The organism is Eudoraea sp. (genome assembly GCF_049669105.1).
Taxonomy (GTDB): Bacteria; Bacteroidota; Bacteroidia; order Flavobacteriales; family Flavobacteriaceae; genus Eudoraea.
The window spans coordinates 1-54,104 of sequence record NZ_JBATKE010000096.1 but is presented as its reverse complement, the minus strand read 5'-3'; the positions used below and the strand labels follow the sequence as shown (position 1 = coordinate 54,104).

Sequence of the window (54,104 nt, the reverse complement as noted above, 5' to 3'; positions counted from 1 at the left end):
ACGGCAAAAATATTACATAAAAAAAAGCGACTTCCAAAACGGAGTCGCTTTTTTTTTTATATAGGGAACCGTATCAAAAAACACTCCTTATCAATAATATGTTTCGCCCTATAATTTGAAAATCTGTTTTATTGAATTATAACCGTTATTCATAAATTTGTTGCTAATAGGCTTTAGTCAAAACCAAAATCATGAAAAATCTGACCAGTATAATTTTGCTGCTATTTTTACTTATTATTTCTTGTACCCACACTCCTGACAATGACAATTTTTCGGAAATAATTAAAGACAGCCCCTTTATAAATGGTAAAATTGACTATTTAAATTCTCCATATGTTACAGCCGGGGATAGAGTATATATGGTGGGTCACCAAAATGGGTCATTCCCTGATTTGGGATGGCATGTTAAAGGCGAAATGGGCGGTATCTGGGATCACCCGATAAAATTAATGGACGGGTTTGAGGTAAGGCTGGATTGGCGAGATCAAAGTTTAAAATTGGATTCAGCAACTTCTTTTGTCAACTATCCATATGCCAATAAACATACCTATAATCTTAGTGAAAATAACCTACAAATTGAACGCTTTCAATTTGTGCCTGATGGCAAGGAAGGGCTTCTGATTCAATATAAATTGAAAAGCCTATCAGAAAAAACACAAAATTTTGACTTTATATTCAGCGGATTTTCCGATTTAAGACCTGTTTGGCTTGGAGAGCGAACAGGGATGATAGATAGTGAAGACAAGGCAGAATTTCTAAAGAATTCCGGTGCATGGCTTATAAAGGACAACAAAAATCCATGGTATGTGATTTTCGGCTCACATATGCAACCATCTGAATACAGTTTTGAAAAAAGTATTCATCATGGCCTGGGAGTATCAGGTAATTTGACCTATAAAATTTCCCTGGAACCCAATGAAATTAAAATAATAAATTTTACCATAGCCGGTTCTTATCAATCCAAAGAACAAGCATTAACTACTTATGATTCCATTCAAAATAAAAGTACCCATTACCTTATATCAAAAAAACAACGGTATAGTCAATTAGCAGAACAATCCAAGCTGACAATTCCCGACAAGGAATTGCAAAAGGCATTTGAATGGCTAAAATATAATTGTGATTGGTTAATTAGGGATGTTCCTGAAATTGGAAGAGGAATAACTGCAGGAATTCCTGATTATCCATGGTGGTTTGGGGTAGATAGTGAATATGCCTTACAAGGTTATATGGCTATTGGTCAATCAGATATCGTTTATCAAACAATTCATCTCCTGGATAGTGTTTCCAAAGCAGTTAATGGCAATGGCAGAATCCTTCACGAAATGTCTACAAATGGTGCTGTCTTTAACAAGGGAAATATTAACGAAACTCCGCAGTTTGCATCATTAATATGGCAGATATATCTATGGAACGGAGATTTACAATTTTTGGAAAAGTATTTCCCAACAGTTAAGAAAGGACTAAACTGGTTAATGTCTGAAAATGATTCTAACAAAAATCTTTTCCCCGATGGTTTCGGTATGATGGAAATACACGGCCTTGATAGTGAAATGATAGATGTAGCTGTTTATACCCAAAGAGCTTTTGCTGATGCTTCTAAAATGGCTAAAGAACTAAGAGAGGATTCATTAGCCTCAGATTATGGGAAAATAGCGCGCACTTTAAAAGACAAAATTAATATAGACTTTTGGTCTGAAGATTTTAACTCTTATGCAGACTTTATTGGAACAGATAAACAGGCTTTACATTTAATAGATGATGCAATAATAAGAGCAGACACCCTAAACAAGCCGTGGGCAATTGAGGAATTAGAAGAGACTAAAAAATCTATCATTAGGAACCCTTCTAAGGAACTAAGGCCATTTGTTCTGCATCATAACTGGGTAGTAAATACGCCAATGGAAATGAAAATCGCAGAGAATGATAAAGCAATAAAAGCGCTTCAAACATCTGAGAATTTTGTAAATCCTTTCGGTGTTTTTGTAACAGGTATAGACAGAGATGCTTCCGCAGGTTCTGATGACGGTTCCTTTAAAGGAAGTAAAATCTTTTCATATACAGGTGCAGTAATGACCCTTCCAACTGGTGTTCTGGCAATTGCAGAAAATAATTATGGAAGGCCCAATAATGCATTGAATTATCTTAAACGGATGACCCGCACATTTAGTTATGCCCTTCCAGGAAGTATTTATGAGGTTTCCCCAGATTATGGAATGATTACTCAAGCTTGGAATATCTATAGTTTTGCAATTCCAATAATTCATCAATTTTTCGGAATCAGACCCACGGCATCAGAAAAAAAGGTGCAGATTATGCTTCAAATGCCCGATGAATGGAATTCAGCAACTTTAGAAAATGTAATTATCGCAGAAAACAAAATTTCTGTTTTCTTTGAGAAAAAAGATAAAATAACCACCGTAAAAGTAACTCAAACAGAAAATGACTGGACATTGGAAATAGTGCTTCCAAAAATAGAAAATGGAAATTACGAGATAGTAAAAGGTAATGCAGAAATAACCACCACTGAAAATCAAATATTCTATCTTTCCAAAGACCCGGTCATTGAAGTTAAAACAGCCTCTGAATAATAATTGTAAAAATATGGATCTGTGTATAGCCTCTTAATAAAACTGTTATCATTGTCCTCATTATGAATTATTCTCAAAAATCTTATTCGATTAATGAAGCCAAAAAAAAGGCAGAAAGGTATTGCGCTTATCAGGATCGTTGCCATTTGGAGGTTATAACGAAATTACGTTCAATGCGAATGATTCCGGAGGCGATAGATCTTATAACCACTCATTTAATTCAAAATGATTTTTTAAATGAAGAACGATTTTCCAGGAGTTACGCCAGAGGAAAATTTAATGTAAAAAATTGGGGCAAAGGAAAAATCGTTGCAGAATTGAAACGACGAAACATATCAAAATTCAACATAAAACTGGCTTTGGAAGAGATAGATGAAGAAGATTATGTGCAAAAATTAGACTTGATAGCCCGAAAGAGATTAACACAAATTAAAGAACAGAATCTGCAAAAAAGGAGAAAAAAGTTGGCTGACTATTTATTATACAGGGGTTGGGAAATAAATTTGGTTTATTCAAAAATTACTGAACTTATATCCTAGAATATCAAATTTTCAATTTTTAATCGTTCCTAGAACAAAACACTTGTATTTAGGGCTGTATTTCGTAACTTTGCCGCTTAAATTAAATGATATGAAGCCAAAAGTTACAACAGAGTTTCATCACGGTCAGGCAAGAATATTCAAAAACCCGTTTTTGGAAAGTCTTACCAAAACAAATCCAACTCAAAATATCATTGTTTATGGACTTACCATCATTGCAATGATTTCCTTTACTTATATAAAAATAGGTTTATCTCCTATAGAAATTATAGGCCTTTTTATTACTGGTGTTTTCTTTTGGACATTTGCGGAATATATGTTACATCGCTTTGTTTTCCATTGGGTTACGGAAGCAAAATGGTCTCAGCGTTTTCATTTTGTTATGCATGGTTCACACCACCATTATCCGAGAGATGAAGAACGCTTGTTAATGCCTCCCGTTCCGGGCTTAATTATGGCAAGTGTTTTATTTCTTCTCTTTTATTCTATTTTCTGGGTGCTTGGAATATCTCAATTGTCCTTTGGTTTTTTTCCTGGATTTTTCACAGGTTATTTAATGTATTCATTTGTTCACAGGGCCACACACATCATGCGACCTCCAAAGAGATTCAAGAATTTATGGCAGCATCATAGTCTGCACCATTACAGATATCCTGATAAGGCCTTCGGTGTATCAAATACTTTTTGGGATAAAGTCTTTGGAACTATGCCTCCTGCTAAGGTAAAAGGGAAAAAAGAAGAATTGGCATAACTTAGAATTCTATTTTATTGCCTTCATTCTTTCGAAAGGTTTTGTTCTATCAAATAAGTATCTATAAGTGGTATGTATTTTACATATCTCACCTCCTACCTGCTTAACTACAATAATCATTTTTCTATTAAAATCACCAATTCCATTAATTTCAATAACTTCATATTGGTTGGATAGACTTTTAGCCATGTTATGAAATGCATGTATTATTCCGCCGTCCAGTCCTTTCCCCTGATGTGCCGGTACAACGCCAAATACAAATCCCAACATTTTTTTATTTCTTTTGCGCCACTTATGCCAAACAAATTTTAATTTCCCTATAAGATCTAACTTTCCGTTGACATATTTGAACCATTGATTTACTTCTGGAATATTTATGTAGAAGGCTACCGGTTCTCCCTTATAATAGGCAAACCAAATTATTTTTTCATCAATAATTGGCTTCAATTTATTCATCAGTAAATGCCCTTGTTCCCTGGATATGGCCGAAACTCCCTCATGATTAACCCATGCCTTGTTGTACATATCAATTATACTATCTGTTTGTTCTTCAAACTTTTCCATGTTAAAATGTTCAAACGAATAATCGGGATTACTGTTTACAATGGTGGCCTTTCGTTCTAATCTTGGATTCACATCTTCCTTTATTACTTTTAAAAAGGTATAGTGCTCAAAATAGGTCTGGAAACCATAATTTTCAAAAAGTGCCTTATAATAAGGAAAATTGTAATTGCATTGATAATTGGGTTCCAGTTCATACCCTTTGGTTAAAAGACCCCACCATTTGTCTCTTGCGCCAAAATTTATTGGTCCATCCATAAACTCAACGCCCTGGTCTAATAACCACTTTTTACTTACATCGAACAATATATTAGCAGCATTTTGATCATTAATACATTCAAAAAAACCTACCCCGCCAAAGGAATCAGTTTCACCCTTTGCAGAGGTTTTTCTTAAAATAAAAGCCGCAATACGACCGACAATTTTATCATCATTTAATAAAAGCCATCGGACACAGTTACCGCGTTCAAAGTTTTTATTGACTACAGGATCAAAAATATCTGCAATATCCTTATCTAGAGGTCTTATATATTGTTTTTGATTTTTGTAAAGATCAACTGGGAAAGAAACGAATCTTTTACAATCGCGGTGGGACTTTACTTCGACAAGATGCATTAAATACAATTAAAAGAAATGTAAACATAATCATAAATCGAAAGAAAAGATAAAGTGGTCATCAATTTTTATTTTAACAGCTTTCTAATATGAAATTAAAGTAATATCCTATTCGTCCTTTTTATTGCCTGGTCATTTTTCCAGTCAATCCATTGTTGCCCTCTAATTCTTCGCATCAGATTATCAAAATGTCTCATAAAAAAGACATTGTATACTGCTTTACTAAGATTTTTGGAGCTATGAGCAATCCCTCGTAAGCTCATTGAAAACCCGGGCGTTATATATTTCATATAATGCCAAAAACCTTCCGGTATATAGAGGACTTCTCCATGATTTAATTGGGTCCTAAATCCGCTGGCGTATTGCAAGGCGGGCCATTCGTCTAAATTTGGGTTAGAAAAATTTATACTTTCGTGCGTAATTAGTGAATGAGGTACTTTATAGAGAAATTTATTTTCAGTTTGGGAAAAAAGGATACATTCCTTTTTACCTTCGAAATGAAAATGGAAAATATTGGCAAGATCAATATCATAATGCATAAAAGTATGCGAATCCTTTCCTCCAAAAAACAACATTGGAAGACCTTTCATTAAGCGCAAACCAAAATCAGGATAAGAGAAATCTTTTTGGAGTTGTGGAGCTTCCTTGATTAAATTCCATAAAAATATTCTGTATTTCGTTGGTTGCTGTCGAATAAGATCTATGTAATCTGCCATCTTCATTTTGGCATGAGGCTCATTAAATCCATCCTTATAATCAACAGGCCTGTCGTCATACAGAGGCACTGTTATATCACCTGCGACCTGTTTCATATAATCAAAATTCCATTTAGAATAGGCCGGCCAATCTGTTATGAATTTTTCAATTACAACAGGTTTTTGAGGCTTATAATAGTTTTTTATAAAGTCCTCCCTGCTAATAGTTTTTACTCTTGGTATATCCTTTAAATGCAAAATCTAAGAGGTATATTAAATTTGAAAGTCGAAAAACCTAATAAAGGTTTCATGGTAATGATCTTGCTATGACAGGCTTCCTGGATTGGATTTCGCCTTTGCAAGTTCATTGCGCTCTATCTTATGTTCCGGTCTTGACCATTTTGGCTTTTCACCAATTGGTTGCAACTTCGATTCATTAGCTTCAACCGTCTTTGGTTGTGGTGCCTTAACAAATGGTTTTTGCGGAATAAGGCCTAATTGTTCAAACATATCCAAATCTTCATTTACATCAGGATTCGGGGTTGTCAACAGCTTATCACCGGCAAAAATCGAGTTGGCTCCTGCAAAAAAGCACATTGCCTGTCCTTCCCTGGTCATTTCTGTTCTGCCGGCGGATAATCTTACCTGGGTTTTAGGCATAACAATTCGGGTTGTAGCAACCATCCTTATCATATCCCAGATAGAAATAGGGTCAATGTCCTCCATGGGTGTACCTTCTACAGCTACCAGTGCATTAATAGGTACAGATTCCGGTTGAGGATTTAACGTAGATAAGGCTACTAGCATTCCTGCTCTGTCTTCTAATCTTTCGCCCATCCCAATAATACCTCCACTGCAAACAGTTACGTTGCTTTTCCTGACATTTTCAATAGTTTTTAATCTATCGTCGAAAGCCCTTGTTGATATTACATCCTTATAATAATCTTCAGATGTGTCCAGGTTGTGATTATAAGCATAAAGACCGGCTTCTGCCAATCGCCTTGCCTGATTTTCCGTTAGCATTCCTAACGTACAACAAACCTCCATATCCAGTTTATTGATGGTTCTTACCATTTCTAAAACCTGTTCAAATTCATGGCCGTCCTTTACATTACGCCACGCAGCTCCCATGCAAACTCTTGAACTTCCGGATTCTTTAGCCCGCAATGCTTGCGCCTTTACCTGCCGAACAGTCATCAAGTCATTGTTTTCAATATTTGTATGGTAACGTGCTGCCTGGGGGCAATAACCACAATCTTCAGGACAACCTCCGGTCTTAATGGAAAGTAAAGTAGATACCTGCACCGTATTCGGATCGTGAAACCTGCGATGTTCTGTGGCTGCTTCGTATAATAATTCCATCAAGGGTTTATTATATATTTCAAGAATCTCCTGTGTTGTCCAGTTATGTCGTTCTGCACCCATATGTAAGAATTTTATATAAACATCAAAAATAATCTTTAATCCGTAAAAAAAAGATAAATCAAATCTTAATTGTTGTGATCTTACCAGCTCAGTTTTTGGGGTTTTTCAATAAAATACTAACCGCATTTCCACCAAAGCCTACCGCATTTATAAGTACTCTGTTTATTTTCTGAGGTGGATTAAACTTCATAAAAGGAACCCCTGAAAATCTTTGATGCTGCAACATTAAAATAGCCATTTCTATGCTTAGCATTCCGGATGCACCAAAAGTATGTCCTACTTTCCATTTGTTTGTGGTAAGAGCGGGTTTGGAATTTCCGAAAACCTTCTGAATTGCAGCAAATTCTGCTGTATCCCCTTTTATAGTTCCCGGGGCATGCATGACAATAATATCAACTTCTTTACGATCTAGACCTCCTAAAGCCATAAGCATTGAATCTTGCAGACACTGAGCTTCTGCGGAAAGAGAAATATTATGTTCTAATGATTCTGTGGCAAATCCGAGACCTTCTATTATAGCAAGTGCGTTTTTCCCAATTCCAAATTCCAGACATGCAGCACCTGCCCCTTCACCCAGGACCATCGAGTTTTTTCCTTTATCAAGGTCAAGAGCTCTGCAGGGGTATTCGCTATTATCTTCCTGAGCATATATTTTTAAAGCCCTCATCTGAGCAATAGTAAAAGAGGTCAATGGTGCTTCACTGCCTCCTACAAGAAATTTTTCTGCCATGCCGCTTCTAAGCCATGCCACGCCATTTAAAATCGCATGCAGTGCTGTAGAACAAGTAATAGAGTGTGAAATGTTGGGGCCCTTTGACTTAAGATCATGGGCTATCCAAGAAGAAATATTTCCCAATGTGGTGGTCGGAGATGTTAAAACAGCGGTAGAACCCTTACGCAAAAACTCATTGTGATACTTTTCAAAAAGCCCTGTAGCACCGCGAGAGGAACCAATATTAACTCCAAAATTTTCATTTTCTCCCCAGCCTGCATATGCAACTGCTCGCCTGGCTGAAGAAATACCATAAAGGACACTATCATCCAGATTCTGATACTTGGAATTACTATTTCTAAGTATCTCTATTTCTAATCTTCCAGATTCTGACAAGGAACCTACCCATGCAGGCATATCACCAAAAGTCACTTTTTTAAAAAGATGATTTTCATGTTGATAACTGGCCCAAATATCCTCTTCATTATTCCCCAAAGGGGAAATGGAAGCAATTGATGTAATAGTAATAGGTTGAGCCACGGCATTCTTATTTAGAGTAAAAATAAAAGTTCTTACCTTGAATGTATAAAAACAATATGAAAAACAATGAACAATGAATTGTTGCCTGAACAGGGCTGGTGGAAACGAAATTGGTCATGGGCTGTCCCAGTAGGTGGGTGTTTGACTGTTCTGATAATTATAGGGGTTTCTATTGGTTCTATTTTTTTTGGAGTTACTTCTATGCTGGAAGATTCGGTCCCTTTGGAATACGCTCTTGAAAAAATCAACGCGGACCCTAACATCGTTGAACAAATGGGTTCTCCTATAGAAAAAAACGGAATAATTCAAGGGGAATTTAATTGGATCGATGATGAAAAAAATGCTAATATGAAAGTTCCTGTTAAGGGGCCTAAGGATACCGGGACTTTATTTATTAAAGCTACTGCTATAGGCGATAATTGGACCTATCATGAAATTAGGGTCGTTATACAGGATAATGAAGAGCTAAACCTCCTGGACGAAGAATGGGACTAAGGTTTTTTGTAAATCCTAAACTTCCGAATCCAACGCAAGTTCAATGATATCATATACCCGTTTTAACTGAGATGCAGTAATGGTATATGGTGCCAAAATATAGATTGTATTCCCTAATGGCCGCAAGAACACACCATGCGCCATAAAAAAATTAAACAAACGGTCACGTAATCTACCATAACGTTCCATTTTAATATTCAAGTCCAGTGCAAAGATGATTCCGCATTGACGAATTTCAGCCACCTTCGGATGTCCCTTAATTTTCAATCCAAACTCCTGATGAGATTTAATGACTCGCCGGATGTCTATTTGAATTTGTTCAGAGCGAAGTAATTCAATGCCAGCCAAGGCCGCCACACAAGCTAATGGATTTGCAGTATAGGTATGGCCATGGAAAAGTCCTTTAGCAATATCAGTGCTATAAAATGCGTCATAGACCTGCTGAGTGCATGAAGTTACACCCATAGGCATTAAACCGGCAGTAAGTGCTTTAGAAAGGCATATAATATCTGGCTTAACAGGTAAATGATCTGAGGCAAAATTCTTTCCCGTCTTACCAAATCCGGTCATGACCTCATCTGCAATTAGCAGGACCTGATGTTTTTTAAGCAATTCAATAATCATATTCAAGCCTTCTGCATCATGCATCTTCATAGCGGCTGCTCCCTGTACCAGAGGCTCATAGATAAATCCCGCTATATCGTTTTGACTAAGTCTTTCCGTTAGCTGAAGTAAAATATCTCCCACATTCTCTTTTGTTGGGGTCAGAATACGTTCTACTTTAATAAAATAATCTTCAAACGGACCATTATAAACGGAAAGTCCGGAGACGGACATAGCCCCAAACGTATCTCCATGAAAGCCCTCCTCAAAAGCCAGAAGTACTTTTCGTTTATTACCCTGATTATAATGATATTGTAAGGCCATTTTAATTCCAACCTCTGTAGCTGTAGAGCCATTGTCTGAAAAGAATATTTTCTGCTGATTAGAAGGTAATATATTTATTAACTCTTCTGATAACCTAATTGCTGGTTCATGGGTAAAACCACTAAATACTACCTGATCGAGTACTGCCATTTGGTGTTTTACCTTTTCAAGGATATATTCATTGCAATGTCCGTACATTGAAGTATACCAGGATGCAATACCATCTATGTATTCACCACCGTTTTCGTCGTACAGGATAGCCCCTTTCGCCTTTACTATACCCAGCATATCAGAATTAAGTTTATGCTGCGTAAGCGGGTGCCATATATGCTTTTTATCTCTCTCCGTTAAGTTTTTCAATATTTCAGATTATAATTGTCAGTTTTAATGACTGACCTTTGATTAAACTTAATCATAATAACACTCAAAGTGTTTTCAGCATTGGATAGAATTTAGCAGCATATTGTTTAATGAGGTGTTTATCAAAGTTAGTTTCCTCTTCAATCCTGCCCAATACCTTTACCCCTGTCTTTCTAATTATGATGCCTTCGGTGCTTGGATGTTCTTTGCCACTGAATATAACAGCCACGTTAAACCCTTTTTGCTTTAAACTTTCAATGGTTAACAATGAATGGTTAATACTTCCTAAATAATGCCTCGAAACTACTATTACCTGATAATTTTCTTTGATGATATCTAAAATGGTATCCTGTTCGTTTAAAGGGACCATTAAACCGCCTGCTCCTTCAATTACAAGATGATTTGTTGTTTGTGGCTCTATAATTTGGGTTATATCAATTGTAAGATTATCTATTTCTGCAGCCGCATGAGGACTCATTGGCGTTTTTAGGGCATAACTGTTCTGGTGGACCACGGTCTTCTTATTGGAAATCAATTCTTTGATCTTATGACTGTCCGAATGTTCAAGATCGCCTGCTTGTACAGGTTTCCAGTAATCTGCTTCCAAAGCCTCTGTGATAATCGCCGAGGCAATGGTCTTCCCGACATCCGTTGAAATACCGGTAACAAATATTCGCTTCATAGTACTTTACGGTTGGGTAATCATATTACACTTCAGACATTTATATTTCTTCTTTTCAAAAAATGGAAACAGCTTATTAATTATGCCCTTTCTGCTATAGTATACTTCAGATCTTTGTGCTTTACAATTTGGGCAGGTAATTAGATTTCCTTTGCTGTCCAGAGCATAACTTCTTATCTCATTATATATATTCAAAGCCCTGTCCTTATCCTTTGAGTAAACCTGCAACTTTACCCCACCAATAGCCTGACTTATCAAAGGATCTGTATTTATAGTGTTTTCGTCCTTTAAAAATACCCGAATGCCTTCAGACTCCAGTTTCCCTTTTATAATTTGTACATCAGCAGCATACTCAAATGCACCAAGCGTATAAAATTCCTGATTCATATCTTTTTAATTGCAAGTACTAATTGTTGTAATATAATGCAAATATCCTCTTTTGAATTAAAGCTATGCAAACAAAAACGTAAACGTTCCTCTCCTTCAGGCACGGTAGGAGATAGAATAGGCCTAAGGTCGAATGAATTTTTTTGGATTTCTTGCGCTATTTGCTTTACTTCATTATTTCCTTTAACAATACATGAATGAATGGCCGAGGAACTGGGAATAAATAAAGAAGAAATACCTAGAAGCTCCTTCTCCTTATTAAACAATGCAATATTTTCATGAAGCAATTCTCTCTCTTTAAATCCTGCGGGACTTTTCATAAACTGATATGCCGCCATAACAGTTGCTACAGAATGAGGTGGCAACCCGGTAGTATAAATAAAGCTTCTTGCAAAGTTCATTAAATATTTATTCAGGTCTGCACTTCCTAAAATTGCCGCGCCATGACATCCCAGGGCCTTACCAAAAGTGATAATCCTGGCAAAAACACCTTCCTGCAATTCCAATTCCTGAACCCTGCCGCTGCCATTTGAACCAAATAAGCCAATAGCATGCGCTTCATCAACAATCAGGTGACATTTGTATTTCTGGCATAATTCGGACAATGCTTTCAGGTCTGGTGAATCTCCATCCATTGAAAAAACAGATTCTGTAACTATATAAATTTCCCTATTGCCATTATTTGTGTCTTTTTCTTGTCCTCGCAGGATTTGCGATAATAAGTCATGAAGATCGTTATGTTTAAACTTATAATTCCGGGCATTACTCATTTTAATACCATCTCTAATACTGGCATGAATAAACTCGTCGTATAATATTATATCATCTCTTTGCGGCACTGACGAAAACAGGCCAATATTTGCATCATATCCCGAATTAAAAATCAAGGCCGAATCTGCCTTGTGTAGTTCCCTAAGTAGTTTTTCCGCCTCACTAAATAAAATACTGTTTCCCGTAAGCAACCTGGAGCCGGTAGCACCATTATAATTTATTCCCTGTTCAGAAAGAATACTAATTGCCTTTTCAAAAACAATCTGATTTTGTGCAATTCCTAAATAGTCATTAGATGAAAAATCAATTCCCAAATTACCTTCTGGCAAGGTTCTAAGTGCATTGATTTTCTCCCGTTTGGTTAATTTTTTATTTAATTTTTCCGGAAAATGACCCATTTCACAAATGTAGTATATCCTATTTTTAAATAGTATATTGAATCATAGAAACTCCAAACAATGACAATTCAAATTGGCCGTGTGCAAAGCAGATTGGAATTGAAACAAATTCTGTCCCTGCAGAAAAAAAACATTCCAAAGGCATTATCTATAAAAGAAATAGAACAGGAAGGTTTTCTAACTGTAACGCATTCCTTGGACTTATTGGATCGTATGAATAGCAGATGCCCACATATTATTGCCAAGGAAAATGATGAAGTTATTGGATATGCCTTGTGTATGCATCCTAAATTTAGTGATGAAATTGATATACTAAAACCTATGTTTGAAGAAATTAATTCTGTCTTGCCCCCTGGTGAAAAATTCATGGTAATGGGACAGGTTTGTATTCAGAAAGAATATCGGAAAAAGGGAGTTTTTCAGAAGCTTTACAAGAAAATGCAAGATGTTCTCAAGATAAATTACAATTGCATTATTACTGAGGTAGATGCATTAAATAAACGTTCACTTAACGCACACTTTGCGGTTGGTTTCATCGAACTTAAGAGTTATAATTACAATGGAAGGAAATGGTGTTTATTAGCCCTGAAATAAAAAAAGCCATACAAGTTGTATGGCCTTTTTATATATTTTTCAGAATACCTTAATCCGCAAGAACTATTAATTTGTTATCATTTAATTCTATTGTTCCACTATTAATATGGAGAATAGTTTTTCCATTTGAATCTTTGGTAAACTTATCTTTATACTCCTCCTCAATCTGAATCTCTCCTTGAATCTTCACCTCCCCTTCCTGAAGTATTGAAACTATGGGAGCATGGTTGGTAAGCATCTGAAATTCCCCGTTTATTCCGGGTACGGTTACAGAAATAACTTCACCAGCAAATAATACCGCTTCAGGAGATACAATTTCTAGGTACATAATTTAAATATTCTTATTAAGCTTCAGCCAACATTTTTTCACCGGCTTCAATCGCTTCTTCAATAGTTCCTTTAAGGTTAAATGCGGCTTCAGGCAAATGATCTAATTCCCCATCCATGATCATATTAAAGCCTTTTATGGTCTCCTTAATATCAACCAGAACACCAGGTATCCCGGTAAATTGTTCAGCTACGTGGAAGGGTTGCGATAAAAATCGCTGTACTCGTCGTGCCCTGCCAACTGCTAATTTATCTTCTTCCGACAGTTCTTCCATTCCGAGAATAGCAATAATATCCTGTAATTCCTTATAGTGCTGCAGAAGTTCTTTAACCCTTTGGGCACAGGCATAATGATCTTTTCCCAAGATCTCTTCGGTAAGAATTCTGGAAGTAGAATCCAGAGGATCCACCGCCGGATAAATACCAAGTTCTGCAATTTTCCTCGACAAAACAGTAGTAGCATCTAAATGGGCAAAAGTAGTTGCAGGCGCCGGGTCTGTTAAGTCATCCGCTGGCACGTATACCGCTTGTACTGAGGTGATGGAACCTCTTTTTGTTGATGTAATTCGTTCCTGCATTGTTCCCATTTCTGTGGCAAGAGTAGGCTGGTAACCTACCGCAGAAGGCATCCTCCCTAAAAGGGCAGATACTTCTGAACCTGCTTGGGTAAAACGGAAAATATTATCAACAAAAAACAGTACATCTTTACCTTGTCCTTCTCCTGCTCCATCCCTAAAATATTCAGCAATTGTAAGACCTGAAAGTGCTACCCTTGCACGAGCTCCCGGAGGTTCATTCATCTGACCAAAAACAAACGTCGCTTTGGATTCCTTCATAACTTTCTTATCAACCTTAGATAAGTCCCATCCGCCTTCTTCCATTGAATGCAAAAAGTCATCCCCGTATTTAATGATTCCGGATTCGAGCATTTCACGTAACAAATCATTTCCTTCTCTCGTACGCTCACCAACACCTGCGAATACCGAAAGACCGCCATGACCTTTAGCAATATTATTAATCAACTCCTGAATCAATACTGTTTTCCCTACACCGGCACCACCGAATAATCCAATTTTACCTCCTTTAGCATAAGGTTCAATAAGATCTATGACCTTTATTCCTGTAAATAGAACTTCGGTAGATGTAGATAAATCCTCAAATTTTGGAGCCTCTCTATGTATTGGAAGTCCGTTTTTACCTGACTTAGGTAAATTTCCCAGACCATCAATGGCATCTCCAATTACATTAAACAGACGTCCGTAAATATCTTCCCCAACTGGCATTTGAATGGCATTTCCTGTAGATAAAACTTCCGTACCCCTGCTCAAACCATCTGTAGAGTCCATAGATATAGACCTAATTGTATTTTCCCCAGTATGTGATTGAACTTCCAATACCAAAAGAGATCCATCCTTCTTGGTAATTTCCAGGGAATCATAAATTCTTGGCAGTTCTGCGCCAGATGGAAATTCTACGTCAATAACCGGTCCAATTATCTGGGATACTCTACCTGTAACTTTAGCCATTATGCAAGTATTTATATTTAAAAATTAGCGCTCTTTAAAAACAACCTAAGATCTTATATAAATTGATTGTTTTTTCAGGCTGCAAAGATATGTTTTTCTATTTTAAATAGAAATTGTTTTGCCTTATTTTCTGGACAATAAAAAAGCGCCTTAATAGCGGCGCTTTTTTTATAATAAGGTGATTGTTTACTGCAACGCAGGTGAATAATTTGTTGGATAATTACCTAAATCTAAAAGATTCCCCGAAGCTTCAAAATTTGAACCATACGTGGCATCTATGGCTTTCATAAAATCATTAGCTATTAATGCATAGCCTCTGGCTGTAGGATGAATACCATCCAATGAAAATGCTCCACCTGTTACCAAATTGGAGGTTAGGGTAAATTTGCCACTGGTAATACCGCCATTTGACAATTGCAGATATAAGGCATTAGCATCTACTAGAGCCAGACCTGCCGCATTTACGGTACTTGATATAGTTGCGTTAAAAGCTATAATGGCATCTGAGATCTCCACTTGTTCACTAGGAACCAGCACCCATTTATCGGATAAAGGTATAGCCACACCATTCACGGATAGCGGGTTGTTTGGGTCTGCCAGGGTACCGATGAAATTCGAGGCCGGTAAAACAATAAGATCTTCGGCCGTAGCTTGTCTAATTTTAGGCAGCCCCTCAAAAGCGGGGTTTATAGCTCCTAAATCTGTTAAACTTTCATCCTCAATTACTACCGCATTAGTAGCACTTGCCTCAAAATTAATAAGTCTTGCATTTGCCTCTTCCTCTGTAAAAAGTCCGGTTCCCTGTAAAGCGGCTAAGGCCGCCTGAATACCCCCGTTATAAGGCGCATACGCCTGATTAACCGCAGCGGCAGTACCTGCATCCAAAGGTACCGGATTATAAGGTACGGTAGTGAAATGCGGTATGTTGGCCACATCAGGAATATTAGCAACTACGCCTCCTGCACCTGAAGCTGTAAGCGTGGCGATCAACGCTCCGTAACTTTCGTTAAAACCTACTCCCGGAGGTCCGTTTACAGGGGTTATTTGATCCGTTCCGTCTCCTCCGGAGAGCGCATATCCCAAAACATCTTGTGCGCCAATCCATAATGAAAAGAAAGATGGCGCCTGGGTTACTGCCAATTGTAAAACACTGGCATCAGGAGTTGAGCCCGTCATTCGAATAAAATAAGGATTGGCCAGTCCTAATAAAAGATTTCCCAAATTACCATAACCTGGTGCCAGTAGATGAAAACTTTTTGCCCCGGGTACTCCCAAATTGTTAAAAGGACCCGCCGGATTGTTCAGGGCGATGTCTGTAGTAACCGTTACTGGGCCAATCAACGATTCTAAAGGAACCGGGCCAGCACCTCCAAAAACAAGTCTGGGATCAAATCCTGGAAGCCGATTACCTGCTAACGCCAATCCGCCAAAATTATCATTAGTCAGGGGTTGTGTAAAACTCCCCCCGCCTACAAGTTCAAATTGTTGTGATAAAATGTTAGGCAATGAATTATTTTGACCTGCGATAAATAAAGCTCCGTCTGTAAAACCTGCCGTCAAAGAATTGCCCAAAGCAACATAGTTCGAAAAATCGGCAGATCCCGGGATGGCAGCTGGCAACTCCACCTCTTCCTCGGTCATATCAAAATCTTCCTTATCATTACAAGCGGAAATTCCTATTAGACATGCCAAAAACCAGATATATTTTATTTTCATATTCATCATATTATAAAGTATTAATTGCCCAAGAAACATAATATATGGAGCCTATAAACCCAGTTCCAAAAGCAGTAAAATATTCATTTCCAAGAATATTGGTGCCACCTGCCTTAAATGTAGATTTTATACTAGGAACCCGATAATTAATCTGTACATCCAGGGTATGAAACTCAGGAACAACCCCATTACCAAAAGTTGCCTCCCAGAAATAATCATCACTAAATCTATAAGCTATATTAAATCCGAAATTTTCAAAAAGATCCTGGTTACCAAAAGAAGCTTTAAATTTATGTTCCGGCGTGTTGAAACTTGTCATAAAATCAGGATTGGCCTCCTGATCAAAATCCTGCTTTGTAAACGTATAGCTTCCGCCCAGCTCAAAATTTCCAAATACTTGTGCCGTTAAACCCAAGGATGCGCCATAGGAGTTTACATCCACATTAGAATTTGTATAGGCACTGTAGGCCTGAAAGTCATCATTACTTATTGCTGCCACGGAGAGTGAACCATCTCCAACAGTTCCGTAATAGGGTGCTATAACTACTTCCTGAGAAATGAAATCCTTATAGTTGTTATAATAAGTACTAAAATCTATAACCAAATTTCTTAATTTCCCCCTATATCCTACCTCAAAGGAGGTTACCTGTTCCGGTTTTACCAGATCGGGATTGGCGACTCTTAAATCAGCAGGGTCCCCAGTTACACCCAGTGTTTCCACAGAACTGAGAGAATATGAATTATTATACGCGGCAGCTCCCGTTTGGGTAATTGTTGCCGGCTGACCTAATGCTTGTCCACCGCCACTTACATCGTAGGGCCTGACGTATCTATCCAAGTTCTCCGGGGCAGAACCTACCAGGATGGCTCTTCCTGCGTTCAAGCCTATAAACAAATCCTGTGTCGTGGGATTCCTAAACCCTGTTTGCACTGAGGCTCTTACATTATGCTCACTATTGATCGTAAGTCCCGCGGATATTCTTGGTGAAAAGAAACCGTCAAAAAACTCTGATTTATCGTATCGAATAGATCCTGTGAGTTTGAGATTCATACTTTGATTTAACTCCAAATTCTTCTGGATTTGAGTGTAGATTCCGAATTCGGAATAATCAATGGGACCATCAAAATCCGTATATATTGTTCCGAAGGAATTTAAACTATACTGCCTGAAGGAACCTCCGATTTGGATATCTGCCCAATCAATTAAATGGCTAAAATTATAATTTCCATCGGCATGATAGTATTTAGAAGCATCTTTAAATTGAGACCCGGACGCTAGATCGGGATCCTTGATAACACTATTAAAAGCATTCTGAAATTCTGGTGATCCGGGAAGAAAACGGCCAGATTCTGCTTGTGCCCGCGCCGCAGCATGTGCCTCAGAATCCGTGGCGCCGCCTAAAGTTGCCTGTACATAGGTGCCGGTATATTCACCAAACCATGTATCATTATCTTTCCATCTATTATTGATATTTATTCCTGTAAAAACCATGTCGTAGGAATCCCCCGCTTTGTCCGCCACCAAATAACCCCTCAGAAAAAAATTATCGTTTCTAATTTCAAGCTTGTGCTGCTGTTGAAAAAACCCATTAATATTATATCTGTTAGTGCCCTGATAAATAGTTGATCCCGTGCCAACTTTACCTATATAGGAAATTTCAAGACTATTTCCCACAATGGGTCTGTAATACAAACCCCAATCCGCTTTGATACTTTCTGCATTATAATTGGTGAGATCTGCTTCATTATATCCGGTTCTGCTTACGTCTACGGATGGCACCAAAGCGTTAGCTCCTTCCGGCAATATACCAAGGCCCTCAAGTGTAACAGCTACACTTTTTATGTCAGCTGACACTTCATCGCCATATACGTTAATACCGTCATAATTCAGGTCTGCCCTGGTACGAGTAGGGTCAAACTTATCTATTTCGCTTGTAGCGGCCCAATCTGTTCCTTTGAGATAACCAAAGTTGACCTTAGCCGCAAATTTATCAGAAAACTTATATGCTGCCCTTATCCCAAAATCAGTATAGCTATTATCCCCAGCTGCCTCCTGTGAGGTAATTCCCTGTTTAATAGTTGCGCTAATTCCCGGATAATCAAATGGACTTTTACTGCGCATAAAAAGAATCCCATTAAAAGCATTTGCACCGTATAAAGCAGAGGATGCTCCCGGCAACAACTCAATGCTTTGTACATCCGCTTCAATTAAACCTACCAGATTGCCAATTGGAAAGTTCAATGCAGGCGTAGAATTATCCATACCATCTACCAACTGCATAAAACGGGTATTGGCAAAGGTGGCAAAACCACGGGTATTCACAGATTTAAAGGTTAAACTGTTGGTGTTAATATCAACCCCTTTTAAATTTTCCAATCCGCCGTAAAAATCAGCTGCGGTGGTATTCTTTATTGCTTCTAAACCTAAGCGTTCTACGGTAACCGGAGATTCAAAAATCCGTTCCGGTGTTCTGGAAGCTGAGATCACTACCTCATCCAAAAAAGTTTGTGCCTCACCAAGGATAACTGAAATAGTTTGATTATTCGCCGTAACATCAGCGGTTGCCTCAGAATACCCAATACTTGTTATCCTCAATTGAAAGGGAGGTACTTCAGAAGTTTCCAGAACAAAATTACCATCAAAATCGGCGGTTGTTCCAATCGTTTTCCCAACTATAACAACGTTGGCTCCAGGAACAGGTTGGCCATTTTCATCAGTTACATTTCCATTCACGGTTGTCTGCGAATAAACTCCTATGCCCAACATTAGTAGGGAAAAAAGAAAGATTCTTCTCATGTTAATTTTGAGTTAAATTAGTATGTAGCCAAGATACTGAATTTTTTAAATTGAAAATGTAAAAAGCGAATAAAGTATGCCTGCTAAATATTAATTTAGCAATTAAAACCCGTATAAACTTATAAATTCATAATTTCAATAAAAAAGGCGGTCATAAAAATGGCCGCCTTTTAATTATGATTTATAAAACTAAATTATTCTACCGTAACCGACTTGGCTAAATTTCGAGGTTGATCCACATTACATCCTCTCATTATTGCAATATGATAAGATAACAATTGCAGTGGTATAGTTGTCAAAAGCGGAGTGAGACATTCGATAGTTTCAGGCACCTCTATCACGTGGTCTGCCAGTTCTTTTACCTGTTCATCACCTTCCGTAACAATGGCTATAATTTTTCCCTTCCGGGATTTTATTTCCTGAATATTACTAACTACTTTCTCATAATGACCTTTATTGGTAGCAATTACAATAACAGGCATATGTTCATCAATAAGTGCAATAGGGCCGTGTTTCATCTCCGCGGCGGGATATCCCTCAGCATGTATATAACTTATTTCTTTAAGCTTAAGTGCTCCTTCAAGTGCTACGGGAAAGTTATAACCCCTGCCCAGATATAAGCAGTTTTCTGAATCCTTATATTCATTTGCAATTATTTCAATCAAGGGATTAGATTGAAGTGCTTTTTCGACTTTACCTGGTATATTATCTAACTCAGAAAGATATTCATGAAACTTAGATTCAGAAAATTTACCTTTTTCTTTTGCCAGTTTTAGCGCAATAAGCGTCAAAATCGTTATCTGAGTTGTAAATGCTTTGGTTGAAGCAACACCAATTTCCGGCCCGGCATGTGTATATGCCCCCGCATGAGTCTCACGTGCTATTGAAGAACCTACGACATTGCAGACTCCAAATACAAATGCTCCTTTCTCTTTGGCCAGCTTAATTGCCGCCAATGTATCTGCAGTTTCACCCGATTGCGAAATGGCAATAACCACATCTTTTTCTGTAATTACAGGATTTCTATATCTAAATTCTGATGCATATTCTACCTCAACAGGTATCCTTGCCAAATCTTCAAAAATATACTCTGCTACTAATCCAGCATGCCAGGAAGTTCCGCATGCTACAATAATTATCCTGTTTGCATTGAGAAATTTTTCAAGATTATCGTCAATCCCGGACATTTTTATTATATCCCGATCAACTAGCAATCGTCCTCTGTAAGTATCTTTTATAGCACTTGGTTGTTCATAAATTTCCTTTAACATAAAATGATCATACATCCCCTTTTCAATTTCTTCAAGATTAAATTGAAGCTCCTGCACCATTGGATAAGCTATGGCATCATTCTTTATTTTTCGAAGTTTAATTTCTTTTCCAAGACGAACTATGGCCATTTCCTGGTCTTCCAAATAAACCGCATTATTAGTAAATTCAATAAAAGGTGATGCATCAGAAGCAATAAAAAACTCATCTTCCCCAATACCTATTGCCAATGGACTCCCTAGTTTAGCAACCACAATTTCATCTGGCTTTTGAACATCAAATACAGCAATTGCATAAGCCCCAACAACCTGATTTAAAGCAATTTGAACGGCCTTGCCTAGTAAAACATTTTCCTTTGTCTTGACTTCTTCAATAAGATTGATCAAAACCTCTGTATCCGTGTCAGATTCGAAAGTATAACCCCTTTTGGTTAATTCTTGTTTTATGGATTCATAATTTTCTATAATCCCATTATGAATAATTACCAGATTTCCCGAATTTGAATAATGCGGATGTGAATTCACATCGTTTGGAACTCCATGAGTTGCCCATCTCGTATGTCCTATTCCAACAGTCCCATTTAGGGGAATATTAGCTTCTGATCGTTGTTTCAGATCTATAACTTTGCCTTTGGTTTTGGCCAGATTAATTCTATTCCCGTCGTATAATGCAATTCCAGCACTATCATACCCCCGGTATTCCAGACGTTCCAAACCTTTCATGATTATGGGATAAGCTTCCCTAAATCCTATATATCCAACAATTCCACACATATATTATAAATTAACCGATTAGGAGATGAGCAAATTTACAAGAAGAAAACAAAACTTTCCCCTAAATTCGGTTATATAACGATAAAATACTGTAAGTGGTATGTACTCAATTAATTTGACTCCGTATAGAATATCTCTAATTTTAGCTTCATATCCTCTTTTTCAACAGGAACATTATTGCCAAAAAGAACGGTGCTTAACGGGGTGATTGTGGCGGAAACCGGTAAATCTTCTTCAGAAATGTCAAGCACAGCATTTTTAGAAGTACTAATTGCCAGATCTGCAGTTATGGCCAGGCCGAGGGTAACATTTGTAGAATCTCGAATTATAATATCATTGATATGATTGGTTATTTTCAATTTATATTTAATTCCTTTATTATTCTCTTTTTCCAAAGACCCGTCATAATTTATATTAATTCTGTTTCTGAGGTCAGGATCACTTGCTACTCTAAGATCATATAAAGGGCTGTTTGTCTCAGTGTTATAAAGGTATAATGCGGGAGGTTCATTAATATTGCCAGCCATATCCAACGTTTCTCTGTCTACATAAAAGATGAGGTTGGCTTCATTTACAATCCAATTTTTTGCTTTGATCTCATTTAAAATATCTTCTCCGTTATTTTCCTCAAACAACTGGATTTCTGAATAGGACCCTGAACCTCCTTTAAGGTATATCCTATCTGCATTTTCGTTTGTATCTAGATCATTTGTAATCTCAGATGGAAATGGGGCATTTATTAAAGTGTTAACCGAATTGCCAATAATTGTACCAAAGGTTAAATCTCTGCTAATTAATGTCAATTGGTACTCCGCTTCTTCCTTAACTATTCCTTCATCTTCCTGCTTATCGTAATCATAAGTTATTGTAATTGTGGCATCAGTCACGTCAAGAATAAGCAGAATATCATCGGTGATAGCAGAAACAGATAAGTGCAACCCTCTAAGGAAATCACTAAAATTGGCCTGACTTAATAATTCTGTCTGGCCTTCTTTATCTAAAATGTTTTGTTGAAAAAAATCAGGATCTAAGGCCACCCGAATACCTGGTTGGATTCGCTCGGGTTCATTGAGTGATTCGTCTGCCTCCGTGTCGGGGTCGTCTTCAGGGAAAACCAGTGTTTCCTCATCTGATATAGTTACCTCCCCGTCATAAAGTACGTCAGAAACAAAATCCGGTGAAAATTCCTGAGTTGAATAGTATTCCTGTGATTCCAGAAACCCTGTATCCGGATCCAAATCTCTTAAAAAATACGTAGATCGTTCTACTTTGAAATTAAAAGGAGCTTCCCGGTTTCCGTAAATACTGTCAAGGTCAACTTTTCGTGGATACCTATTTATAGTATTCTCCGTATCTGTACTATCGCCTATCCCATCACCATCCGTATCTTCATTAAGCGGGTTTGTTCCGAGTATTCTTTCATCATTGTCGGTAAGGCCATCTCCATCACTATCACTGTTAGGATCCTCTGGGTCCACATCAAAAGTGTCTGGAACACCGTCAAGATCGCGATCACCATTTGGGTTTTGAAGATAAGGGATATAAAGAATTACTTCTTTTACAGTTTCATTCTCCTCAATCGCCGTCTCGTCTGGATCTGTTAGAGAATTATCTTCTCTTTGCTGGCTAGAAAGTCCAAATATTGGATTTCCAAAACCTCCTTGCAATCTTAGCTGGGAAGTAATACTCGCCTCGGTATTGCCAAAAAGTGGGTCATTATATATACCTATTTGGTATATTGGAAGTTTGTTTGTCTCAACAGCAGTGATTTTTTTGTTATATACAAAAACGTCATATACCGCTTTACTTGTTTTAAAAGGATCGTCTCCAATAAGACCATCTCCAATTGATGTAAGGTCTTCATCACACGAAACGGCGCTAAGCATAAGTACCAAAACTGCAATTGCAGAGAATACCAATTTTAATAAAATCTTCATGAGGCCTATTTTAAAACTTCAGTGCTATAAAAGTTCGCATATGCTTCTTCAAATTCCTGTAAAGAAACATATGGCAACAGAGGTTTTTGGAGGTTTGTAATATATTCACTTAAATCTTCTGAAATTTCTTCGGAGGCTAAAATAATGGCATCAGAAAAATCTACAGCAACTTTTAACAAATTATTATAGGTGGGAGACTCTAGATGGGAGATACTATCCTCAGTAATCCCATCAAATAATATTTTTTTGTTCATATTACCATCCAGATTTCCATCAAAACCTTTGCTATAAACTGAGGTTACTATTTTGCTGTCGGCAAATAGTGGTTCATCTGCGTAATAGGTTCTTAAATATAAGGGTAAAAGTGAAGCCAGCCAGCCATGAACATGGATAATATCCGGTGACCAATTTAATTTTTTTACTGTTTCCACTACGCCTTTTGCAAAGAATATCGCCCTTTCATCATTATCCGGGAATAGTACTCCATTCTCATCCGTAAAGGTAGCTTTGCGTTTAAAATACTCCTCATTATCTATAAAATAGACTTGTATTCGCTCCCGGGGTATTGAAGCAACTTTAATAATAAGCGGCATGTCCATATCATTGATGACTAGGTTCATACCAGAGAGTCTGATTACTTCATGCAACTGATGCCTCCGCTCATTGATATTGCCATATCTTGGCATAAATATTCTTATTTGGCCCTTTTTGCTATTAACCATCCTTGGCGTTTCGTAAGACATTAAGGAAACTTCATTCTCTGGTAAATAGGGCACTAATTCAGAAGATACAAACAATATCTTTTTACCATTCATAAAAAAATGTATTTTGTTTATCGGAAAAACATAGCTGCAAAATTACAAAAATAATGTAGAATAGCAGTAATTATAGTAAGTTTGCTGGCTTTTATAATTGATTATGTTGTTATTCCGTAGAAAAAAGGATTTAATAGCTCATTTGGCCGCATTAAAAAATACTTCAACATCTGTGGGTTTGGTTCCTACTATGGGAGCATTGCATGAAGGGCATCTAGCTATAGTCAAAAAAGCCATCTCTGAAACTAAAGTCGTTGTAGTCACTATTTTTGTAAATCCTACCCAATTTGATAATCAAGATGATTTAAACAAATATCCTGACACACTTGATTCAGATCTTGAAGCTCTAAAAACTATTTCAGAGGAGCTCATTGTTTTTGCCCCCGCAGTAACAGAATTATATTCAAACAACATCAGTTCAAAGGAATATGATTTTGATGGTTTAGATACAACAATGGAAGGTAAATTCAGATCGAATCATTTTTTGGGAGTGGCAACGGTTGTGGAAAAACTTTTTTCGATTGTTAAGCCAAATAAAGCCTATTTCGGAGAGAAGGATTTTCAGCAACTATTAATCATCAAAAAATTAATTGAAATAACCAATATGCCAATTGAAATTATTGGCTGCCCAATTGTCAGAGAACCTCACGGACTTGCTATGAGTTCCAGAAACGAAAGACTGCCAAAAGACTTAAGGGTTAAAGCCTCTTTTATCTATGAAACACTTTTGGCTGCCAAAGAAATATTTGGCATGAAAAGTGCTACATCCGTAATGAATTGGGTTAAAAATAAATTTGATAAACAGCCTGAATTCGATTTGGAATATATAAATATTACAGATCAGGATACTTTGAATCCAGTAAAAAGAAAACAAAAAAATACAAAATATAGGGCCTTTATAGCAGTTTATGTCAACGGGGTGCGCCTCATAGATAACATAGCCCTTAATTAATTAACTTTGTGCCATGCAAATAGAAGTTGTAAAATCTAAAATACATCGGGTTCGAGTTACCGGAGCTGACCTTAATTATATAGGAAGTATTACTATAGACGAAGATCTTATGGATGCTGCTAATATTATTCAAGGTGAAAAAGTGCAGATTGTCAATAATAATAATGGTGAACGATTGGAGACCTATGTTATTCCCGGACCAAGGGGTACGGGTGAACTAACACTAAATGGTGCCGCGGCCAGAAAAGTGGCGGTAGGTGATATTCTGATTTTGATTACATATGCCCGAATGGATATAGAAGAAGCTAAAAAATTCAATCCGGCTTTAGTTTTCCCTGATGAAGAAACTAATTTATTAAAATAGTCTTGACCAAAGAACTGAAAAAGATCTTAAAAATTATACTCCCAATTGCTTTGGGAGTTTTTTTAGTTTGGTATTCATATAGAATTACTTCTGAAGAGGACAGAATACAAATAATCAGGTACATTAGAGAAGCTGATCTGTTTTGGGTAGGAATCTCAGTATTTATAGGAGTTTTGAGCCATATATCCAGAGCTATCCGATGGAATTATCTTTTGGAACCCCTGGGGTATTCCCCAAAAGTGTCTAACAATATTTTCATTATTTTAATGGCTTACTTTGCTAATTTAGGCATCCCAAGGTCTGGAGAAGTATTAAGAGCAACGGCACTTGCAACCTACGAGGACGTTCCTTTCCAAAAAGGTTTTGGGACAATTGTTACCGAACGGGTTGTAGATTTGCTGATGTTACTACTCATAGTACTAATAGCCCTTTTTTCACAGACCGAAATAATACTTGCCTTCCTAAACGAAAAAGGTGTTGGCTTAACAACTACCCTAATTTTTCTTTGTGCGGGCTTTATAGGGCTATTATTTATCATGGGCTTTTTAAAACGTTCAAGTTCGAGATTTGCCATTAAAGTCAGGGACTTTATGAAAGGTTTATTAGACGGTGTTTTAAGTATATTCAAAATGAAACATAAATGGAATTTTGTCCTACACACTGTTTTTATTTGGAGTGCTTATGTTCTTATGTTTTGGGTTATAAAATTTACGGTGCCAGAAACTATTGATCTTTCATTTGGGCAATTATTAGTTGCCTTTGTTGGTGGTGCATTTGCAATGTCTACCACAAATGGAGGCATAGGCCTTTACCCTATCGCAGTAAGCAAATCCCTAAATATTTTTGGAATTACGGCTGTTTCCGGGAATGCATTTGGTTGGATTATGTGGATATCACAAACTCTTATGGTTGTGTTTTTTGGTGCAATATCTTTCCTGCTCTTACCGTTATTGAACAGGAATAAATAGCATAAAGCTGTTTTCAAATATATTCGCATGATACGTAATTTTTTTCTATTTGCTTCAATACTGTGCTGTACAGGTTTAAAAGCACAAATAACACAAGAGATTTTTGAATCTTTTAAACTGCAGGAGAGAAGGGATGTGAAATATTATATACCAGAAGATTACAGCCCTGAGAAAAAATATCCTGTAGCGGTTGTTCTCGACGGAGAATACCTTTTTGACCAGGTAGTTGCAAATTCTAAATTTTACAGCACTTTTCAAGGAACTCCAGAGACCATAATTGTTGGTGTTTTCCAGAAAGAAAATGATTTGAGATGGGAAGATTGCGCCTTTGAGGAAGACTCCGGACTTCCTGCAGAAAAAGGGAAATTATTTTTTGAATTTCTAGGAATGGAACTGATTCCTTACCTTAAAACAACTTACAATACAGCTCCTTTCACCATGTTTGTTGGTTATGATATTACGTCAAATTTTGGGAATTATTATTTATTCAAAGAAAAATCACTATTTAATGCTTTCATTAGCATATCGCCCTATCTGGCGCCTGAAATGGAGAACCGAGTACCGGCAAGACTTAATGAAATAAATCAGCAAATTTTTTATCATTTAATTGTTGGTGGAGAAAAGAATGATAGCAGAAATGCAATCTTGCAAATGGACAAGGCATTAAAAAGCATAGATAAAGTAGGTTTCAATTATCGTTTTGATGAATACCCAACAGCTAATGAGGTATCTATAGTAACCTATGGGATTGGGAAAGCCTGGGGAAATATGTTTGAAATGTTTAAACCAATTAGTCCAAAAGAATACAAAGAAAATATCCTTACATCTGAAGAACCCGTTTACAAATATTTAGATGATAAATATAATTCTATTGAAGAATTATTTGGGTTCAGGAAAGAAGTTGAATTAAATGATATTATGGCTATATATGCGGCAAGCAGGAAAAAAGATGATTTTGAGTCTTTAAAACCCCTGGCGGAATTGTGTAAAGAAGAATTTCCGGGTACAATGCTTGGATTCTACTTTGAAGGAGAATATTATGAAGCATTAGGAGAGGGCAAAAAAGCATTGCGAACTTTTGAGAAAGCCTTTGCGATGGAAGAGATCGATTTTCTGACAAAAGAAATGGCTTTGGAAAAAATGGACGCTTTAAAAGCAGACTTTGGCTTTTAAAACAATACCGCTGTATTATTTTTTATTTTAATATGGAATGCTATTTAAAGTATCAACATTCTTTTGATTTTTATAGTAACCACAATATCTTTAGCCAAAACCAGCTTAGGTTCAAATGGCTAAAACTAAAACAGCTTTTTTTTGTCAGAATTGCGGTACACAATATGCCAAATGGGTAGGACAATGTGGTGCCTGTAAGGAATGGAATACCATCGTGGAAGAAGTAATCCAAAAAGATAATGATATTCCCTGGCAAAGCGCCAAAGATACTAAGGCAATTACTTCCAAGCCTGTTTTGGTTGGACAGATCAATACTTCCAGGGAATTTAGACTAGACATTTGCGATAAAGAATTTAATAGGGTTTTAGGTGGAGGTTTGGTCCCTGGTTCACTGATTCTACTCGGTGGAGAACCCGGTATTGGTAAAAGCACATTGCTGCTGCAAATTGCGTTAAGACTTAACTTAAGGACCTTATACGTTTCGGGCGAGGAAAGTCTGAAGCAAATAAAAATGAGAGCAGAGAGGATTCATCCTAATAATCAGACCTGCTACATACTTACCGAAACCAAAACCCAAAATATTTTTAAACAGATAAATGATATTGCACCCGATATCGTAGTCATTGATTCCATTCAGACGCTCCACTCAGATTATATAGAATCTTCCGCGGGCAGTATATCTCAAATTCGTGAATGTGCTGCAGAACTTATAAGATTTGCCAAAGAAACGAATACACCTGTTATCTTAATAGGGCATATTACGAAGGATGGAAATATTGCAGGGCCTAAGATTTTGGAACATATGGTAGATACTGTCCTGCAATTTGAAGGCGATCGCAATTATGTTTACAGAATTTTAAGGGCGCTGAAGAATAGATTTGGTTCAACAGCAGAGCTGGGAATTTATGAAATGCAGGGAGATGGTCTTAGGGAAGTAAATAATCCATCGGAAGTATTGCTTTCAAAAAGTGATTCGGGACTTAGTGGAACAGCCATTGCTTCCACAGTAGAAGGCATGCGGCCTTTGATGATAGAAATTCAGGCTTTAGTGAGTTCAGCAGTCTATGGTACTCCTCAACGCTCTGCCACAGGATATAATGCTAAACGGCTGAATATGTTATTGGCTGTTTTAGAAAAAAGAGCGGGTTTTAGACTAGGGGCAAAAGATGTGTTTTTAAATATTACGGGGGGCATAACCGTAGACGATCCGGCTATAGATCTTGCAGTAATCGCTGCTATTTTGTCAAGCAATGCAGATATTCCAATTGAGAAAAATGTATGTTTTGCGGCAGAAATAGGCCTGGCCGGAGAAATAAGACCTGTGCAAAGAGTGGAACAAAGAATTCTTGAAGCCGATAAACTTGGGTTTTCTATAATTTTTGTTTCAAAGAATAATAAAATTGCACTTAAGAATACAAAAATAAATATTGAATTGGTCTCTAAAATTGAGGATGTGGTTAACAAACTCTTTAATTAAAAGAACTTTTAAAATATCCTTATTTAGCTTAAAAATTTATCCAACCTATAAATAATAATATACGCACTTAATAAATAAAACTAAGGTGCCGGATCAGGAATATTATTGTGAATAGATTCAATCCCCTTTATCAACTCATCGGAGAGATCAACTTCAATACTGGATATATTTTCCTCCAGTTGTTTCATGGACGTTGCACCAATAATATTACTGGTTACAAATGGTCTTGAATTTACAAATGCAAGTGCCATTTTGGTAAGTGAAAGATTATGCTCCTGGGCAAGTTGGTAATATTCCTGCGTAGCCCGGCTTGCATTGTCACTAATGTAGCGGTTATATGCCGGAAATAAGGTAATCCTAGCGTTTGCAGGCTTCATGCCTCCCATATACTTTCCACTAAGAACTCCAAATCCCAAAGGAGAATAGGCTAGAAGGCCAATATTTTCTCGTATTGAAATTTCCGAGAGCCCCACTTCAAACTGGCGGTTTAATAAATTATAGGGATTTTGAATGGTAATCATTCTGGGTAAGCTGGAGTGCACTTTACTTTCCTCTAAAAAACGCATGGTTCCCCATGGGGTTTCGTTGGAAAGTCCTACATGTCTTATTTTACCTTCAATAATCAGATCCCTCAGGGTTTCCAATACCTGGTGAATATTATCTTGCCAATGATCTGTCAGATCATGTTTATAACCTCTTTTTCCAAAATAGTTGGTAGCACGCTCCGGCCAATGCAATTGATATAAATCTATATAATCTGTTTGAAGTCGTTCCAAACTTCCTTCAACGGCTTCAATTAAGGATTCCCTTCTAAAACCTGTTGATCTGATAAACTTAGTAAAATCGGCCTTCCCCGCCATCTTGGTTCCTAGAATAATCTTGTCTCTCTTCCCTGTTTTTTTAAACCAGTTGCCAATAATTTTCTCGGTATCAGCATATCTGTCGGGATGTGCCGGAATAGGGTAAAGTTCCGCGGTGTCAAAAAAGTTTATTCCCTTATCAACTGCATAATCCATTTGCTGATGTCCTTCCTCTTCGGAATTCTGACGGCCCCAGGTCATTGTACCCAGACAAATCTTACTAACTTCTAAATCCGTATGAGGTAATTTTTTATATATCATAAGCAAACACTATTCTTTTTTGGCCCTACAAATTTAACAATTCCCACGTTTACATTTTGGTAAGAATACTTTAATTATTCATGCAATTCAATCAGAATAGGGCAATGATCACTGTGTTTTGCTTCCGAAAGTATAACAGAACGTTTTAGTCTATGCTCCAGAGAACGACTTACCATACCATAATCCAGACGCCATCCTTTATTATTATTGCGGGCATTTGCCCTGTAACTCCACCAGGTATAATGATGTGGTTCTTTGTTAAAAAAACGAAAGCTGTCTATAAACCCGCTTTCAATAAAACTACCAATCCATTCCCGTTCAACCGGTAAAAATCCCGATACATTTTTGTTTCTTACAGGATCGTGAATATCAATTGCCTGATGGCAAATATTGTAATCCCCGCAAATAATAAGGTTAGGGTAATCTGTTTTAATTCTATTTATATACGACTGCAGATCCGCCATATATTGCAATTTAAGATCCAATCTTGCCAAGTTGGTACCTGAAGGAAGGTACATACTCATAATAGAAACTCCATCAAAGTCTGCCCTGAGGTTCCTGCCCTCAAAATCCATATAGTCTATTCCTGTCCCATATTCTACATGGTTAGGCTTCTGCTTAGACAAAATCGCTACTCCGCTATATCCTTTCTTTTGGGCACTAAACCAATGATTATGAACATATCCGTTTTGTTCAAAGATGGATAGATCCAATTGTTCTTTCATGGCTTTGATTTCCTGAAGACAGATTACATCAGGATCTACCTGATTAAGCCATTCCATAAAACCCTTATTTAAGGCTGCCCTTATACCGTTTACATTGTATGAAACTATTTTCAAATCAATTTAATTTAATTTCAAAAATAGTGAATGTTTAAAGCAAGTTGCAAAGTGTATTTTAATATATAACTTAGGACAATCTCATTAGCATATCTTTTATACTTATTTTTAGACTGAAAATTAATTAATGAAATACTACATTCTATTTTTCATCTTTGTTTCCAATTATTTTTACGGGTATTCACAAGAATTGGAAAAGGATTCTATTACTTACCTCAAGGAAGTTATTATTTATAATCCAGGTAGAACCAATAAAACTCTTGGAATTACCCCATCGACAATTATTCGGGAAAAGGCCTTTCAAAATCACAGTCCGATAGATGTTGCCTCCTCAATAAATCAAATATCCGGAGTTTATCTGCTTTCAGGCGCGTTAAACACAAACCGTATCACCATTCGAGGTGTGGGTGCACGAACCCCATTTGGCACAGACAAATTGCGCCTATATTTTGAGGATATTCCTGTTACCAACGGAAATGGCTTTTCAACAATTGAGGCTTATGATCTGGAAAATCTTACTTCAATGGAGGTGATTAAAGGGCCCAAGGGAACTGCCTATGGCACAAATCTGGGTGGTGCAATACTTCTTAAAACTAAAAAACAAATTAATAAAGGAACTTCTTTTTCCAATAACTTTACCATAGGTTCTTATGGACTTATTAAAGACAATTTAAGTATTACACATTCCACAGATAGTCTGGAGTTTAATTTACGTTATAACCATTTAAATACTGAAGGCTATAGGGAGAACAGTAACTTTAACCGTGATGGTTTACTTCTGACAACAGCTGTTAAAGTTAACTCCAAGAGCTCAATTGCCATTTTGGCAAATTATATTGACTACACCGCTCAAATACCAAGTTCTTTAGGAATAACTGCTTTTACGGAAAACCCAAGACAAGCTGCTTTTACATGGAATCAGGCACAGGGATTCGAATCTAATAAATATACACTTCTGGGGCTCTCCTATAACTATAAAATAAGTAGCAAACTAGAGAATACTACAAGTCTATTTTACTCATATCTAGATCATTATGAAGCCCGCCCCTTTAATATTCTAGATGAGTTTACTAATAGTTATGGTTTCAGAACCCAATTTATTGGTCATTTTGGATATCAGGATAGAAAAGCGTCTTACTTATTTGGAGGAGAGCTCTACAAAGATGAATACGATTGGAAAACTTATGAGAATCTATATGAGGATAACAATGGAAATGGAAGTCTGCAGGGAAATGAACTTAGCCGCAATAAGGAATACCGAAGGCAATTTAATGCATTTGCCTCTCTGACACTGCCACTTGCCAAAAGATTCAATATGCAACTTGGTATAAACCTAAACAAAACGCATTACGATTACAGAGATTTATTTAACTCGGGGGAAGCTAATAAGAATGCAAAACGAAATTTTGATCTTATAGTAATGCCCAGTCTGGATTTGGTCTATTCCATAAGTGAAGGGAAACAGGTTTATGCAAATATTAGCAGGGGCTTCTCTAATCCGGGTTTGGAAGAAACACTTACACCTGAAGGAATAATAAACCCTGAGATAACCCAGGAAAAAGGCATAAATTATGAGCTTGGCACAAAACTTTTTCTTGCAAGGAACAAACTATGGTTGAACCTGGCTATATTCAGGATGCATATTAATGATTTATTGGTTTCACAGCGGATAGGAGAAGATCAATTTGTTGGTAAAAATGCCGGAACTACAAGGCATCAGGGCCTTGAATTAGATATTAATTATACTATCGATTTAAGCCCTAAATTACAAATCATTCCTTTTGCAAGTTATACTCTAAGTGATCATAAATTTGTTGATTTTGTAGATGGGGACAATGATTATTCAGGAAATCCTTTAACAGGTGTCCCAAGGAATAGAATAAATTTGGGACTGCGCTTTAACTATACAAAAGAATTTTATTGGAATACCACCTATCAATATGTAGATGGTATTCCACTAACAGATGCCAACACCCTGTATAGTGAACCCTACAATATTCTAAATACAAGACTGGGTTACAAAAAAGAGATCGTAAAGAATTTTTACATTTCTTTAGATTTAGGCATAAATAATATTTTTGATGTTAATTATGCCCAATCTGTATTAATCAATGCAGTAGGCTTTGGCGGAACAGAACCTCGCTATTATTACCCGGGGAATGACAGAAATTTTTATGTAAGTCTGGGGCTTAAATATCAACTATGAGCTAAACATTTGAATAAGACTTTATTCCGTTTTTTTCAACCAGTTCCTTATTCCAACTTCTTTGGCTATAGTTTCATTAACAGCACCTAAGGCTATTCTCTTCTGTTCCATGGTATCTCTATTGCGAATGGTAACTGTTTCGTCTTCCAGAGTTTGATGATCCACGGTAATGCAAAAAGGCGTCCCGGCAGCATCTTGCCTTCTATATCTCCGCCCTACGGCATCTTTTTCATCATAGACCACGTTGAAATCCCATTTCAGATCATCAATAATTTTATGTGCTATTTCGGGTAATCCATCCTTTTTAACAAGTGGCAGAACAGCTGCTTTGGTAGGCGCAAGTACCGCCGGAATTTTTAATACCGTTCGCGTAGTTCCATTCTCTAATTCCTCTTCCTTTAGGGAATTGGAAAAAACAGCAAGAAACATTCTATCTACCCCAATGGAAGTCTCCACTACGTATGGCACATAATTCTCATTGATCTCCGGATCAAAATATTGCAATTTTTTCCCTGAATATTTTTCATGGCTCGCAAGATCAAAATCTGTTCTGGAGTGTATCCCTTCAAGTTCTTTGAATCCAAACGGAAACTTAAATTCGATGTCAGTTGCAGCATCGGCGTAATGCGCCAGTTTTTCATGGTCGTGAAAACGATAATTCTCCTCACCCATCCCCAGAGATAAATGCCACTTCATGCGTAATTTTTTCCACTTTTCATACCATTCTATCTGTGTTCCCGGTTTAATAAAGAATTGCATCTCCATTTGTTCAAATTCCCTCATCCTGAATATAAATTGCCTTGCAACAATTTCATTTCTGAACGCCTTACCAATTTGTGCTATCCCAAATGGTATTTTCAGACGCCCGGATTTTTGAACATTAAGAAAATTTACGAATATGCCCTGGGCTGTTTCAGGTCTTAAATAAAGATCAGTGGCATTTTCCGCAGAAGCCCCTAATTTTGTTCCAAACATTAAATTAAATTGTTTAACATCTGTCCAGTTTTTAGACCCTGAAACGGGGCAAACTATTTCCAACTCTTCGATTAGATTCTTAACATCCTCTAAATCTTCAGCTTCCAAAGATCTGCCCAGGCGTTTGAGTATACTCTGCGCTTTTTCCCGATAGGCCAAAACGCGTGGATTAGTTGTCAGAAATTGGTCTTTGTCGAATGACTCACCAAATCGTTTTAGAGCTTTTTGAACTTCCTTATCAATTTTTGCTTCAATTTTGGCAACATAGTCCTCAACCAATACATCTGCACGATATCTTTTTTTAGAATCTTTGTTATCTATAAGCGGATCATTAAAAGCATCAACATGCCCGGATGCTTTCCAGGTAGTAGGGTGCATAAAAATTGCGGCATCAATACCAACAATATTCTCATGCATCTGCACCATGGCCTTCCACCAGTATTCTTTAATATTTTTTTTTAGTTCTGCTCCGTTCTGAGTATAGTCGTACACAGCACTCAAACCATCATATATTTCGCTTGATTGCACCACATAGCCATATTCCTTAGCATGTGAGATTACCTTTCTAAAGATGTCTTCTTGATTTGCCATCTGGCAAAAATAGAATATTATGGCATTTAATTTTTAAGACTTTGAAATAAAATGGAATAACACAAAAAAAACAGCCTTTATTTCAATTGAAATTCTGAAGATGACAGTAGTTTTTCATCTTCAAAAACATTAAGGGTGTAGGTGCCAGGTTCCAACGAACCTTCAGGAATTGTAATAAAATCACATACACTAATATCATCTCCGGCGGATATAAGTTCCACCCTTTTACTGTAAATATTTCCATTTACTGAAATAATATTTGCATTGTCCTCTATAACGCCCATATTAGGACCAAGAAACTGAAAGTAAATAATCTTTTCATTGTTTCTATCATTAGGGTTTCCTATTATAGTTACACATCCTCTGAGCTTTTCAATAGTTGATGCCTTGGTAGTTTTAATGGGTTTAGCGCTTCGCAATCTAAAGCCACTTCCTTCGGAATTTTGCAATTTTAAATAACTCTTTATTCGCAATTCCTTGTTAAGCTCTTTATTTTTCTCACGTAACAATGCTTCCGCTTCTGCAAGCGAACTACTTTTGCCCCTTAATTCTTCAATCATTTTGCGAGTCTCCTCATATTTATCGGAGAGTAACATATTATTGTACTTAAGAAAATTGTTTTTAAGTTTAAGACTATCGTGTTTTACTTCCAATTCACGAAGCTCTTTCTTGTATTCCTTTAATTTGGCAACGGTAAAGTTGAGTCTACCTACAGAATCCAACAGTTGCTGAACACGATATCTGGAATCTTGTAATTCTATTTCGTTGACCTCATTAAGCGCAGAAAGGCGGTCTACTTCAGTCTTCATAAGGGTTAAATCCTTTACAAGCAGCCCTTTTTCATCTTCCAGGTAGTTTATTTGAGTTCTGGATTGGGCATAACTATAGTAGAAAGCAATTAATATGCCTATAATTACCGCAACTAATGCAGCAAGTATGATCTTATAGTTAAATTTATTATCTTGAATATCCATTCAGATAGGCTAAGTAAATAAGATTAGGTTTATTAAAGATTTGTACTTTTCCAAGCTTTCAAATATAATAAATGATATCAACACGGTACTTCTACCGAGGTTGTGTTTTGGATGTAATGTTCAATTATATCGAGGAGAGCAGCTCTTGTGTACACTTTGTCGGAACCAAATACCACTTACCGAATACGATTTTATTGAGCAAAATGCAGTGGATACAATATTTTATGGCCGAATTGACATAAAAAAGGCCTCTGCGTTCCTTTTTTATTCAGATCAAGGGATTGTTAAAAATTTAATCCACTTTTTAAAGTATAAAAATCAACCTCAAATAGGGCAATTTTTAGGGGACTGGTATGGCCAGGTTCTAAAAGAAAGTAACGCACTAGACTATATTGATATTGTAATACCTGTTCCATTACATAAAATAAAGCTCAAAAAACGAGGGTATAATCAAGTATCCGGATTTGCAAAAAGAATTGCAGACCATCTTAATGCTGGTTATATGGAGCATATTCTTGTTAAAACAGCCAATACGCGTACCCAAACAAAAAAAAACAGGTTTTATCGCTGGAGGAGTATGCCAGATCTTTACAAAGTGACTAATCCAGATTTTTTATCTAACAAAAATGTATTATTGATTGATGATGTGATTACTACCGGTGCTACAATAGAAGCTTGTGCCCGGGCCATAAAAGAGGCGAAAGATGTTACTGTTTCAGTTGCTGCAATGGCGGTTGTTCCTTAATTTCACAATTCTTTAAATTAATTGTTTCTTTGCCTTATAGAAAAATCTAATGCCTCGAATACAGCGTATTTTATCCTTTTTTTTTCTAATTGCAGTTGTTCTGGCCGCTTTACAATGTGCCAGGAGAGGAACTCCTACTGGTGGACCCAAAGACAATACACCTCCGGTTTTATTAAAGGCAGAACCTGAAAACCTTACTACTGAATTCAAGGCAAAAAAAATCAAACTCTATTTTGATGAATATATCAAATTGGAGGATGTTCAAAATCAGCTTATCGTATCTCCCCCTCTAAAATATAATCCTGAAGTTACACCTCAGGGAGGGGCCAGCAAATATGTAGAAATCATTTTAAAAGATACTTTGTTGGAAAATACAACCTATACTTTAAATTTCGGACAGAGTATCGTAGATAATAATGAGGGAAATCCGAACAGCTTCTTAACATATGTTTTTTCTACAGGCACCTATATTGATTCATTAACGGTATCGGGGGTAGTTAAAGATGCCTTCAATAAAAAAGCAGATGAGTTTATCAGTGTTATGTTATACGAAATAGATACTGCGTATACCGATTCAACAACCTTTAATAAACCTCCCAATTATATAACAAATACGCTTGATAGTACCACTATCTTCCAACTTAAATACCTCAAAGCGGGAAAATATGCCATTATTGCTATCAAAGATGAATCTAAAAACAATGTATTCGATCAGAATACTGATAAAATAGGCTTTATTGAAGACACCGTATCACTGCCAACGGATACTGTTTATCTTCTTAATCTTTTTAAAGAGATCCCTAACTATAGTTTAAAGACACCAAATTATGCGGCGGCTAACAAAATTATATTTGGCTATTCTGGTGGTGATGTAAAATTAGATATTGAAGCTTTAACGGAATTCCCCGATTCTATAAGCACTCTTGTTGTCAAAGATCCTGAAAAAGATACGCTTAACTATTGGTTCACCCCTTTTGAAATAGATTCTATCATTTTTAAGGTGACTAATGAGAGATTGAGGAAAATTGATACGTTTACGGTAAAAACAAGAAAACTGGCTGCCGATTCTTTAATGCTTAGTCCCAGTCATCGAAGCAAAATAAACTTCGCTGATGAATTCTTTATCACATCCAGTATTCCGGTTGTTGCTATAGACACAACAAAGATGGCTATTTTCAACAGGGATACCATAGCAGTTAATTTCAAAGCTCAATTAGACACCGCAAAAAACCGGATGCTTATGGACTTTGAAAAAGAGGCTGATGAGATCTATTTTCTAAATTTGCTTCCTAATTCTATTACAGACTTCTTCGGGGAAACTAATGATACCATTAACTATAGATTATCTACCGGCGGGTATGCTGATTTTGGCAATTTGCGCTTGAATTTAGCAGGTGAAATAACTTATCCCATTATAGTACAATTAACCGATGCAAAAGAGAAATTATACAGGGAAATATATGTGTCCGAAGCGAAGGCCCTGGATTTTAATACCCTTGAGCCCGGAAATTATCTTGTCCGGATTATTTTTGATAGCAATGGAAATGGGAAATGGGATACAGGAAATTATTTAAAGAAGATTCAACCAGAAAAAATTATCTACTACCCAAGTGTTATTGAAATGCGGGCCAATTGGGAAAAAATTGAAACATTTACTGTTTTAGACTAAAATGATCTCTATCCTCTAAAAATTTAAATCGGGCCCTTAAATCCTTTAAATGTTTCAAGCTTAATGAAGCATAGAGAACCTCATCTTTTTTAGAGAAAACTATCTGATTTCCCAAAGGGTCATATAGGGCTGAATGGCCAGGGTATCTATGTGTATTATTATCCTCACCCAATCTATTAACCCCAATACAATAGCTCATGTTTTCAATAGCCCTTGCTTTCAATAAGGTATCCCAGGCTTCAATTCTGGGTTCAGGCCAATTGGCCACAAAAAGCAAAACATTATAATCTCCTTTATATCTCGACCATACCGGAAATCTAAGGTCATAGCATATTAAAGGGCAAATACGGAATCCTTTATAAGAAATTACCAATCTCTTTGTCCCTGAACCATATACCTTATCCTCTCCGGCAAATGTAAAAGTATGTTTCTTATCATAGCTCTTGGATGTACCGTCAGGATATATAAAAAAAAGGCGGTTTGTAAAGTTGTTTTTTTTCTTAAATGAAATACTCCCAACCAAAGCCATGTTTTTTTCTCTGGCTGTTTCTTTCATCCATTTTACGGTAATTTCTCCCTCCTTGGCATTTACTCTTTCCGGATTCATGGTAAATCCGGTTGTGAACATTTCTGGCAGGATAATCATATCCGTATCGTTTGGAATCTCCCTTATTTTTTCGGAAAACAAATGTCTATTCTCCAAAGGATTCTCCCATATTAATGCGGTTTGTATCAACGCTATTTTAAGTATATTTTGCTCAATCATTACAAAATATCATTTTTGTCCAGAAGAGATATAATACCTGGGAATCCCTGCATTTTAGCATGATCCAGGGCTGTATTTCCCCGTGTATCTTTCATGGATGTATCTGCGCCATATTCCAGTAACAGCTTTACTAATTCTTCCTTATTAAAGGTAGCAGCATAAATTAGACAAGTGCCACCCATCTCATTCCTGACATTTACATTGGCCCCTCTGTTTATTAAATCCTTGGCTATTTGGATTAAGCCTTTAAAACTAGTCCCCATTAGCGCAGTATTACCGGAAGCATCTTTAGCATCAATTTTAGCTCCCTGGTCCAGTAGGAAGTTCCCAATCGCTCTATGATCATAATATGTTGCAAGAATTAAAGGAGTTGATCCCCTCTGATCTAAAGAATTTACCAGGTAAGGGAATTCTGTAACCAATTCTTTAACTGTTTCAATATTTCCTTTTCTTATTTCGTTGAAAAAAGTTGTAACTGTGTCTTCCATAAGAATTAAATGTATAAAAAAACTACCACTATTGGATCATACAAATGGTTACAGTTATTAATAAATTATCGTATTCCCGGTGAATAATCTTCAGGTGCATTCTGTGGTAAATTTAAAGTCTCGGAACCTCCTGTATCATTATAAATGGTCCATTCACTAAATGTAAAGACAGAGTTCCCGGTCATAATATTTATATTCCTTTCGGCTTTTCCATCCTCAAATTCATGATTTGTGCCGGAACCATCTTCTCCTATGACTCCAAAGATATCAATTACAGTTCCAAAAGGGTCTATCAGTACTAAATTGTCATCGCCATTAGAATCTGCCGGGCTATTGGTTCCTAGTTCAAAATCAGGAGGAAAACCGTATATAGTTTCAAATTCCATTGCGTTTGGTGAGAAAACCAAGGTGCTATTTGAATCTATTATTATCCCTGAAAGATTTATTTCAGATCCTGAAGTAACATTAGCATTCGTGTATCTTAATAAAAACCAACCATCTAATTGAATTTGATTGTTACCCGCGTTGTAAAGTTCAATAAATCGGGCTTCAGCATTATTATTGGGATCAGCTATCTCAGATATAAATATTTGGTCAGATGTCAAAAGAACTTCTGAATCTGCACAACCTTCATTTTGCATATCCATATCATTTAATTTGCGAATGATTAACTGATAATCATTATTTTCTCTGTAAAGAACCGCAGTTAGGGATCCATTACCCGAAGGTAATATTGTATCCTGAAAATCTGAATATCCACTATTTAATAATTCAATCATACCACCATTGCAATCCGTGAGATTCCTTACGGTTTCCTCCTCCGGAAGAGCAAAAGTTAAGCTTTGTTCCTCCGCTATTACCTCCAAATTTTCCAGTTGTATTAAAGTGCTTATTAAGTCTTCGCTTAGTTCTGATATGGAGATAATTTTAGGAACCAAATTACTAATGGGATCACATGAAAGAAACAGATGATCCCATACCGCCGTAGCTGGCAGCCTTCCTATACTTAAATTCCCAAAAGACGTGAACACGCCTCCCAGCTTGTAAACACCTTTACTCTTCCCTAAATATAGCCCCTTCAGTTTAATATAAACTTTTCTTCCCAACTCATAAAATAAGTAAGAATCCCTGAGGTCTATATCTATTTGAAAGCCTGCTGTTGCGTTTATTGGATCATCTTGTATATGAAGTGTGCTAAAAAAATTTCCCGCCTGATCTGATGAGATAACATAACCCTCAATTACTAAATCTTGTTGTATTTGAATTACTTCTCCTTCAAATAAATTTTTGACCTTATCAAAAGTAACATTAGCCATTAATTGATTATCACAGGGGGTTTCCGGGCTCTTAAAATCAGGATCCTTTACACAACTGAAAATTAAAAGCAAACAATAATATTTTAGCAAAAAAGCTGGTTTAAATTTCTTTGTGCTTTTCATTTTAATAACTATTCATATCCATTTAGTTGACTCTGTTTTATCTTAAAAGCTTATGGCAAGGTTCAAAAAATAAGTCCGTCCATAACCAAACCAATATTTAGGGCCAAATGATGGTGAACCACTCAAATTGTCCTGAACTAATTGTCTGTAATTACCATTTCTATTTTGCTCATAACCTCCGGTTCTAAAAACTGTATTAAATACATTGTTTACACCCACAAATACACTTAGGTATTTACCATTGAGCAACCAGGATTTACCTCCTACAAGATTTAAGAGATAAATATCACCCAAAGGTTTTTGCTTTAAGATTCTATCAACATTATCCGGTGTGGCACTATCAAATGGTTGACCTGTCTCGGGATTCAAATAAAAACTCCTGGTTCTTCTTATAGCTGATATACTGGCGTAATTATCAGACAGATAATTGATTTTGGTACTAATCCACCAGAACTTGGGATCTCTGTATTCCACTCCCAAAGAAAGTGCCCTTTGGGGTCCGGTTGGTAGTTTATAGTTTTTAATTTTTGCTATTCCCAAGTCTTTTGTTCCTTCAATATTGATTAAATCATCTTCATCCCCTGCAGTATCAAAATTTATTGCCAGATTGGGATCACTGGCATAAACATGCTTCCCCAGGGCAAAGGCCGCAGATAAATTTACAGATGAAGATAGCTGATAAGACAAACCCAACTCTATTCCCATATTAAGTTTATCAAGATCAGTAATTACTTCTTGTACAAAATCTGAACCTACTCCTGCATCAACAAAGAAAAAATTAATATCAGTAAGCTTTTGAAAACGAGTATAAAAACAGGTTAATCTTCCAATAAGGTTTGGAAACCTGGTAACGTAATTTATATCAAAACTCGTGATTTTCTCGCTATTTAAATTGGGGACGATTGCATTGTTCTCCCTCGGGTTTATAAAGGTATTTACCAGTAAAGGGGCTCTATTTAAGAGTATTCCATTTGTAATAATCCATTGTCTCCCATTAAATTTATAAGTAAATCCGCCTTTAATCCCATAATTACTGAATTGAACGGGCTTACTTTTTCCCATTGAATTTTCGGGGAAGCGTTCATTTAAAAAATATCCATTTCTCTGGTTCCTTGAATTGGTATAGTTAGCCGCTATGAAAAAGTTCCATTTACTTTTAAGCATACTCATCTGGGCAAAAGCATCAAATACTTGATAATTGAGCGTGTAATCATAATTAAAGGTATCTCCCTTACCCTTTTTTAATTGCCCATTTACATCATTTCGAGTTTCTGAAAAAGGATCTCTATCTGCATGATAATCTGCCCCTAACAGATCACTGATTTTAGCAAAGCTATTGGAAATAGTGTTCCTAAAAGACAAATTCATGTCTATAGAAATCACATCATTAGGCTTAATATTAAAGGTAGTATTTAGAGTTAATTGTTTGTCCGCGCTAGTATCGTCATATAAAATATATGCGGCCAGACCATTTTCTGAGTTTGTTGAATTTGCTCTATAAAGATTTTCCCATTGTAATTGAGGATTTAACAAAAAAGCTTTTTTAGCCAGATTAGCATTTAAAAAATTCGCGCCAATAGGGCTATTTATGTAAAAACTAGGTAAATATCTAAAATAGGTGGGGTCCGGATTAGGAGCATTAAAATAACCTATCCTACTTTTTGAAAAGCTGCCAGATTGGTAAGAAATTCCTGCATTGATACGAAGTTTTCGAAATTTACCGTAATAGTTAATCATAACTATAGGCTCCATAATTTTGCGTTCCCTTGAATTGCGATAGTCTCCGTTCTGAAAGCCCCAATTGGGGTTGTACTTATTTCCGGCTAAGTGATATACCTCTTCGGTTATAGCTGCAGAACTGCCACGGCGATTGGAAGAAAGAATTCCCGTAAAAAGTAAACTATTATTAGTATTGAATTGATACTCCATTGCGCCATATACGGAAAAGGCATCATACATTGTTCCGTTTATAAAACCTTCCTTTGCCCATCTTCTAGAGGCTGCAAGAGAATAGATAAAATTACCCTTAGTCCTCCTGGAGGTATAACTTGCCATAATACGCCCGGAATAAGTCCGGTTAGAAAGGGAACCAGACAATCTAAATCCAGGGCGAAGTCCTGATGGTCTTGTGTCTATATTAGTAATTCCCAGAAGGCCTCCAAACCGATATGGAGATGCCTGTAATCCTAAATAAAAATCCTGGTTCCTCAATACATCATTTAGACCACCCCAATTGTTCCATTGTGGCCTCCCATCACGCAGTTTATTCATTAGGACTCCATTTATTAATATACTACCATTTCGGGAGTCGTAGCCCCTCACTTTAAAAAAAGCCTGCCCAAAATCAAAAGCAGCACGGTTTAAAAAGACATCCTGCGTAGCTGTTAACATCCCCAAACTTCCTCCCTCTAATTCCCCATCAATAATTTGGTTATCAGTCAGTGTTATTAAAATATCATTTTGATCAATAGAAACATCTTTTTCCATTAATATTCGACCCAACTTTATTTCGTTTAGAGAGATGTCCACAGGAAGCCTTTTTACAATATATTCCTTGGTCTTTATGGCTAAAATGAATGCCCCGTTTAAAGTTGTGATTATTTCAAACCTCCCTTCCTTATCAGTATATGCTTTTAGTGAAGTACCCTCAATTTCTATAGCCGCATAAGAAATTGCCCGACCACTCTGTGCATCCCATACACTCCCGTTTATACTTATTTGTTGGCCATTAAGTATTTGAAAAAATAAAAAGACTATAAAAATACAGTGGATAAATCGCATACAAATTTCCATAAGGTTCAGACACAAAGTATTCTTACTCGCTGCATTTTGCATGCGGCACTCAGGTATAACTTGCCATAAATAAAACCTTGTAATTGTTAGAGACAATAAAACCCTATGGTTTCTAAGCATCTATTTTTGATTTTTATTCTTTTATCAAATATTGCTCAATCGCAAAAAGAGGACCGGTATAGTATTCGCACTATCGCTTTCTATAATGTTGAAAACCTTTTTGATACGGTTAACGATTCATTGTACTTTGATGATGAAATGACGCCGGAAGGAAATTATAATTGGACCTTAGATCGTTATAGGCTTAAAATAACTCATATAGCTGAAGTGCTTTCAAAGATTGGACAATCAACTACACTTACTTGCCCTGATATAATAGGTCTTTGTGAGGTTGAAAATTTGAAAGTAATAGAGGACTTGGTAAAACATCCATTTCTTAGGCCTTACGATTACAATATTATTCATTATGATTCACCGGATGAGAGAGGTATTGATGTGGCACTAATATATAAAGGCAGCCGATTTATTCCAATGTCATTTAAGAGTCACAGACTTTTGATATTTAATGATTCTGATGAGCGAGACTACACCAGAGATCAGCTGTTAGTAGGTGGATTATTAGAGGGCGAAGAACTATATATTATAGTTAATCATTGGCCTTCCCGTAGTGGAGGAGCAGCAAGAAGCAGGCCTTACAGAAAAGCGGCTGCTAGACTCAACAGAAGAATAATAGACTCTCTGATGAGACTTAACATTGATGCCAAAATAATTAGTATGGGGGATTTTAATGATAATCCTACCGATAACAGTATAAAAAATACGCTGATATTGTCTGATATGGAGAATGCAAAAAGTCCTGCTTTCTTTAATCCAATGGAAGCCCTATATAATAAAGGTGACGGGTCTCTCGCCTATAGAGATCAGTGGAGTTTGTTCGACCAAATTCTACTCTCTAAAAATCTTATAAATGAAAATAGGAATTCATATACATTTTGGAAAGCGGGTATCTATCACCCATCATTCTTAATGAATAAAACAGGGAAGTATAAAGGCTATCCGTTTCGCACCCATGTAGCAGGAAGATACACCGGCGGGTATAGTGATCATTTCCCGGTGTATGCTTTTTTAATAAAAAAAGTGGATTAGGATTTACTCCGGAGTGGTAATTTTAATATTTCTCCATTTCACCTTTATTCCCCCGCCATCGTGAATCTGCAATGCTATAGAGCCTTCTCCCTCACCAATTTTATCATCTTTAATGGAAACCATTTCCACTCCATTGAGCCAGGAAACAAGCTCATCTCCCATAACCCTGATTTTCATGGTATTCCAGGCACCTTCTTTAAGTACTTCCTCTTTTTCGGCTTCAGGTTTTATTAACCAGCCCCTGCCATAGGATTCATAAACTCCTCCGGTATGATGTCCTTTTGGAGCAACTTCTACCTGCCAACCACTAACTTTGGTTCCATCGACCGTAGACCTTATAAACACCCCGCTGTTACCATCCGCTTCCTGAAAAAATTCCAATGTAAGTGTAAAGTCCTTGTAATGTTTATCTGTTGCCAAATAACCGTATTGAGCGTCAGGGCCACTTTCAGAAACCAATAAACCATCTTCCACATACCATTTTTCTGTACCGTAAATAGTCCACCCGGAAAGATCTTTCCCGTTAAATAAAGATTGTTCCTGCGCCAGAGCTACTATACTACAAAACAGGATTACCAGCGTATTGATTAATTTCATAATTTATATCGTTTAATTAAACCACTGCCCCCACGGTATTCTACTCAAGATGAGTACAAGACCAAGACCGTAAAAAATGGCTATTGTTTTAAATTTCTTTTTAGCCTCCATAAACTTTTTATGGCGAGACCAGCCAATAGTGATTAAAATTATCGCTATTATATTGATAAAAGGGTGTTCCACTGCTAAAAGTCTCGCGGCCGAATTTAAACCGCCCATTCCAAGTTCTTTAATTGCAGCAAAGCCATTGGATGAAACAAAAAACAGGATAAGACCCAAAATTAATTGTATATGTGAAAGTATAAGGGCAAAAAGACTTATCCTAAAATCCTTTTCCAATGTAAACATTCTGTTGCCCATTAAACCCGTAATTGCATTAGCTACTGCAATAAAGAGAATTGCAAGAACCACATAAGCCAGGTAAGAATGAGCCGTTTGTAAAATTTCCATACTGATTTATTTTTTCTAAAAATACGGATTTTTAGCAATTAAAAAGCCCCAACAAAAATGTTGGGGCTTTTCTATTCAATTTTGGATATACTTAATTAAATATATAACGTAATCCCAGTTGCATTTGCCATCTGGAAGACTGCAATCCTGAATCGTCCAATTCAACAATATTCGGTGATCCATCATCATTAATAACACCGGAATTAATATCGAATGTTGGTATATCACCAGTAGAAACAGTAGTAAGCGGGCTTACATTCTGTCTAACAAATTTTTTCTTTCCCCAATCCTTATTCACAAGATTAGTGAAATTAAAAATATCTGCAGAAATTTGAATGGTATTCTTTTTACCACCTACATCAAAGGAAAAATCCTGAAGAAATTTCAAATCAATAATATTACTCCATGGGCCCCGAGAGCCATTTCTCTCAGCGTAGCTTCCTCTGTTTTCTCTTAAATAATCAACGCTGTTGATAAAAGTATCCAATTGTTGCCATTTAGCCGCCTGTTCAGCAGGATCGCCTGAAAAAACTATTTCGTCTTGAGATGCCGGAATATACATCAATGCATTGTCTCGAGAATCATCATTTAACAAGTCGCGTCCTTCCCTATAGGTAAAACTATAAGGTTGGGATTGTGACCCATCATAAAAAACACCAAAAGTTGTTTTGACATTTTCATTCCATCTAACTTCATAACTAACATTCGCAGTTACTCTGTTTCCCAATGCAAAATCTGAACGACTAACCGGTAAATTGGAATTTTTACCATTAACAGTTTGTATGTTTCTCCATTGAGAGCTATTCTGTGAAGAAGTGCCGTCAAAAACCTTAAAAGAATCACCCCATGAATAGGATACCTGTCCGGCAAAACCATTCTCAAACGGTTTTCTCAACGAGAAAGTAAAGTTGGTGGCATCACCTCCACCGGTATTGGAGGCCAAATAAATTCCCCCGTATGTGCCATCAATTAAATCCCCTCGATCATAAAATGGTCGGTTATCTGCTCCAGAATAGAATCCAACAGGACCTTTAAGATTTAAATTCTCATAATAGATATCTGTAATAACATCTGTATAAAGAAAATCTGCGGAAGCTATCAATCCCCAAAGAGGCAATTTCTGATCTATTGCAATATTGTACTTAACAACCTGAGGCAGTTTAAAGTCTTTGGAAATTAAATCTATATTACCCCCAACACCACCAGTGCCAGGAAGAGGATCTTTAAACTGATTGTTTACGTCCGGTTCAAAAGGCTGATCAAATTCAAACATAAAGCCTCCTGTCACTCCATTATTGTTATAGGTGCCTCCTGGCCATACCAGCGGAAGTCTGGATGTAAACACACCTAACCCACCTCTTATTTGTGTAGTATTGTTACCATCAACATCCCAGTTAAATCCAACGCGGGGCGCAATCATAGCTGTTGGGCTTATACCCTGTCCAACTCTGGCGCCTTGTAAATTTTTGCCGGCAGCTTCAAGCAATCCAACGGTTCTTGTATTAAAATCTTCATTAACAGGACCGTCTGACCAATAAGGTATGTCTACCCGGAAACCTAAGGTTGCCTTTAAATTGTCTGATACCTGTATCTCATCCTGAACGTAAAGACCAAGTTGGAAGGTATCGAATTCTGATGCGCCGTCCGATTCATCCCCAACAGTACCATCTCCTACCAAAGAATATCCATGCTGGTAAACATCGCTATTTTGGATAGTTAAAAACTGATTCAAACCACTGGAAAGTAGCGTCCCGGCATCATCAAATTGGTCTTCAAAAGTGTAATCCCCATAGTTAAAGGCAAAAAATAAGTTTTTAACTTTTGCAAATTCGAGGTTAGTACCAAAAGTAAATGTATGCCTGCCAGCATAAACATCAAAATTATTGGTAATTGTAAAAACATCCTGATCCAGTAAGTTAGCTGTTGAAAAAGGTTCAGCCCCAAAAGAAATTGTACCTCCGCCATCCTGTATATCTACAGTTGGGAATGGAACTCCGGACGGATCCCTGTCATCCCTAACGCGGGTATAGCCTAAAACAAAGTTATTGGCAAATTTATCCCCATACCTTGAACTCCATTCCAAGGCAGTTGAATTTGTGGATGTGATAAATTCTTCTGAACCATTGATAAATCCAATATTTCTATTCCCAGAGCTACGAGCTTCAAGATTCTCAGCTTTGACATAACTATGCCTCAAAGAAATCTTGTGATCCTGATTTATGTTCCAATCTATTTTTGCCACAAGTTTATTACTTGTAAGTGTCCTTGTGTTGTTATCAAAGATACCTGGGTCATAGCCATAAGTAGATTGCAAGAAATTCGAAAGTCCGTCAATATCTGCAAGTGTTGAGTTCCCCGTATAATTACTGAAATTAAAAGGCTGGGGTGTTTCTTCATCTTGTCTTTCGTAGTTTACAAAAAAGAACAGCTTGTCCTTTACAATAGGCCCTCCCAATCTTAAGCCGTATGTATAGGCGCTAAAATCGGATACTTTTTCTCTTTGCTCATCATCACCTACCAAATCGGGTGGTGTTTTTCCAACAAGATCCTGATTTCTGATAAAACCGTATGCAGAACCACTAAATTCATTGGAACCAGATCTGGTAATAGCGTTAATAGATCCTCCGGAGAATCCTGATTGCCTTACATCAAAAGGTGCAATATTTACCTGGAAGGTCTCAATAGCATCCACGGAGAACGGATTTACGCCTGTTTGACCCCCATTTGTGCCTGATCCAGCCAATCCAAATACGTCATTGTTTACAGCTCCATCAATATAAATTGCATTGTACCTGTTGTTTTGACCCGCAAGCGAAATAGAAAAACCATCATTGCCCTCAGTAAGCTGTGCCTGAGGTGTAATCCTTACAAAATCGGCAAGGGAACGGGAGGCAGAGGGTAATGTCTGAATATCCCTTTGTGAGACATTAGTTTCCGTACCTGTTTTACTTGAGCTGAAAACTCCATCACTTACCCCGGTTACAACGACCTCATCGAGCGCTGTGGCCGACTCAGATAATTCGGCACTTATTCTGCTGGACTGTCCTAATGTCAAGTTTACATTTTCGCTTACAAAATCGGTAAAACCAACATAGGAAATAGTAATTCTATAAGGGCCCCCGGATCTCATATTCGAAATCCTGTAAAAGCCATCAAAATCTGTGGCAGCTCCATATTTTGATCCCGAAGGAACATGAACAGCAACAATTGTTGCTCCTGGTAAGGGTTCTCCAGTATTATCTGTTACTTTCCCTCCTATAGATGAGGTAGTAACACCCTGTGAAAATGCCATAGCTGACACTAAAAAAGCAATTAAGCCAAAGTAGATTTTTTTCATTTTACTAAGTGTTAATTTATTTTGATTAATCCTGCAAATGTGCTGTATATAAGGCACATAGGCATTAAGGTAATGTTAAAAAACCAATAACAAACTTAACACTAGTTTGACAACTAATTGATAAATATCAGCGTTATTTTAAAGAGAATTTTCGAATTATGAAAGAGCCAATTTAATTCTTAAAAAAATGCAAAAGATTTAATGTAGAACTATCATGTTTGGCAATATCAGAATTATTGATGTCTTTCAATATTCTGGAAGCAAGTTGCTTTCCTAATTCAACACCCCATTGATCAAAACTGTATATGTTCCAAACAATACCCTGTACGAAAATTTTGTGCTCATACATGGCAATTAACATTCCTAATGTTTTGGGGGTAAGTTTATCTATTAATAATGTATTTGTAGGTTTATTTCCTTCAAAAGTTTTGAAAGGAACAAGAGCTTCGATTTCATTTACCGTCATTTCTTTAGATTCTAATTCCTGCCTAACTTCATCCGCGGTTTTGCCATTCATTAGCGCCTCGGTCTGTGCAAAAAAATTGGCCATCAATTTATTGTGATGATCAGAATCTCCATGCAATGATTCCTTAAATCCAATGAAATCTGCAGGTATTAATTTTGTTCCCTGATGTATTAATTGAAAGAAAGCGTGCTGTGCATTTGTTCCCGGTTCACCCCAAATAATAGTTCCTGTCTGGTAGTTAATAAAATTGCCGTCACGGTCCACACTCTTGCCATTACTTTCCATCATACCTTGCTGCAGATAGGCAGAAAATCTATTTAGATATTGGGTATACGGAATAATGGCTTCTGTTTCTGCTTCGTAGAAATTATTATACCAAATACTTAAGAGAGCAAGTATAACCGGAATATTTTCATCAAAACTCGCAGTCCTAAAATGAGTGTCCATTTCATTTGCTCCTGACAATAGATCTTCAAAATTCTCATATCCTATAGCCAGCGATATTGATAAGCCTACTGCACTCCAAAGAGAAAACCTTCCACCTACCCAATCCCACATGGGAAATACATTTTCATCACCTATTCCAAATTCACTAATCTTTTTAGTATTTGTAGAAACGGCAGCAAAATGTTTTGCTACATCTCTATCTGTTGCAGATTTTAAAAACCACTTTCTAATTGTATTGGCGTTACTAAGTGTTTCCTGAGTAGTAAACGTTTTAGAAACAATAATGAACAGCGTAGTCTCCGGATTCAGTTCCTTTAAGATCTCATAGACATGATCTCCATCTACATTACTAACAAAATGAGTACGCAAGTGATTTTTGTAATATTTTAAAGCCTCCGTGACCATTAAGGGTCCCAAATCGGATCCTCCAATGCCTATATTTACAATATCTGTAAACGCTTTACCCGTATAGCCTTTCCTTTGCCCATTGATTACATCTTCAGAGAATTGACGCAGCTGTTCCTTTATTCGATAAACTTCAGGGATAATATTAACCCCTGAGACCATTACCGTTTCAGTTTTTTTTGCTCTAAGGGCCGTATGAAGAACGGCTCTGCCTTCGGTCTGGTTAATAGGGTCACCATTGAATACTTTTTCAATGGCATCCTCTAAATTTACCTCTTCTGCAAGTTGCAATAAAAGTGATAAGGTTTCATCTGTTATTCTGTTCTTGGAATAATCAACAATAAATTCCTGAAATCTTAATGTGAATTTTGTGGCGCGTTCCTTGTCGACAGCAAAGAGGTCCTTAAGTTGTAGGCTTTTTGTTTCTTTAAAATTCTCTCCAAGCAGTTTCCAGGCAGCAGTAGTTGTTGGGTTAGTGTTCAGTAATGGCATTGAGTTAGTTAAGTGTTAGCAATTCTTCATCGGGTTTTTCCGGAAATTCTATACAATCTAATTGCGCTTTTTGTGGGCTAATGAATTTGAAATAATCTATTCTTACCTCTTCAGGAAGAGGTTCTGCGGCAGGCAATTTTTCCCTGAAGGGATCAACCTGACGGCCATTTTTCCAAAAACGATAACACACGTGCGGACCTCCGGTATTTCCCGTCATTCCAACCCATCCGATAACATCTCCCTGTCTGACAAACTCTCCTCGCTTAACTTTTTGCTTTCTCATATGGAGATATTGAGTACTGTACGTACCATTATGCCTGATTTTTACATATTTACCATTTCCCCCTTTTCTTGTAGATTCAGTAACGGTGCCATCGGCCGTTGCCATTATAGGGGTTCCAACCGGTGCAGCATAGTCAGTACCCCGGTGTGGTCTTACTTTATATCCATAGTAACGAATTTTTCTCTTTAGATTATAACGGGATGAAATTCTACTAAATTTTACAGGTGCTCTCAAAAAAGTCCTTCTAAGATTATTTGCCTCGTCGTCAAAGTAATCAACTATATTTTTAAGGGAATCCGATTCATAGGCGAATGCATATAGCGGTGTTCCATTATGCTCAAAATAGGCAGATTCAATGGGCTCAGCCCCTGCATAAATAGTATCGTTGATATACTTTTCCTTATAGATAACCTTAAATTTATCTCCCTTTTGCAATCGAAAAAAATCTATGGTCCAGGCATAAATTTCGGAGAGGTCATTGGTAACATTATAATCTATCCCCTGATCCAATATTGCCTCAGAAAGTGAAGTCTCAATTATTCCCGCCGCTTCTTTTTGTACAAATTTTACCTGCTTACGATCTTTATAGGCCAGAACGGAGTCGCGAAAATCAACCACTGTATAGTTTATTAGGTCGTTCTGGTAAATAAAAACCTGAGCCCCCTCTGTGGTATCTTTTGATTTTAGTATAAGATAAGGTTTGCCTACTCTAATTTTGCGAACATCAAAAGTATCCCTATAATCCTCAGATACTTTAGCGATTTTAGGATAATCCACTTTATTTTTAATCATTAATTCTCCAAAACTATCTCCGCGTTTTACTGTATCGCGTACTACTAAATAGTCTTCAAGATTAAATCCGAATTGTTTATCAGTGGATAATTCATTTGAGATTATGATATCTTCAACCGCACCAACTTCTTTGTCGGTTTGAACTTGCCTGCAGGAAATAAATATACTAAGTAATAAAAATGTGCCCCAATATTTATACATGGTTAGTTTTCAATTTTTTCAGGGTTAAAGATATGGTCCACCCATTGTTTTCCCCAATTATTTAACTCTTGTTTTGAATACAAATTTGGAAAAAATACAACCTTTTGAAAACTTGGAGGCAAATATTCCTTCCAATTAGTTCCCCCGGTGGCCTCAATTGAAGTGTTCTCTTTGTTTAGATATCTATGGGCTGATCCCAAATGCATCAAAGGCCAATTTATATTTGCATTTATGTCCATTATTTTTAACGCCTTAATTAGCACTTTATTATGCCTGCCTTCATCTGGTAAATTTAAATATTTGTGATATATCGTATTGTTTTTCAACTGTTTGGCAATTCGTATAAATCTGGGAGTATACCTGTATTCAAATTGTTTAAGGGTAAGGGTCTTTTCACCGGTACTTTTATCAGTCGCTCCCTTTTTCCAATAGATTTGTTCATATAGCTCTTCAATACTGTTTTTTTTAGAAAATTCTTTTCTTTTTGGAGGAAACACCAAGTGTTCCAGAGGCGTTGCATAAATCTCTATTGTCCTATATTGAGCAGATTGAAATCCACTGGCGGGCAACAATGCCATTCTATATTGAAGAAATTGTTCACGTTCCATCCCATGAATCATAATACTAAAGGAAGAAATTAATGCTTTGTAATAATTATTAATGCGATTTAATTTTTCAATAAAGAAATCCACATTTTGGGATTTATCATCTACAATTTGTTTTTCTTCGTGTAGTATTAGCTTAAAATATAGTTCTGTGATTTGATGATACATGATAAATATTTCCTCATCGGGGAAATGTGTTCGGGGGACCTGCAAACTCAAAAGCGTATCGAGATGAATATAATCCCAGTAGGTAAGGTAACGTTGGTACAATAGGCCATCTAAGTAAGAGCTTAAATCCTGACCCGAATCCTTATATTTTTCTTCTAGTTTTAATATTTGGGATTCTAAGCGCTCCTTATTTTTCATATTTGTTTAGTCCATTATTATTTTGAACTGGTGTTTTAAACCATTGTACCCATCCAAATCTGCCGAAATTGCTCCCACCGTAAGATTCGCTTTGATCCTTATTGGTATTTTGTTCGAATCATTTGACACCCATAAAGCTAAACTTTCCTGTTCTTTAAAAACGCGTCCGGATTGCACCAAAGGCTGAAATTTAAGGCATTCTACTTTACCAAATTTTGTTTTAATTATTTCCTTACCCAAATATCTCAGTTTAAACCTATATATACCGTCATCGTCATAAAGAACTTTAAGTTCCAAAGCCTCTCCCTCGACCAAATCATCAAATTCATAGTTATTTCTTAAATAATAAAATGCCGAAATAAGATCCTGAACACTGTCCTGTAGGGTAAAATTAAGTTTTTTATCGTTCTTTTTATCATTTAGAACCGCTACTTCTTTTTCGTGATCAAAATTTATTTCCACGTCCTTTGTGTAGCCACCTTCATATAACTTCCTGACAAAGCGGTAAGGTTTGCCATCCTTTTTGTCAAAATAGCTTTCATAGGTATCATCAACTTTAAAAAAAATGCTTGCGAAACCAGTTGTTTTCCCCCTGCCCACTACGTGATATACCGGAATACTGTCTATCATAGTATTCTTCACGTGCAATGTGGCATAACTTGCGTTTAAAAAGCCATAGTGCACCCTGAATTTTAGCCATTCTCCCGGTTTGAAAGCTGAGGACTTAGAATCTTCCTTAACTGCGTTATCGTCGTTTTTTTTGTAGGATTCAAC

General features: G+C 36.8%; 44 protein-coding genes. 14 read left to right on the top strand and 30 right to left on the bottom strand.

Going from position 1 to position 54,104, the window contains the following annotated elements; all coding sequences use genetic code 11:
- Positions 1-191 precede the first annotated feature (191 nt).
- The 3 genes from WBM60_RS08270 to WBM60_RS08260 all read left to right on the top strand — a co-directional run bounded on the left by WBM60_RS08270 (position 192) and on the right by WBM60_RS08260 (position 3,881).
- A complete protein-coding gene (locus WBM60_RS08270; protein WP_424282953.1) occupies positions 192-2,591 on the top strand; it encodes a glycogen debranching protein in 2,400 nt (799 codons plus the stop codon).
- A 62-nt stretch (positions 2,592-2,653) separates the two neighbouring features.
- Entirely contained in the window at positions 2,654-3,130 is a 477-nt protein-coding gene (locus tag WBM60_RS08265; protein ID WP_424260202.1) for a regulatory protein RecX, read from the top strand.
- 91 nt (positions 3,131-3,221) lie between these two features.
- A complete protein-coding gene (locus WBM60_RS08260; protein ID WP_424260204.1) occupies positions 3,222-3,881 on the top strand; it encodes a sterol desaturase family protein in 660 nt (219 codons plus the stop codon).
- Positions 3,882-3,890: 9 nt separating this feature from the next.
- Here the strand turns inward: WBM60_RS08260 and WBM60_RS08255 are convergent, their stop codons facing one another.
- The 4 genes from WBM60_RS08255 to WBM60_RS08240 all read right to left on the bottom strand — a co-directional run bounded on the left by WBM60_RS08255 (position 3,891) and on the right by WBM60_RS08240 (position 8,429).
- On the bottom strand, positions 3,891-5,057 hold the full coding sequence (locus tag WBM60_RS08255; RefSeq protein ID WP_424260206.1) for a hypothetical protein: 1,167 nt from the start codon (positions 5,055-5,057) through the stop codon (positions 3,891-3,893).
- Between the two features lie 95 nt (positions 5,058-5,152).
- Positions 5,153-6,010, bottom strand: coding sequence for a cupin-like domain-containing protein (locus tag WBM60_RS08250; RefSeq protein ID WP_424260208.1), 858 nt, complete (start codon positions 6,008-6,010; stop codon positions 5,153-5,155).
- 66 nt (positions 6,011-6,076) lie between these two features.
- The gene (bioB, locus tag WBM60_RS08245; protein ID WP_424260210.1) at positions 6,077-7,177 is read right to left on the bottom strand and encodes a biotin synthase BioB; all 1,101 of its coding nucleotides are present in this window, start codon (positions 7,175-7,177) and stop codon (positions 6,077-6,079) included.
- 88 nt (positions 7,178-7,265) lie between these two features.
- Positions 7,266-8,429: a beta-ketoacyl synthase N-terminal-like domain-containing protein gene (locus WBM60_RS08240; protein WP_424277530.1), complete on the bottom strand. Its 1,164-nt coding sequence runs from the start codon at positions 8,427-8,429 to the stop codon at positions 7,266-7,268.
- 66 nt (positions 8,430-8,495) lie between these two features.
- Between WBM60_RS08240 and WBM60_RS08235 the strand changes: the two genes are divergently transcribed.
- Positions 8,496-8,924, top strand: a complete 429-nt coding sequence (locus WBM60_RS08235) for a cytochrome c oxidase assembly factor Coa1 family protein (protein ID WP_424260214.1) — start codon at positions 8,496-8,498, stop codon at positions 8,922-8,924.
- Between the two features lie 15 nt (positions 8,925-8,939).
- On the opposite strand, the gene bioA is transcribed toward WBM60_RS08235, so the two are convergent.
- The 4 genes from bioA to WBM60_RS08215 form a co-directional block, all read right to left on the bottom strand.
- Positions 8,940-10,211, bottom strand: coding sequence for an adenosylmethionine--8-amino-7-oxononanoate transaminase (gene bioA, locus WBM60_RS08230; protein WP_424260216.1), 1,272 nt, complete (start codon positions 10,209-10,211; stop codon positions 8,940-8,942).
- A gap of 64 nt (positions 10,212-10,275) precedes the next feature.
- The gene (gene bioD / locus WBM60_RS08225; RefSeq protein WP_424260218.1) at positions 10,276-10,893 is read right to left on the bottom strand and encodes a dethiobiotin synthase; all 618 of its coding nucleotides are present in this window, start codon (positions 10,891-10,893) and stop codon (positions 10,276-10,278) included.
- Between the two features lie 6 nt (positions 10,894-10,899).
- Positions 10,900-11,280 (bottom strand): DUF2007 domain-containing protein, encoded by a 381-nt coding sequence (locus WBM60_RS08220; protein ID WP_424260220.1) that lies wholly within the window; start codon positions 11,278-11,280, stop codon positions 10,900-10,902.
- Complete coding sequence (locus WBM60_RS08215; RefSeq protein ID WP_424280146.1) at positions 11,277-12,449, bottom strand: aminotransferase class I/II-fold pyridoxal phosphate-dependent enzyme; 1,173 nt, start codon at positions 12,447-12,449, stop codon at positions 11,277-11,279. The genes WBM60_RS08220 and WBM60_RS08215 overlap by 4 nt, the downstream gene beginning before the upstream one ends.
- A 60-nt stretch (positions 12,450-12,509) precedes the next feature.
- On the opposite strand from WBM60_RS08215, the gene WBM60_RS08210 reads away from it, so the two are divergent.
- Positions 12,510-13,043: a GNAT family N-acetyltransferase gene (locus WBM60_RS08210; RefSeq protein ID WP_424277531.1), complete on the top strand. Its 534-nt coding sequence runs from the start codon at positions 12,510-12,512 to the stop codon at positions 13,041-13,043.
- A gap of 49 nt (positions 13,044-13,092) precedes the next feature.
- On the opposite strand, the gene WBM60_RS08205 is transcribed toward WBM60_RS08210, so the two are convergent.
- The 7 genes from WBM60_RS08205 to WBM60_RS08175 form a co-directional block, all read right to left on the bottom strand.
- Positions 13,093-13,371, bottom strand: coding sequence for a F0F1 ATP synthase subunit epsilon (locus WBM60_RS08205; protein ID WP_424260226.1), 279 nt, complete (start codon positions 13,369-13,371; stop codon positions 13,093-13,095).
- A 16-nt stretch (positions 13,372-13,387) separates the two neighbouring features.
- Positions 13,388-14,896 (bottom strand): F0F1 ATP synthase subunit beta, encoded by a 1,509-nt coding sequence (atpD, locus tag WBM60_RS08200; protein ID WP_424260228.1) that lies wholly within the window; start codon positions 14,894-14,896, stop codon positions 13,388-13,390.
- Positions 14,897-15,082: 186 nt separating this feature from the next.
- Entirely contained in the window at positions 15,083-16,612 is a 1,530-nt protein-coding gene (locus tag WBM60_RS08195) for a G-D-S-L family lipolytic protein (RefSeq protein ID WP_424260230.1), read from the bottom strand.
- 10 nt (positions 16,613-16,622) lie between these two features.
- Entirely contained in the window at positions 16,623-19,409 is a 2,787-nt protein-coding gene (locus WBM60_RS08190) for a TonB-dependent receptor (protein WP_424277532.1), read from the bottom strand.
- A 194-nt stretch (positions 19,410-19,603) separates the two neighbouring features.
- Entirely contained in the window at positions 19,604-21,451 is a 1,848-nt protein-coding gene (glmS, locus tag WBM60_RS08185) for a glutamine--fructose-6-phosphate transaminase (isomerizing) (RefSeq protein ID WP_424259613.1), read from the bottom strand.
- Positions 21,452-21,561: 110 nt separating this feature from the next.
- Positions 21,562-23,388, bottom strand: a complete 1,827-nt coding sequence (locus tag WBM60_RS08180) for a DUF4270 family protein (protein ID WP_424282952.1) — start codon at positions 23,386-23,388, stop codon at positions 21,562-21,564.
- 5 nt (positions 23,389-23,393) lie between these two features.
- Positions 23,394-24,203 carry a glycogen/starch synthase gene (locus tag WBM60_RS08175; protein WP_424259615.1) on the bottom strand — a complete coding sequence of 270 codons (810 nt, stop codon included), beginning with the start codon at positions 24,201-24,203 and terminating at the stop codon, positions 23,394-23,396.
- A gap of 103 nt (positions 24,204-24,306) precedes the next feature.
- Here WBM60_RS08175 and panC point away from each other — a divergent pair, with 103 nt between their 5' ends.
- The 5 genes from panC (at position 24,307) to radA (ending at position 29,137) form a co-directional block, all read left to right on the top strand.
- Positions 24,307-25,155 (top strand): pantoate--beta-alanine ligase, encoded by an 849-nt coding sequence (gene panC / locus WBM60_RS08170; protein ID WP_424259616.1) that lies wholly within the window; start codon positions 24,307-24,309, stop codon positions 25,153-25,155.
- Positions 25,156-25,168: 13 nt separating this feature from the next.
- Entirely contained in the window at positions 25,169-25,519 is a 351-nt protein-coding gene (gene panD, locus WBM60_RS08165) for an aspartate 1-decarboxylase (protein ID WP_299158607.1), read from the top strand.
- 2 nt (positions 25,520-25,521) lie between these two features.
- A complete protein-coding gene (locus WBM60_RS08160) occupies positions 25,522-26,487 on the top strand; it encodes a lysylphosphatidylglycerol synthase transmembrane domain-containing protein (protein ID WP_424259617.1) in 966 nt (321 codons plus the stop codon).
- A gap of 27 nt (positions 26,488-26,514) precedes the next feature.
- Positions 26,515-27,660, top strand: coding sequence for an alpha/beta hydrolase (locus tag WBM60_RS08155; RefSeq protein ID WP_424277535.1), 1,146 nt, complete (start codon positions 26,515-26,517; stop codon positions 27,658-27,660).
- A gap of 115 nt (positions 27,661-27,775) precedes the next feature.
- A complete protein-coding gene (radA, locus tag WBM60_RS08150; RefSeq protein ID WP_424259619.1) occupies positions 27,776-29,137 on the top strand; it encodes a DNA repair protein RadA in 1,362 nt (453 codons plus the stop codon).
- 80 nt (positions 29,138-29,217) lie between these two features.
- On the opposite strand, the gene WBM60_RS08145 is transcribed toward radA, so the two are convergent.
- The gene (locus WBM60_RS08145) at positions 29,218-30,258 is read right to left on the bottom strand and encodes an aldo/keto reductase (RefSeq protein ID WP_424259620.1); all 1,041 of its coding nucleotides are present in this window, start codon (positions 30,256-30,258) and stop codon (positions 29,218-29,220) included.
- A 74-nt stretch (positions 30,259-30,332) separates the two neighbouring features.
- Entirely contained in the window at positions 30,333-31,097 is a 765-nt protein-coding gene (locus tag WBM60_RS08140; RefSeq protein ID WP_424259621.1) for an exodeoxyribonuclease III, read from the bottom strand.
- Positions 31,098-31,224: 127 nt separating this feature from the next.
- Here WBM60_RS08140 and WBM60_RS08135 point away from each other — a divergent pair, with 127 nt between their 5' ends.
- Positions 31,225-33,303, top strand: coding sequence for a TonB-dependent receptor family protein (locus WBM60_RS08135; protein ID WP_424277536.1), 2,079 nt, complete (start codon positions 31,225-31,227; stop codon positions 33,301-33,303).
- Positions 33,304-33,324: 21 nt separating this feature from the next.
- Here WBM60_RS08135 and WBM60_RS08130 read toward each other — a convergent pair whose 3' ends face one another.
- Positions 33,325-34,869, bottom strand: a complete 1,545-nt coding sequence (locus tag WBM60_RS08130) for a glycine--tRNA ligase (protein WP_424259623.1) — start codon at positions 34,867-34,869, stop codon at positions 33,325-33,327.
- A 77-nt stretch (positions 34,870-34,946) separates the two neighbouring features.
- The gene (locus WBM60_RS08125) at positions 34,947-35,843 is read right to left on the bottom strand and encodes a hypothetical protein (protein ID WP_424277537.1); all 897 of its coding nucleotides are present in this window, start codon (positions 35,841-35,843) and stop codon (positions 34,947-34,949) included.
- Positions 35,844-36,051: 208 nt separating this feature from the next.
- Here WBM60_RS08125 and WBM60_RS08120 point away from each other — a divergent pair, with 208 nt between their 5' ends.
- Positions 36,052-36,588 carry a ComF family protein gene (locus WBM60_RS08120; RefSeq protein WP_424259626.1) on the top strand — a complete coding sequence of 179 codons (537 nt, stop codon included), beginning with the start codon at positions 36,052-36,054 and terminating at the stop codon, positions 36,586-36,588.
- Positions 36,589-36,637: 49 nt separating this feature from the next.
- Positions 36,638-38,257, top strand: coding sequence for an Ig-like domain-containing protein (locus tag WBM60_RS08115; RefSeq protein ID WP_424259627.1), 1,620 nt, complete (start codon positions 36,638-36,640; stop codon positions 38,255-38,257).
- Here the strand turns inward: WBM60_RS08115 and WBM60_RS08110 are convergent.
- The 4 genes from WBM60_RS08110 to WBM60_RS08095 all read right to left on the bottom strand — a co-directional run bounded on the left by WBM60_RS08110 (position 38,241) and on the right by WBM60_RS08095 (position 43,731).
- Positions 38,241-39,023, bottom strand: a complete 783-nt coding sequence (locus WBM60_RS08110; protein WP_424259628.1) for an amidohydrolase — start codon at positions 39,021-39,023, stop codon at positions 38,241-38,243. The two genes, WBM60_RS08115 and WBM60_RS08110, sit on opposite strands and share 17 nt — an antisense overlap.
- On the bottom strand, positions 39,023-39,511 hold the full coding sequence (locus WBM60_RS08105) for an ankyrin repeat domain-containing protein (RefSeq protein WP_424259629.1): 489 nt from the start codon (positions 39,509-39,511) through the stop codon (positions 39,023-39,025). The genes WBM60_RS08110 and WBM60_RS08105 overlap by 1 nt, the downstream gene beginning before the upstream one ends.
- 65 nt (positions 39,512-39,576) lie before the next feature.
- Positions 39,577-40,899, bottom strand: coding sequence for a DUF5689 domain-containing protein (locus WBM60_RS08100; RefSeq protein ID WP_424259630.1), 1,323 nt, complete (start codon positions 40,897-40,899; stop codon positions 39,577-39,579).
- Between the two features lie 93 nt (positions 40,900-40,992).
- Complete coding sequence (locus tag WBM60_RS08095; RefSeq protein WP_424282951.1) at positions 40,993-43,731, bottom strand: carboxypeptidase-like regulatory domain-containing protein; 2,739 nt, start codon at positions 43,729-43,731, stop codon at positions 40,993-40,995.
- A gap of 117 nt (positions 43,732-43,848) precedes the next feature.
- Here WBM60_RS08095 and WBM60_RS08090 point away from each other — a divergent pair, with 117 nt between their 5' ends.
- Entirely contained in the window at positions 43,849-44,889 is a 1,041-nt protein-coding gene (locus WBM60_RS08090; protein WP_424277539.1) for an endonuclease/exonuclease/phosphatase family protein, read from the top strand.
- A 3-nt stretch (positions 44,890-44,892) separates the two neighbouring features.
- Here WBM60_RS08090 and WBM60_RS08085 read toward each other — a convergent pair whose 3' ends face one another.
- The 7 genes from WBM60_RS08085 to WBM60_RS08055 form a co-directional block, all read right to left on the bottom strand.
- Positions 44,893-45,486 carry a 3-keto-disaccharide hydrolase gene (locus WBM60_RS08085; protein WP_424259633.1) on the bottom strand — a complete coding sequence of 198 codons (594 nt, stop codon included), beginning with the start codon at positions 45,484-45,486 and terminating at the stop codon, positions 44,893-44,895.
- Positions 45,487-45,498: 12 nt separating this feature from the next.
- Entirely contained in the window at positions 45,499-45,936 is a 438-nt protein-coding gene (locus WBM60_RS08080) for a hypothetical protein (RefSeq protein ID WP_424259634.1), read from the bottom strand.
- Between the two features lie 91 nt (positions 45,937-46,027).
- Positions 46,028-49,273, bottom strand: a complete 3,246-nt coding sequence (locus WBM60_RS08075) for a TonB-dependent receptor (protein WP_424277540.1) — start codon at positions 49,271-49,273, stop codon at positions 46,028-46,030.
- A 172-nt stretch (positions 49,274-49,445) separates the two neighbouring features.
- On the bottom strand, positions 49,446-51,083 hold the full coding sequence (gene pgi, locus WBM60_RS08070) for a glucose-6-phosphate isomerase (protein ID WP_424262943.1): 1,638 nt from the start codon (positions 51,081-51,083) through the stop codon (positions 49,446-49,448).
- A gap of 4 nt (positions 51,084-51,087) precedes the next feature.
- The gene (locus WBM60_RS08065; protein ID WP_424262941.1) at positions 51,088-52,359 is read right to left on the bottom strand and encodes a peptidoglycan DD-metalloendopeptidase family protein; all 1,272 of its coding nucleotides are present in this window, start codon (positions 52,357-52,359) and stop codon (positions 51,088-51,090) included.
- Between the two features lie 2 nt (positions 52,360-52,361).
- A complete protein-coding gene (locus WBM60_RS08060) occupies positions 52,362-53,330 on the bottom strand; it encodes a tryptophan 2,3-dioxygenase family protein (RefSeq protein WP_424278885.1) in 969 nt (322 codons plus the stop codon).
- 6 nt (positions 53,331-53,336) lie between these two features.
- Positions 53,337-54,104: DUF3108 domain-containing protein (locus tag WBM60_RS08055; RefSeq protein WP_424282950.1), on the bottom strand; the 768-nt coding region annotated here is incomplete at its 5' end.

What these genes read in the sequence shown, in the direction of transcription:
- WBM60_RS08270 (WP_424282953.1), top strand. Translation starts at nt 192, where the DNA reads ATGAAAAATCTGACCAGTATAATTTTGCTGCTATTTTTACTTATTATT.
- WBM60_RS08265 (WP_424260202.1), top strand. Translation starts at nt 2,654, where the DNA reads ATGAATTATTCTCAAAAATCTTATTCGATTAATGAAGCCAAAAAAAAG.
- WBM60_RS08260 (WP_424260204.1), top strand. Translation starts at nt 3,222, where the DNA reads ATGAAGCCAAAAGTTACAACAGAGTTTCATCACGGTCAGGCAAGAATA.
- WBM60_RS08255 (WP_424260206.1), bottom strand. Translation starts at nt 5,057, where the DNA reads ATGCATCTTGTCGAAGTAAAGTCCCACCGCGATTGTAAAAGATTCGTT.
- bioB (WP_424260210.1), bottom strand. Translation starts at nt 7,177, where the DNA reads ATGGGTGCAGAACGACATAACTGGACAACACAGGAGATTCTTGAAATA.
- WBM60_RS08235 (WP_424260214.1), top strand. Translation starts at nt 8,496, where the DNA reads ATGAACAATGAATTGTTGCCTGAACAGGGCTGGTGGAAACGAAATTGG.
- bioD (WP_424260218.1), bottom strand. Translation starts at nt 10,893, where the DNA reads ATGAAGCGAATATTTGTTACCGGTATTTCAACGGATGTCGGGAAGACC.
- WBM60_RS08220 (WP_424260220.1), bottom strand. Translation starts at nt 11,280, where the DNA reads ATGAATCAGGAATTTTATACGCTTGGTGCATTTGAGTATGCTGCTGAT.
- WBM60_RS08215 (WP_424280146.1), bottom strand. Translation starts at nt 12,449, where the DNA reads ATGGGTCATTTTCCGGAAAAATTAAATAAAAAATTAACCAAACGGGAG.
- WBM60_RS08210 (WP_424277531.1), top strand. Translation starts at nt 12,510, where the DNA reads ATGACAATTCAAATTGGCCGTGTGCAAAGCAGATTGGAATTGAAACAA.
- WBM60_RS08205 (WP_424260226.1), bottom strand. Translation starts at nt 13,371, where the DNA reads ATGTACCTAGAAATTGTATCTCCTGAAGCGGTATTATTTGCTGGTGAA.
- atpD (WP_424260228.1), bottom strand. Translation starts at nt 14,896, where the DNA reads ATGGCTAAAGTTACAGGTAGAGTATCCCAGATAATTGGACCGGTTATT.
- WBM60_RS08195 (WP_424260230.1), bottom strand. Translation starts at nt 16,612, where the DNA reads ATGAAAATAAAATATATCTGGTTTTTGGCATGTCTAATAGGAATTTCC.
- WBM60_RS08190 (WP_424277532.1), bottom strand. Translation starts at nt 19,409, where the DNA reads ATGAGAAGAATCTTTCTTTTTTCCCTACTAATGTTGGGCATAGGAGTT.
- glmS (WP_424259613.1), bottom strand. Translation starts at nt 21,451, where the DNA reads ATGTGTGGAATTGTTGGATATATAGGATTTAGGGAAGCTTATCCCATA.
- WBM60_RS08180 (WP_424282952.1), bottom strand. Translation starts at nt 23,388, where the DNA reads ATGAAGATTTTATTAAAATTGGTATTCTCTGCAATTGCAGTTTTGGTA.
- WBM60_RS08175 (WP_424259615.1), bottom strand. Translation starts at nt 24,203, where the DNA reads ATGAATGGTAAAAAGATATTGTTTGTATCTTCTGAATTAGTGCCCTAT.
- panC (WP_424259616.1), top strand. Translation starts at nt 24,307, where the DNA reads ATGTTGTTATTCCGTAGAAAAAAGGATTTAATAGCTCATTTGGCCGCA.
- panD (WP_299158607.1), top strand. Translation starts at nt 25,169, where the DNA reads ATGCAAATAGAAGTTGTAAAATCTAAAATACATCGGGTTCGAGTTACC.
- WBM60_RS08155 (WP_424277535.1), top strand. Translation starts at nt 26,515, where the DNA reads ATGATACGTAATTTTTTTCTATTTGCTTCAATACTGTGCTGTACAGGT.
- radA (WP_424259619.1), top strand. Translation starts at nt 27,776, where the DNA reads ATGGCTAAAACTAAAACAGCTTTTTTTTGTCAGAATTGCGGTACACAA.
- WBM60_RS08145 (WP_424259620.1), bottom strand. Translation starts at nt 30,258, where the DNA reads ATGATATATAAAAAATTACCTCATACGGATTTAGAAGTTAGTAAGATT.
- WBM60_RS08135 (WP_424277536.1), top strand. Translation starts at nt 31,225, where the DNA reads ATGAAATACTACATTCTATTTTTCATCTTTGTTTCCAATTATTTTTAC.
- WBM60_RS08130 (WP_424259623.1), bottom strand. Translation starts at nt 34,869, where the DNA reads ATGGCAAATCAAGAAGACATCTTTAGAAAGGTAATCTCACATGCTAAG.
- WBM60_RS08125 (WP_424277537.1), bottom strand. Translation starts at nt 35,843, where the DNA reads ATGGATATTCAAGATAATAAATTTAACTATAAGATCATACTTGCTGCA.
- WBM60_RS08115 (WP_424259627.1), top strand. Translation starts at nt 36,638, where the DNA reads ATGCCTCGAATACAGCGTATTTTATCCTTTTTTTTTCTAATTGCAGTT.
- WBM60_RS08110 (WP_424259628.1), bottom strand. Translation starts at nt 39,023, where the DNA reads ATGATTGAGCAAAATATACTTAAAATAGCGTTGATACAAACCGCATTA.
- WBM60_RS08105 (WP_424259629.1), bottom strand. Translation starts at nt 39,511, where the DNA reads ATGGAAGACACAGTTACAACTTTTTTCAACGAAATAAGAAAAGGAAAT.
- WBM60_RS08095 (WP_424282951.1), bottom strand. Translation starts at nt 43,731, where the DNA reads ATGCGATTTATCCACTGTATTTTTATAGTCTTTTTATTTTTTCAAATA.
- WBM60_RS08090 (WP_424277539.1), top strand. Translation starts at nt 43,849, where the DNA reads ATGGTTTCTAAGCATCTATTTTTGATTTTTATTCTTTTATCAAATATT.
- WBM60_RS08085 (WP_424259633.1), bottom strand. Translation starts at nt 45,486, where the DNA reads ATGAAATTAATCAATACGCTGGTAATCCTGTTTTGTAGTATAGTAGCT.
- WBM60_RS08080 (WP_424259634.1), bottom strand. Translation starts at nt 45,936, where the DNA reads ATGGAAATTTTACAAACGGCTCATTCTTACCTGGCTTATGTGGTTCTT.
- WBM60_RS08075 (WP_424277540.1), bottom strand. Translation starts at nt 49,273, where the DNA reads ATGAAAAAAATCTACTTTGGCTTAATTGCTTTTTTAGTGTCAGCTATG.
- pgi (WP_424262943.1), bottom strand. Translation starts at nt 51,083, where the DNA reads ATGCCATTACTGAACACTAACCCAACAACTACTGCTGCCTGGAAACTG.
- WBM60_RS08065 (WP_424262941.1), bottom strand. Translation starts at nt 52,359, where the DNA reads ATGTATAAATATTGGGGCACATTTTTATTACTTAGTATATTTATTTCC.
- WBM60_RS08060 (WP_424278885.1), bottom strand. Translation starts at nt 53,330, where the DNA reads ATGAAAAATAAGGAGCGCTTAGAATCCCAAATATTAAAACTAGAAGAA.